Here is a 57671-nt window from a genome sequence, read left to right on the forward strand (position 1 = left end):
TGTTCACCGACGCCTTCGTTTCCCGCCAATCCCCCGGCAATTCCTGCCCTCCCTGCTTTCAGCCAGGTCTTCTAAACTATAAGAAGGCCTCACCACACCTTGGGAGCTGGGCGTGATCGAAATTCAGGATCTCCGTAAGGATTTTGCTCACGATGAAATCATCAAGGAACTGAATCTTGCCATTCAACCGGGCGAGACGCTGGGGCTTTGGGGTCGTCCGAAGACAGGCCTCACCACCTTGATGCACCTGATCGCCGGAATTTTGACGCCAACCACGGGTCGGGTTCTGATCGACGATCGGCATGCTGTGGTGGATCGCGCTTATGTCACCAAAGTTCTGGCCTATGTTCCCGAAAAACTGGCTTTGCCATCGGGCATGCGGGTTCGGGATATTCTGCATTTTGCGGCCAGTTTACGCGGCCTTTCGAATCCGCGTTACGTGGCGCAGAGCCTGAATGAGAAATTGCAGCTCGAAGACTGCTGGGACCTGCGTTTTGGTCATCTGCCGCCGAGTCTGCAAAAACTCGTCTGCGTGGCTCAGGCGCTTTTGCATGAACCCCGCATCCTTCTTCTGGATGAACCTTTGCAGCCCCGCGACAGCTGGCAAAAACAAAGGCTCATGTCCTGGCTGAAGGATCCGGCGCCGCATGCGATTCGCATCATCAGCAGTCACGTGCTCGATGATCTTACGCCTCTTTGCAGCCGTATCCTCGTTCTGCATGAAGGGCACATCACCCGCAGCTATGAGCCGGATCAATTGAAAACACCGAAGCAGCTACAGGCCGCACTGGAATGGAACGAGGAAAGCGGACGCCCATGAAGACTCTCTTCACACTCATCATGCGAGAATGCCAGGCGATCTTTCGCATTCGCTTCGTCCCGCTATGGGCCGCGCTCTGGCTTTTCTGCTTTGCCCTTTGGACCTTCTTCGGCGCGCGCTTCTTTGAAACGGGCGAAGCCAGTTTAAGAGGCCCGCTGCAGGTCATACCCTGGCTTCTGACCGCTCTGATGCCGCTGCTCGCGAGTCAGCTCTGGCATCCGGAAGCCCGTCCTGGCTATGAGCAATGGCTGCAGGCCTCGGGCCTTGGCGGCCTGAAACGCATTTCCGCGCAGTGCGTGGCGGGAAGCCTCGTGAGCCTTGTCCTGATCCTCGGCACCGTGCCGATGGCCTTGACCGTTCTTTTCATGGGTCCTTTGGATATTCGCATGTGGATATCCTCGCTTCTGGGGCTCTGGTGCTTCAGCGTCTGGCAGCTCGCTCTCAGCGGTCTTTTCATGCGCCTTTTCAAGCGCATCGGCACCGCGATCCTGGCCAGCGTGATTGTCCTTTCCCTTCTGCAGGCAATGGGCTCACCGGATCTTGTGGACCAGGTCACGCGCATGTTTTCCTTTATTCCCGGACATATCCTGAATGCCATCAGCCCGCTTTCCCATCTCGACACCATGAAGCGCGGCGTCGTCGATAATCGCAACCTCAGCTTTTTCATCGGCGGAACGCTCTGGCTCCTGGCCGCGCAGATCCTTCTGCAAAGAAAACAGCGGACTCTCTCGCTGCGTGGACAGTATGTTCCGCCCCGTGCCTTCTGGGTCCTGATGGACGCCTGGCTGATCGCCGGTTTGATCTTTGTCGCCTTGGCGCAAAAACAATTTCTGCGCTTTGACCTGAGCGATGAAAAACTCTATTCCCTCTCCGAGGGCAGCCGTTCTCTTTTGAATGCGGTTCATCAGCCCGTTTCGATCAAACTCTATTTTTCCCGCTCCCATCCTTTGATGGAGCCCCTGCAAAGGATCCACGGCCACCGCATTCAGGAGCTGCTCGAAGCCTACGTGGCCTATGCGCCGGATAAATTGAAGGTCGAGGTGATCGATCCACGCCCGGACACTTCGATGGAAGCGGAAGCCCGCTGGGAAGGCCTGAAAGGACTTCGGACCACCAAGGGCGACCTTTACCTTGGCGCCGTGTTCACCCAGGGTCAGAAAACCTTGCGTGTGCCCTATTTTGATCCACGCAAGGAAACGCAGATCGAATATGAACTCTCCGAAGTTTTCGTGAAGCTCAATCAAACAGTCAAACCCGTGCTCGGCGTCATCACATCCCTGCCTATGGTCAGTGAACGCGATGATGATGGGCCCCGTCTGCGGCCGGACTGGGCTGTGATTGAAGCGCTGCGTGGGTTCTATCAGATCACCCGCCTGCCGGTCGATGTCCAGGAAATACCAGAGAATATCAGTTCGCTGATGGTGATCCATCCGAAGTCCATCACGGAGCTGACCGAATACGCGATCGATCAGTTCATCCTGCGCGGCGGGCATCTTGTGATCGCTGTCGATCCCTTCTGCGAAACTGAACTTTCGTATAATAATCCCGGCGGCGCCAACCCCCTTAAGATGAGCAGCACCCTGCCCAAGCTCTTTCCAGCCTGGGGCGTGGAGTTTGATCCAACACGGATGGTCGGGGATGCGGCGCGTTCAGGGCGGCAGATGACCCTGCAGAAAGTGGCGAACAATCCCTTTCACGTGAATCTGATCGGCAAGGATCTGAATCGCCAGCATCAGATCACGCGAACCATTCAGCAGGTGCTTTTCCCGGAACCGGGCTGGCTCGCTATCAAAGAACAGCCGGAGCGCAAGTGGGAAGCCTTGGTGCAGAGTTCCGATAAAAGCGGTCTGCTTTCCACCGAAGCCGCGGCCTATATGTCCCCGCAGCAGTTGACCCAACAGCTCAAGCCCGACGGCACCATGCGAACGATCGCCGGCATTCTTTCCGGACAATGGACGACGGCCTTCCCCGAAAAACCCGCGGGTTCGCCCATCGCCCGGCATCGGGAAAAAACCGAGCAGCCGAGCAGCATCGTAATTTTCGCCGATACGGATTTCCTGGCCGATCCGCATGCCGTGGAAAAACTTCAGGTCATGAGCCAGATGCTGATCCGCCCGCGCAATGACAATCTCAGTCTTCTGACCCATGCCGTGGAATTCCTGGGTGGCAATCGTGATCTGATCAGCATCCGAAGCGGCGGCAGCGTGAATCGACCTCTGACGAGGCTCGAAAGCTTCGAGGAGCAGTCGCGCCAGCCCTGGCTTGACGCCGAAGACAAGCTTTCAGCCCGCATCGCCGATATCGAAAGACAGATCGGTGACCTGCAGGTGCAGGAGGAAAACACCGCGAGCATCCTGTCCAAGGAACAGGAACGGCAGCTCCGGCGTCTGCGCGAAACCGAAGCGGGGCTTTGGACCGAGCGCCGTTTGGTGCGGGAAAAAGCCCGTTTTCAGCCCGACAACATCCGCCGCCTGATCGTGGCGCTGCACCTCGGCCTTCTGCCCTTTTTGATTGTCGCACTGGGTTTTCAAAGGAAGCTGCGCGAGGTGCGTGAAGTCCGTCGCGCGCTGCATCGGCTGAAGGTGTAAGAACCCTTCAGTTCATATAGGACTGAATGTTCGGCGCAATATCCAGGGGGTGCACGCCCAGATCCATGATCGCGCGCGGCCAGATCTCCTGCCAGGGCGTGTTGAAAAGCAGATTGAAGTCCAAAGGCTTCTGATACCACTGCCCTGATTTCAATTCCATATCGAGCTGCTTCGGCCCCCATCCGCAGTATCCAATGACAAAGCGATAAGGCAAAAGCGTTGCGCCTTTCGTCAGGCCGTGCGCCTGCACATGCTCGATATGCTGCACGAGCCCCTCGACCGCCTCTTCGGATGAGGAAACCCGCAGATCGCCCGAGGATGTGGTCGCGGCGATATCCCCGCCTTGATTATGAATGACAAGGCCCTGATTGCTGCCAATCGGCCCGCCCATCCATACGGGAACATGATTCGGAATCTGATAGCGGCTTTGGAAGACGACATCGCGCAGGTTGTTCGGCATGGGCCGATTCACGATGAAACCCAGGGCGCCGTCGGGATTATGCTGAATCAGAAGCACCACGGATTTTACGAAATGCGGATCCATAAGTCCGGGCAACGCGATCAAGAGCGAAGGCAGGTTCAACTGCTCAGCCATCAGGGGCGCTCCTCAAAAAATAGAAGGAAAGAGCTTAAACCTCCAGGCTAAACGCTTTAAGGTTCAAGGTCAAAAGAAAACCCCAGGCCAAAAAATGCTTAAAAATAAAGGCGGAGGGTGAGCATGCGGCCCTGCTCGCGACTATCAAGGCGTACGCCCTCTTTTTCCTGACTCCAGTTGTGATCATAGAGGCTATAGATGAAGCGGACGTTATAGATTTCCAGAAAGGCGCCGTATTCGATATTGGAAGCTTTGGCTTTCTCCGCGTCGCTGAGCTGCGGCTTGAACGACAGATACTGACCCTCGGCGCCCAGGAACCTCAGGAAGTAAAGAGCCATCTCTCCACCGTAGTAGGTCCCGCTGGTGCTTGCGAAGGGCGAATCAGCAAAGCCCGAGCTGCGATTGAATTTGCCTATTTTGCCGACCAGAAACGAATCCTGTTCGTTGGCACCGAAGATCCTGAGGTTGACGCCGCTCAGTTGGGTTTTGTCCGTCCCGGTGGCGAGCGCAGGAAAGGCCGCAGGCGTGAGCGTCTGCTGCTCCACCATGAAGCGATTGATGAAACTCGCTTCGATGCCCAGGTCGATGTCGAGAGTGCGAAGGCCGGTCGTGGATGAAACGAGGTTGGTGAACCAGAACTGCAGGCGGCCGTGCTCTTTTTTGTGTTCCGTTTCACTCGTCGCCCAGGTGCTGTCCTGAAAATCGGCGGCATCGCCATACCTGAAGAGGCTTAATCCGCGGCTTTGACCATACTGAAGACTCAGCTCTGGAGCAAATTTGTCCTTCTTCGGGTCAGAGAACATCGCGAGCCAAACGTCCATCATTTTCATGCGCTCTTTGATGCGCAGCCATTCCGTCAAGGTCCAGCGCGTGGATTTCCGTTCCTCCTGCACGTCCTCGATGTACGTGACGACCCGCTTACCCTGCGCATGGAGCGAAACAGCCCAGGTCGACATCAGCAAAATGGACAAGAGGTAAGTTTTTCGAAAGCTCACTGTTCCACTCCTCCGGGACATACATATCTGCCCCAGACGCGTGATCGGCCGCGTTTGGAAAATCTTCAAAAAAAACTGCCTTTGCGCTGTTATTACAGGAAATTAAAAACGGCAAATCCTTGACAGGCGCGTGCCTCCTGGCCGACTTCGCCCAAGACCCACAGAAAGCGCGTAGTCATTGGCAATTTCAACTTGCCTCTTGCGTTCAGGCTGGGCATAAAAGTCTCTCCTTGTCCCTCATAATTGTAAGAGTCCGCGCTAAGCCTTTTCTTTGTTGCAGCACAGGAGGTCGGTTTTGGTAGTTACTTTGATTTACGGGTCAGCGGTCCTGGCTATGTTAACCGCCGCTTTTTACGCCCAGCGCGTACGTTCCGTTCCCATCGAAGGCGACAACGCGCAGCAGGTGGCCAAGTTCAATGAAATCTCGGGCGCCATCGCCGAAGGGGCCATGGCCTTTCTTTCGCGTGAGTACCGCTACGTTGCAGGGTTTGTCGTCCTCTTCGCCGTGCTGATGCTTCTTCTCCTCGACAATGCCAGCACGGATATCCACGAGGGTGTGTTCAGCGCGATCGCCTTTCTGCTCGGTGCCGTGACCTCCAGTCTGTCGGCGTTCCTGGGTATGAAGATCGCGACCCTGGGCAACGTGCGCACGACGATTCGCGCGCGCAAGGGTTTGTCCGAAGCGTTCAAGGTCGCGTTTGAATCCGGCTCGGTGATGGGCTTTGGCCTTGTGGGTCTGGCCCTTCTCGGTCTGATGAGCATCTGCCTCGTCTTCGGCCAGTTCATTCACGAACAGGAACTTTTGATGGAAATGGTCGCCGGTTTTGGTCTCGGTGGATCCTCCGTCGCTCTTTTCGGCCGCGTCGGCGGCGGGATTTATACAAAAGCTGCAGACGTGGGCGCTGACCTTGTGGGAAAAGTCGAGCAGGGCATTCCTGAAGATGACCCCCGTAACCCAGCCGTTATCGCTGACAACGTCGGTGACAACGTCGGTGACATCGCCGGCATGGGCGCTGACCTTTTCGGTTCCTGCGCGGAAGCCACCTGCGCGGCTCTTCTGATCGGCGCAACTTCGGCCGCCATCGTCGGAACGCAGAGTGCCCTCTACTATCCGATTATTATTTCCGCCGTGGGTATTCCCGTCTGTCTTCTGACGGCTCTCTTTGCTCGTTTGAAGTCCGATGCAACATCGGCGGAACCAGCCTTGAAGAAACAGCTCTGGGTCTCGACCATTCTGATGTCGATCGCCATGATCTTCGTCACCAAGGCAGCCATGGTGGAAACTTTTGAAATCCACGGCCAAACCATCACCAACACCGGCGTTCTCGTCTCGCTGCTGTCGGGACTTTGGGCCGGTCTTCTGATCGGTATCGTGACCGAATTCTACACCTCGCACGCGTACAAACCCGTGCGTGAAGTCGCCGACGCGTCGCAGTCCGGTCCCGCTACCAACATCATTTATGGTCTGGCACTCGGTTACAAATCCTCGGTCATCCCTGTGATCGCCATCGCCATCACCGTTTACGTGTCGTGGACCCTCGCGGGCATGTATGGTATCGCGATCGCCGCCCTCGGCATGATTTCCACCATCGCCACGGGTTTGACCATTGATGCCTATGGTCCTGTGTCGGATAACGCGGGTGGTATCGCGGAAATGGCGGAACTCGGTCCAGAAGTGCGTCGCCGCACCGACCTTCTCGATGCAGCCGGCAACACCACAGCAGCCATCGGTAAAGGCTTTGCGATCGGTTCAGCAGTTCTGACCGCACTGGCCCTCTTCTCGGCCTTCCTCGTGCGTTCCAACATGTACGCTTTGGATCTTCTGTCCCCACTCGTCTTCGCTGGTCTTTTGATCGGTGGTGTACTCCCCTTCCTTTTCACAGCTCAGACTATGAAAGGCGTGGGCATTGCCGCTTATGCGATGATCGACGAGGTGCGGCGTCAGTTCCGTGAGAAGCCAGGTATCCTGACCGGCAAGGATCGTCCTGATTATAAAACCTGCGTGGCGATTTCCACCGAAGCGGCCATCAAGCAGATGATTGCACCCGGTGTCCTCGTGCTCGCAACGCCTCTGGTCGTCGGTTACATCTTCGGCACCCAGGCTTTGGCAGGCGTGCTCGCCGGTTCTTTGGTCTCGGGCCTCGTGATGGCGCTGTCCGCATCGAACTCGGGCGGCGGCTGGGATAACGCGAAAAAATTCATCGAGACAGGCAAGCTCGGCGGCAAAGGTTCCGATGCGCACAAAGCCGCTGTCGTCGGTGATACCGTCGGCGATCCCTTCAAGGATACCTCGGGTCCTTCGATCAACATTCTGATGAAACTGATGGCCATTCTCAGCCTCGTGTTCGCACCCTTCTTCGTGCAGCACGGCGGCGTGATCCTCAAGTTCATCGGGAAATAAGTTTGGACTGAGACAAAATCAGAACACGAGCCTCCATTCCCTTCAGGATGGAGGCTTTCTCTTGCTAAGATAATGGCATGATGAACGATAGAGGCAGTCATGCACTGGCAAAACATCCCAGCCACAACTCTACTGCGGGACTATGGGGCCTGGATCATGCCACGCCTTGTCAGCAACAATCGCATCATCGGCCTGCTTGGACTCGCCGACTCGCCCTATCAACCGCTCCCGGACGCCCATGCCTGGATTCTGCGCCACACCGATGGCCGGATTCTTCAGATCATAGCCCAGGGTCCCAAGGAGATCGCCCTCGTCAATCATCCTGATTTTTGTCTCGATGACGCGCAGGTGGCTGCGATCTGCCGGCGTTTTCCAGGATCATGGGTCCTGATCTGCCACGAGGATCAATGCGAAAAATGGGAAACTGCAGCCCGGGTTCAGGGTTTCAAAGACGTGCCGCTGCTGGCCACGCGCCTTTATCAGGTCGTTCCAGACAAACTGCGGATCAAGCCCATGCCTTCCTCATTACGCCTGGAAGCCCTGCAGCGTTATGCCCCACAAATCGGTCGCTTTATTCAGGGCTTCATGCTCGATGTGCTGCAGCAAAAAATCGACGAGGATGAGGCGCGGCAAAGGTTTATCAAACGGGAATTCTTCGGCCTTTTCCAGGGTGATCAGCTGCTTTCAATCGCGGCCCTCACGCACCGCCTTATGAATGGCCGCTGCCTTTCCTATGTCTACACGCCACCCAAGCACCGTGGCCAGGACTATGCAGGGCTTACGGTTGAGCATCTCTGCCGCCGAATTTTTCAAAATCCTGAGATGAATCTGATTTTTTTGTATGCGGACGAATCCAATCCTTGCTCCAACCGGCTTTATCAAAAACTGGGTTTTGAAATGGTCTGCGTTTCCAGGACCTTTTAAAACCTATTCGTAGTTTCACCCAACATTTCTCGTACTTTTTCCTGCTTAAGGACAAAGCAGAACTCTTTAAATGCGCTTGAAATAAGGCATTCACGGAGTTATATCAGCCTCAAGTCTTGTAAATTTACTACAAGTTGAGGAGTCCAATATGCGCCATCTTCTCGTTCTACTCTGCGTCACGGGTTCATTGCAGGCGGCTCCTTTGTGGGTCTGTGACGGCGGGCAGTCGGAAATCAACTGGTCGCCCGAGACGGAATCGGTTCAGGTTCACCTGCGCACGCCGGAATCCTTGGCCACGGTCAGGGCTTCGATGGATCAGAAAGCCTGCGCCCGCGACTATTATTCACCGACCGGCGCGATGATCTGCTTGAAAAAAGATCTCTCGGATATGGTGCGCTGGCAGGATGATGGCCTTGTCATCGACAATCTGAAGCGTTGGAGTTTTGGCAATCAGCTGCAATTCCTTTCCGGCCAGTACCGGCCTTCTCTTGAACAAACCGAAGACGGCTGGGTTCTGCACCTGAACAATGCCGTCATGGTGAATAGCAAGACCCTGATTCAGTGGGATAACGGCCCCATTCCGCTGCAGGGCTGCGAAGAGGTCACTCCCTACCCAAAGTCCCAGGTTCGGATCCAGGTCCTGGGTGATCAGTATATGCGTGGGACACTCGTCAGCGCGCCCCTGCCCAAAGTGGCTGTCTATGCCGGCGACTGGCACGGCGGTCTGGTGCTCGGCGAGACGGATCAGGAAGGCAGCCTGACCCTGGACATGGAAGTCGGCGCGCATAATGTGAGCGTGATGAAACTCACATCAAGTCACTCCGCACTTTGGAATGACCCGCAGTCCTATACCGTAACCCAGCGGCGCGACAACGTCTTCCGTGTGCATGTGGCTCCAGTCACCGTTCGCCTTCTGAGTGCGACCTCCGTCCCTTACGGCAAGGCCGTTTACGTGACCGGCGAAGGTGAATATCTGGGCAACTGGCAGCGCGCCACCCGTCTCAATCTGCTTCCGGACGGTCGCTGGGAGCTTTTGAAAAATCTTCCGGTCGGCGCATCCTATAAACTTCTGGTCGCGGACTGGACCGACGCTTCCACCCTCTGGCTTGAAGGACAAAAAGTAAGCTGGCAGGCCGGTCCCAATCAGCAGATTCCGCCCCTCAAGGATTATTATGAGGTCGTGATCGAGGCGAGCCCGAGTTTTCTGTGAGAGCTGTGGGACGAAGATCCGCCTTCACTCTCTGTCCTCTATGACCCGCTCCAAAATTATGATACCATCCCGAAGCTGGTATGATTGATTAGGAGCGTGTATGTCCCGTCGCCTCATTTCACTATGTGCATGGCTCGCGTTGTTTTTTTCCCCAATCGCGGTCGCTCAGGACTCCAAAGACCTGAAAGCCAAAATCAAAACCACACAGGGTGATATCGAAATCAAACTCTTTGCCGACAAAGTGCCGCAAACAGTTTCGAACTTCTATAACCTCGCCAAAGAAGGTTTTTACAACGGCATCATCTTTCATCGCGTGATCCCGGGCTTTATGATCCAGACCGGCGACCCCAAGGGCGACGGCACGGGCGGCCCCGGTTATACGTTCCCTGATGAATTCCATAAGGACCTGAAACACGACAAGGCCGGCATCGTTTCGATGGCCAATGCCGGTCCCGACACCAACGGCAGTCAGTTTTTCATCACCGTGGCCCCGACGCCCCATCTCGATGGCAAGCACTCGGTCTTCGGCGAGGTCACAGCGGGCATGGACGTGGTCAATGCCATCGTGAACGCCAAGTCCAATGGTTCCAAGCCGGAAAAGGACATCAAGATCGTGAGCGTCGAGATCATCGGCGACTTCAAACCGGTCGAAGTGAAAAAGATCAAACAGATGACCGGCGAGGATCTGAAGAAGATGACCAGCGATTACGCCACCAAACTTCTGAAGAAGATTGCCGAGGTCCAGGACTACGGAAGCTTCCAGTCCATCAACCTGGTCGATTCCCGTTCCCGTGGCAGCCAGGCCCAGGTTTATTACAAGGCTGACTTCAGCAAGCGTAAAAACCTGCAGATCGTGATCATCGGCGATGTGAAGAACAATAAGTTCAGCATGCAGCAGTTTCAGTTTGCCGAAGTCGCGCCCCAGCTCTAACGCCCTGCAATCACTTCCTTCCCCTGTTTTTTTAAAGTGTTGACCCAAGGACTCCGATCGTGCTGAGCATTGAGAGGAGTCCTTCCATGAGAATCGGCACAGTCCTAAGTCTTCCCAATGATTACAGTCGCTTCGCCCGCATCAAGGATGCCGACGGCACCGGCTATACCGTCGATCCCAGTCTGCTGCCCAAAGGCGTGAAAGAAGGCAGTGATGTCGCCTACAAGGTCGAGATCTGGGGCAATGACAGCGGCCTCGTCTATGACGCCCAGGAAAAGTGATAGCAAACATGACGGATAAGTAGAAGGCCAGCATTTAACCTCCTGAGCATTTAGGTCGAAATACGCCTGGAGCGAAAGTTCTGGAAACTTGCAGAAAGGGATGGAGCTGTGCCTGCTAAGGATAAAACCACCAAGGTCGCGATTACAGCCCGAACCAAGGATGAAGGCGACATGCTGAGCCACGTGGCGCGGGCCTGTGGCTTTGAACAGCTTCAGGTTTTCAGCAGCCCTCGGGTGACGCTGGAAGTGGCCAAGCGCAACCAGTTCCAGCTCTTCATCACGCATCATGATTTCCCGGACATGAGCGGCCTGACCATGATCCAAACTCTGCGTTCCACCGGCAACTACGGTATCGAGCCGCACCTGTTCCTGGTCGATGCCCTGACTCCCGAGATCATGCTTGTCCTGGTGGAAAACAATATCCACCATATCCTGGCCAAGCCCTTTTCCGCCGATCGCACCCAACAAAAACTCGCCCACCTCTGGCAGGGCGAACTCAATATGACTCCTGCTGAGCAGGAATTCCGTGAAGCCCATGCCGCCATGAACTCGGGGCTCATGGAAATGGCCCAGGAACTGGCGATCAAAAATCTCAGGACCCACGGCCCCATGGAAAAACTTCTTCTGCTCCTGGGTGATGTCGAAACGAAGCTGAATCATCCCGTGGAAGCGCGGCGCTACTATGATGCCGCTCAGAAATTCAATCCCAAGTCCTCGTCCGCAGCCCAGAAGCTGGCCCAGACCTATATGCTGGAAAAGGATTTCGCGAAAGCTGCGGAGCTGATGAACGAATTGACCAAACTCAATCCTTTGAATATCGAGCTGCTCGCCAACGCCGGTCTTTCCAACTACGAAGTGGGGAACCTGGACGAGGCCAAGGACGCCATGTCCCGCCTGCAGGGACTCGACAAGGAACGCAAGGACGCCAGTGAAGTCCTGGCTCGGGTGGCGATCAAGGAAGGCGATTACGCGACGGCCATGAAGCAGCTGCAGGGCACCCATGATCAGAAGGAAGTGGTGCAGATGCTGAACAATGAAGGCGTGCGCCTTTCCCATGAAAATGAAATAGATGCCGCCATTGCCATGTACCTGAAGTGCATCGCGATTATCGGCGAAAACCCCTATATCTATGCGCTGCACTATAACCTGGGTCTGGCCTATAACAAACATCATGACAAGGCCAACGCGATCATCGCTTTCAAAAAATCTTTGGAACTCAAACCGGATTTTGAGAAAGCGGCCGGTGCCCTGAGCAAGCTGGAAGCAAAATCCGCCTGATCATTGAGCGCTGCATCAACAAAGAGATAAGGCGCGAGTGAGGCGAGCGGATTGGGCGTATGGGCCCATGAGCAGCGCAGCCGACTGAGTAACGCAGCCGACCGAGTAACGCAGCCGACCGAGTAACGCAGCATCTTTATTTATGCAGCCCTCAATGGGATCCGCTCAGCAGAAGACTGCGCGCGAGGCGCCAGAGATGGGTAAAGCCCACGAAGGCATGCAGCAGCCAAAAGAAAACCGCCAGCATCACAAAAGCCAGAAGCACGGCGACCTGCGGCCACCAGCGCTGACGGGGCCGCAGCTGATTCATGATGTGACTCAGGGCGGTGGTCTGCGGCTCGGGCGTATCCAAAAAACCGTAACGTGGCAGCTCGGCCAGGTCCTTCACATCCAGTCCGCCTTCCTTCTGAATCAGATCATCCAGAATTTCCAGCTCGTGGTGCACATCGACTTCCTCGCGATAGACGATGAAGGACGTGTCCGGCAGTGAAAAGCCATAGCGATGGCGCAGAAGAAGAAGCTGGGCCGCGTGGTGCCCAACCTCCAGAAGTTTGATTTCCCAGCGGTAGGCCTTGGCCACCGTCCGGGGATCCCTATGCTGAAAGCGGTACCAGGCCTCGAAAAAATCCTTGGGGATGGGACGCATGGCCTCTTCATTGAATTCATAGGCCAGCTGAAACATGCGGCGGCGAATGCCGAACTCATCCATCTGTGAGTGCAGCTCATCCTTCATCTGACGGCCGACTTCACGGGCCATCACCGCCGCCCGGCTGCGATCGCCGGTCAAACGGAAAATGAAGTCCACCAGATCCTCCTGCTGCTCATCGACGAAGCGGGCACTCGGATCTATGATGAGGGGCGAATCATTCATGCTTTGCGGCTCGGCTCCACTTTGACTTCAGTACCCACCCGCCACAGGAGGAAGAGGATCACCATATAAGGCGGCAGCACCCAGACGATTTCACGGTTGACGTCCTGCTCAATCATACCGAGGATTCTGAGAACCGGCATCAAAAGAGTTCCGATCATGTGGACCATCACATAACGCCTTAGAAAGAGCGTGCCCTTGACCGGCAGCTGCCAGCCGCGGCCTTGGATCAAAATTGCGAAAGCCCAGACCAGAAGAATGACATCAAAAGGCCAGAAAAGAAGCATATTCGCGTTATGGTGCAGGTCCTTGTGATCCGAAACGAACCAGGTGACCGGCATCAGAAAACCGATCAAGGCCCCGAAGCCCAAAAGGGGCAGACTCACGACGGCGAAGCTGCGATAGACGGTCGGGAGGAAATGGATCAGCTTGTTCCGCATGAAAAAGGCTATGCACAGCAGCGACAGCGGAAGACCGAAGACGACCAGGACCAGCATGAAGCTGAGGCCGGGATAGGATTCTGGCCTCGGGAATTCCACCAGCACCTTGGCTTCGCTCAGCATAGGCTGGCCTTCATTCTGCGTCTGCATGAAGACTTCGCGCATGTAAAGCGGATGGAACATACGCTCCCACAGCGTCATGAGCCGATCTATATTGCTGTTCATCGCGATATCAAGGAAGAGGTCCATGCCAGGCGTATAGCTATAACCTTCATAAACCATATCACGGAAAGTCTGGGGCGCATGATTCAGGTGCGTCTTCGCTTTCACGATGCCGCCCATCGCTTCATCCAGGTAATCGCGGATGCGCGTCGAGCAGTTATCAAAGAAATACTGATAGGCGTAGGTTCGATTTTCCGGTTTGGCGTTCCAGATCAGGCGTTCGAAGAGTTTAACCTTCTGCTCGCGGGTCAGGTAAATTTTATCTTCCCAAACCTTTCGGCCTTCAGCCTCATAGGAATCCATCACCGAGCGATAGGGATAGATGCCGAGCTGATAATTCAATATGCCTTTATAGAATTGCAGACCAAAGGTGATGGGATCTTTGAACGAAAAAATACCCCAGTTGAAAACGAGGTCGCGGCCCGAAACTTTGTCGTGCACACGCAGGGCCGTGTGCCCAAAGTTACTATAAATCAGGTTCCCGATATCCACCGTATGCAGATACACATCCACCTGATCCGGATCCGCCGGCATCTGGGTGAAGGAATACCCCGCCGCCTGACTCTGCACCGCGCTGAAAAGCCCAAACCAAAGAAGCAGTAGCCGCGCGAATCTCATCATTCCTGCTCTCCGGCCCGTTGCTTCCGGCGTTCTTCATTCTGCTTTTTCAGCTCCAGCCGCGAAATCCGCCGGGCCTTCGCCTCTTCATAGCGGCGTTTCTGATCATCGGTTTCCGGTTCAATAGGCGGCATCAGCGTGGGCCGCCCGTTGCTGTCCAGGGCCACCATGGTCACATATGCGGTCGCTGTTTGAAAGGATTCGCCGGTTCGCGGATTTTCCGCCATCACCTTCACCCCGACTTCGCAACTCGTCTTCCACACGTAATTGATCGAGGACTTCAGCGTCACGATCCATCCGAGTTTAATCGGGGCCAGGAAACTCAGGGCATCCACCGAAGCTGTGACGACCTGCCGATGACAATGCCTTTCCGCGCAGATGGCGGCGGCGATATCCACCCATGACATCACCACCCCACCAAAGACGGTGCCGATGGCATTGGTGTGCTGCGGCAGAACCATTTCCGTCATGATCGCTTCGCTTTCACAAGGCGAGCGACCGGACTCCAGCTTCAATTTGTTTCCCATGAACCTTTTTCCTTCGTTTCCCGCGGCGGATCGTTGGCCAGTCCTGCGTTGCCGGCCAGAATCGGTGATCCGACCAGAACCACCTGGTTCTTGCCGTGGCGCTTACTCTCGTACATACATTCATCAGCGAGGGCCAGCAATCGCTCTTTTTCCTGGGCGTGTTCCGGAAACGCCGCCACTCCAATGGATGCCGTCACATGCGCCGTGGCGCCGCCGCCTACGGAAAAGCCGGTATACTGTATCCGTTCCCGTATCCTTTGGGCGGTTTTGAGCCCGTTCCGCGCGTCCGACTCGATCAGAAGAATGACAAATTCGTCGCCTCCGTAGCGGAATACGAGGTCGACGTCCCGCAGGGTGCTTTTCAGAATCTGAGCCACTTCCCGCAGCACCTGGCTTCCGGCCAGATGTCCGTATTTATCATTGATGGGTTTGAAATCATCAAGGTCGATGAAGAGAAGACAGAACGCGGAATCATAACGCTGCGCGCGCTTGATTTCACGATCGATGGCCTGCTCCAGATAACGATGATTATAAAGGCCGGTGAGGTCGTCCATATTCAAAAGCGTCTGCGTTTCGGAAAACCGCGTGAGCCAGCGGCAGGTCGTCTGCAGCTGCTTGATCATGAAATCAAGGGCCAGTTCCGTGCTGTAATTCTGCGAATGATTGTCTTCGCCCTGGGCTTTGGGTTCCGTCCAGATCAGGGCATACCATTCACTGACGGGATCACCGAGCAAAGCAAAGCAAAGGCTCAGGCCGCCGGTATCCAGGTGATTGATGCCGGATCCGTAATCAGCCTCCTGCACGGGGATGCGCTTGAATTGAGCCACGACCTCATCCATCTGCGCCTTGGTCCACTCATGATGCATCTTGAGCCTGAGAGGGACCTTTTCTGCCCACAGTTCGTCGCCATTCCCATGCAGTTTCAGCAAGCTCAAATCCGAGATGCCGAAGTTATTCTGCAAAAGCTTCATGGTGCGCTTGACCATGCTCTCCAGATGCGTTTCGCGCCAGAGCGCTTCGCAACCCGCGACCATCTGGGTGAAAACCTCTTCCGAACTGCCGGGACTGACCGTAAAGCGTCGGATCGATTTGGGTTTGATCGCCACTCGTGATCTCCGTTTAGAAGGTAATCAAATACTCAGCTAAATAATGCCCGAATAGCAGGTAACCGACGGCTGCCAAAGAAAGAAAGGGGCCGAAGGGTAATTTCGTATCGAGATCCATCTTTCTTCTGACGATTATAACACCAAGACCGATGAAGGAGCCGAGTATGGATCCCCAAAAAATTGTGGTCAGGATGGATTGATAACCAAGCCAGCCACCGATCGCGGCCAGCAGTTTCATATCCCCCATGCCGAGCCCGTACTTTTTACGAACCACAAAATAGAGCCAGGCGACTGTATAAAGGCTGCCGCCGCCGACCAGAACGCCGATCAGCGCGCTCTTCCAATCCAGATCCGGATGCAGGTACACGACCAGGGGCGTGGCGAGTATCATGGGAAGACTCAGGACATCCGGAATAATCTGGTGTTCAAAGTCAATCACAGAACAGATGAGAAGAAGTGAAGTAAAGGTGAGCGCATGGAAGCAGCGGATCATCTCGGGCGAATCGATGACGAGGCCCGTGTCCCAGGAAATAACGAAGGGAAAGAGCCAGTAAATCGTGGGAAAAATCAGGGCTGTGAAGACTTCGACAAAAAGATACTGCGCGGAAATCCTGGCCCCGCAGCAACGGGCTTTGCCGCGAAGGAGCAGCCACGAAAGGATGGGAATATTATGCCAGAAAGGAATAGGCTGACCGCAGTTGGGACAGACGGATCGGGCTTCGGCAAAGAAAATCTTGCGGGGGATGCGGTAGATGCAGACGTTGTAAAAACTGCCCATCATGGCACCGAGTACAAAAAAGAGCCAGGTCAGTGGGCTTTGCAGGTGCGCGGACACTTCCAGGAAAAATCGGAGCATAGGCCTTCCTTGGGGAATGGAGAGAGAGCGGTGCCGGTCAACTTGCTGGCCGCGTCCATTATAGTCTCTCCACTTCGAATTATAAAATTATTAAAGAAGGGCCCCTAGGCCCCCAGGGACAATTGTTCGGGACTGTGACCCACCCACCAGAAGGCCTGGGGCAGGTAAAGGGTGAGAATGAAGGCCGCAAAAGGCCGCGTCTCAGGCCCTTTGCGCAAGGCTATCGTCACCCGCCCACCGATGCGTTCCATAAAACTCTGCACCGCATCCATACCCACGCCACGGCCGGAAATATCCGTCACCGCGGCCTTGGTGCTCAGGCCTGCTTTGAAAATGAGCGCGGCGATGGCTTCATCATCGCCCTTCCAGGTCGGTGCAATCAGGCCTTTTTCCAGGGCGCGCGCATGAATCTGACCCAGATCAAGGCCGCGCCCATCATCAAAGCAGTCGAGCCGGAGCCACGGTCCTTCGATCTGTGCTTCGACGTGAATAAGGCCCTGCCGTGGCTTGCCTTTCTTCTCCCGCTCCTCGGATTCTTCCAGCCCATGGTCCAAAGCATTACGCAGAATATGTGTGAAAATGGCCTGCATCAACTGCTGGCCGGCTTCTGTCAGCATGATCCCGGGCGCTTCGACTTCCAATCGCGGCGGTTCTTTGCCCAGATCACGCGCTATGGAATCGAGGCCACGGCCCGCCTCGACGATGGCATGCCCCACATCAGCCGCGCAGTGGATGTAAAGGCTGCTTTCCAGATCCAAAACATCCTGGGCGGCGTCCGGCGGCAAATGATTCAAAGGAAGATTCGCGAGGAGCTTCAGGTTCCTGAGGACGAGCGCGCGTGGCAGGCGCACCCGATCCTCGTCATAATCCCAGCCCAGTTTCTGCTGACTCATGTTCTGATACCGATCCATGATATCGGTCACACGCGCGAATTTATCCTTGAGCGGCCCGAAATTCATGTCCAAAGAATGCTGGCGCAAAGTCGCGATTTCCTGCTCCAGATCATGGCTGGCGGCGGCGATCGCTTTGAGCTGCAGGGTGCGCGCGGAACCTTTTACCGTATGAATATTCATGAAAATCTGCCGAATGGCTTCCTTTCGATCCACCGGCCTATTGCCTTCCAGGCTTTGAACGAGGGTCCGGCTTTCTCCCAGATGATCGTTCATGCGTTTCAGGAAAGCTTTGAAGCGATCTTCGGGAATATTGAGCAGCTCATGCATGATGCGCATGTCCTCTTCATTCTGCTGCGTCTGATCCCGCAAAAGCCTGACTTCCGTCATATCGCGAACGCACACGAGCATCTTTTCAATCCGTCCCTGCGCATCCAACACCGGGGACCAGTCGATTTCAAAGACGCGCTCCTGGTTGTTGATATGAAATGAAAGTTCATGAGGGAGCAAAGCCTGATTCAGATCGAAGGCTATGCTTTCTTCACCAAGGCAGGCCACCAGGGCTTGAATGATTTGATCTTTGGCATCGCTGCTTAAGCGCACAGCCTGGTCAAGGACCTCACGGAAATCATGGGACGCGATCGACTTTTCAAAATTGCGCTCCATATAACGCGAATGATCGTGGCCCAATTTCAAATCGGCATTGCGAATCGTCAGAATACCCTGCTGAATCGTATCCAGTATGGATTGAATATCGCGGGTCTGCCGTTTGACCTCCTGCTCAAGTTCCCGGCGCGAGCGCGAGGCCGCACGGTAGGCTTCCGCGAAGCGTTTGCCGAGCATGCCGCCCTGCATCATGATAAAGCCGACCTCCGCCCAGGCGATCACGCCCAGATCCATCCGATACTTGGAACCCGCAAAGGCATCATGAATGCCGGCGAGTCCGAGCATGACAATGCCGCCCAGGACCCAGCGAAATTTAGGATCCTGACGCGCGGTGACCGCACAACGCCAGAAGATATAGCTGACAAAAATCGTCAGGACCGGAAGAAAGATAAGGTTATAGAGTCGGGACACGAAAGACAGCGGCGTGAAGAGGAGCAGGGCAATCAGGACCGTGGGAATCCCAAGGACATAACGCGCGCTCGGATGCCGAACTGAAGGAAAATGCACCGAGATGAAACCATAGAATGCGAGCGGCCCGATCACATGCGGCAGATAAATCATCCAGGTTCGGACGAGTGTCAGAGCATACGAAGGCTCCGGCCAAAGAAGGGCCATGATACCCCGAAACGAAGCGGTATGAGCGGCGATGGCCAGACACTGAATCGCCAGCCAAAGCGCCGATGGATCGCTGCGGCGCTGCTGAAAAATAAGGAGATGATAGAAAGCGATAATGAGCATGGCCCCGATCAAAAGCGAGAGCTGCACGGTTTCGCCGGTCAGAGCGGATTGAAAATTCTGCGCGAGACCAAGCCGCGGCGTCACGCGCAGACCGGCCTTGGCCACAGCTTCATTCGCCACCTGAATCACGAGTATGTAATCCGTGCGCGTGACGTCAAGCGGCAGCGGGATCACATCATTCCGCAGCACAATATCGCTGTGAATGGGACTGGCTTCCTGCCAGCCGAGTTGAAAGATCAGGCGATCCGGTCCTGGATCGTTCAGAGGTTTCCAAAACACGCGATAAGCGCTGTGAACGGAATTCAAATTCAGCGAAAGGCCCGCAATCGGAGGCACGTTGCGCAAGACCAAGCCATAAGTACCTAGACTCCGAGCCTCCTGCCAGAGTGGACTCCAGGGGTTCAAAGGCGTGGGGTTCCATGAACCAGGAACTTTTATCACCCCGGCCTCGACCAGCTCCTGACTGGACAGCAGCTGTCCTTTCTGAAAGGCCCACTCGCCACTTAATTCCAAAGCCGGGCAGCCGGACGATGGATCCTGGCAGAATGTTTCAAGATTACGCTCAGGAATGGCCCCGAAAACCTGAGTCACAAGACCCGAGCAAATCACAAAAATCACCCACAAGCCCGATCTTAGGTACGGCATGTTTTTTCGCGCCTCATAGGAGTTTGCAGTTATTGTACGGCCCCTGTGGTTTCCCGTCAGCTCATCATTTCCTTTCCGGCTTTGTTAGGGTACATAACGTTCTTCAAACCCTTTTTTTTGGGAGTTTCGCTATGAAATGGCTCCTCGTTTTCGCCTCATTGTGGATGTTTTCCGGCGCCGCACAAAGCCAGGAATCCCGAGTCCCGCCTTACTTTGGCGCTATCAAATTACAAAGTTATGATCGCTCCGACCTTTTTTTGGTCCAGCAGAATTTCCGCGGAACCTTCCAGGCTCCTGGCTTTGGCACCATCAGCCCCGATGGTCAGTGGCTGATCGTCCCGGGCCTTGCGGACCTCAACCTTGTGTCCCTTGAGTCGGTGAACTTTCGCGGCTATTACCTGACTCAGGAAGGCGATCGCGTGATCTTGCGGCAGGATGATCGCTCACCTGATCTCCGCCGCCGGGCCACCTTCCGTCGTTCCACCGCCAATACCTTTGCCGGAACTGTCACCTTCGAAGCTCTGGCCACTCCCGGCTTTTTCCTGTCCCGCGTGAATGAGACGAGCGATGCTGTTCTGAAAAAACTCGTCACGATCGACGAACTGAAAGCCGCCAGCTTTGTCGAACTCCTGCCCCAGGGTGGTCGTCCGACAACCGGTGGATCCCGTCCCGCCACGCAAACCGTCTTCGAATCGCTCTGGTTCCCCGGCCATGTCCTGCGCGTCTTCGGTGAAGATGTCCGCGTTGTTCCCCGGCAGGACGTGAATCCCAAAATCGAGGCGGCCTTTATTCAACGCCCCGGCCTCGCCGGAACAGGCACGGTATCTTTGGAATCCGTGAGCAAACCTGGATATTACATGCGCGCCCTCCAGGGACGTATTCGCATCGAGGCGCTCAGTCCCGATGAGAACTGGCGCAAGGATGCATCATTTGTCAAAGTCACGGGTCTTGCTGCGTCCAACGGCGTTTCCTTTCAGTCCCTCGTCACACCTTCCTTCTACATAGGCGTCACAGGCTTTTATGAAGTGTATCTCACCTTCATTTCCAATGACGTCGACAAGAAACTGGTGACATTTTTTGAAACAGCCCCCTGAACCAGGTTAGACTTTTCTCATGGAAGCCGCGCTCATCCCTGGGAGATCGCAACGCCATGAGAAAATTTTTCCGGTGCTGCCTCATCGTTTTGTGTCTCCAATCCATGGTTCTGAACGAGGCCCAGGCCGCAAGGGATGCCGCCCCGGTTGAAGCGGGGCGTTTGCGTCCGGGCGCATGGGATCCATCCGCCGCCAAAGCCCTGCAGCTCCGGGGAAGCTGGAATTTTTATCCCGGGGTATTTCTGGGGACGGAAAGGACAGCGAAGGATCAGTGGCCGACGGCCATGCCTTTGAATTTGCCGGGTTCATGGGCGAACACCACTCTGGGCAAAACCGGCTTCGGTACCTACATCGTCGAACTTCCCTCACTGCCTGGCGAACCCGGTCTTTACCTTGGTGGTTTTCCCCAGAACTATAGGCTCCTGGCCGGCACTCTCGATTTGAATAGGATCACGCCTCTTTTCAGCGGCGGCCTGACGGGAAAGACGGCAGACTCCACCCGCAATCAACTGAAGCGTGGCCTCGCGCCCCTGCCGGATTTCTGCCGTGAAGGCTGCTATCTCTTTTTGGAAGTTTCGGACTTTGTTTTGGCCAATGGCGCGTCCATCGGCGAGGCTCCGCTGCTCGATCATTATCCGCGCCTTCTCATCCAGGTTCGCTCGGACGTCTATATCGAATACCTCACCCTCGGCATGCTGGGCTTCGCGCTCTTCTTTAACCTCGGTCTTTACCTCCGGCATCGCGAGGATACGGGCAGTCTGATCCTGGTGGGTTTTGTCCTTCTGAACATCATACGCTACATGTATACGTATGCAGTCCCTGGTCAGTTTACGCAGGAACCGCTGCAGACTCTTGATACCTTGATCCGCAAAGCAGGCTATGCGTCGGCGCCTTTGATCAACATCTGCTTCGTCGCGTTCTTCCAGGTCAACTTCCCGGATTTTTTTGGAAAGCGTTTTCTGCGCCTCCAGATGATCGTCAGCATTCCTTTGGCCCTGATCATTATCGCCGGCTCCAGTCGCGTCATGGAACAGGCGATCTACATCGCCGTCGCGGTGTCCCTCATCTCCTTTCTATACTGCATCGTGCGCATGATCCAGGCTATGCTGGCCCGCACGGAAATGGCCTTTGTCTCGTTCATCGGACTTTGCGCCTATGCGATCGCGCTCTTCAACAGTTTCTTCATAGCCATCAATCTTTATGATGGCCCCTCATTTGTGAACTATGGCCTTCTCATTTTCATCTTCGTTCAAAGCCAGATCGTCGGCATGCGTTTCGCTCGCACGTTCCGTCTGATCAAGGAACTCAACAACAAACTCGTCGATCAGGAAAAAACCCGCACCGCCTTCTTTCATAATACGTCGCACGAACTGCGGACGCCTCTGAACGGCATCATCGGACACATCGACCTTCTGCAGCGCCAGGAGGCCGAGCAGCTGAGTTCAAAAGCTCAGGAAACGCTCAGAAAGTGCCTGCGTCTTGCCGAGGCCTTGAAAAATCAGGTCAATACCATCCTGGACCTGGCGCGTTCCAAGCGCGGCGAGCTCGAACTTCAGGTCAGCCGTATCGATGTGAATGGTCTGAAGCAGGAGGCCGATAGCCTCGCTGAAGGTCTCAATTTCAAATCCCAGCGCAGCCACTATCAATCGCAAATCATCATGAACGATGATCAGACCCACGCGATCAACGATCAGGAAAAAATCCTGACCATCCTCCGCAATCTGATCGGCAACGCCTTCAAATTCGGCGCCATGCATCGGGACAACGATGTCGCCTTACGTTTGATCCTGAACCGGGAAACTCTCATCATCGAGGTGGCCGATACCGGCATCGGCATTCCCATCACGGAAAGGCAGCGCATCTTTGAAGCCTTTACCCAGGTCACAAGCGATGCCAGGCGCCGCTATGAGGGAACCGGCCTTGGCCTTGCGATGGTGCATGATCTCGTCCGCTTCCTCGGCGGAACGATTGAACTCGAATCCACCGTGGATCAGGGTTCTCTTTTCCGCGTGATCCTTCCGCATCAGGCCGCGGCACTGCTGGAAAATCGTGTGGCTCGCCATCCGGCCGTTTCCAAACCCGCGCCGATTGCGCTTCCCGATGGGACGGATCCTGGGCCCATGGAAACAGCATCCTGGGACCATCTCAAAGCGCGTCAAGCGGCTCGAATTTTGGTGGTGGATGATAACGCGACCAACCGCGAGGTGATGTTTGAAATCCTCAAAAGCGCCAACTATGAAGTGATCCTGGCTGAGGGCGGCCAGGAGGCTCTGGAAAAAATGCGGCAGGAGGAATTTCAGCTCGTCCTTCTCGATCTCATGATGCCCGAGGTGTCAGGCGAAGATGTGATGAACACCATGAAAAAAGAGGGCCTGCTCGTCACCGTTCCCGTGATCCTGATCACAGCGCGCGCCAGTGATGAAGACCGAATCCTCGGCCTGACTCTGGGCGCCGACGATTATCTCGCCAAACCCATTCTGTCCCAGGAGCTGCTTCTTCGCGTGCGAAACCTCCTGGAACGCAATCAGTATGTCAGAACTCAAAAAGAGCATGACGTCGTTGAAAAAATGCTCTTCGCGGCGCAGAACACCGAACGCGACGCCAGCCATCACGCTTTGCCACCGCACCTGAAGCTCGCGGATCTCTATACGCCAGCGGAAAACACCGGCGGCGACTGGTTCGGCTATGATTACCATGAAGCTTCAAAACGCCTTTACATCGGCCTCGGTGATGTCACAGGTCACGGCGTTCATTCCGCACTGGTCACGCTCGCCGTGGCCGGGGCCATTCGCGGCACCTGGCGTCTTTTGGAAGGTCGCGGCTCACTCTTCTCGATTGACGAGGCCCTTTACCTGATGCATCAAAGCGCCCAGGAAGCGGTGCGTTTTTCAGGCAAGCATGCCGAGAAAATGATGACCATGGTCTTTCTCGTTATTGACCTCGAACGTCGCGAACTGCATTACCTTAACGCCGGTCATCTGCCCATCTATATCCGGCAGGGCACGCAGCTAACCACCATGCTGCAGGCCTCAAGCCCCCTGGGCATCCACGATAGCGACGATTTCCAGCGCCGCACGCTCTCCCTCGAAGCGGATGCCATGGTCTTTGTCTTCTCGGATGGCCTTACAGAAAATCACGGGCCCGCCGGCGAACATCTCAAAAGCCGCGAACTGCAAAAAATCCTCGTCAACGCCAAGGACCCGAATCAACTCAAAGCCGCTCTCGTGGAAAAGACTCAAGCGCTCTGGGGCCAGACCCCTCTGGAGGATGATGTCAGCTTTGTCTGCCTTCAGGTCAGCTGATGGGTGGGGTTCTTTTTGGCCCCAAGATTTACTGTAGATCCCGATCTGCACCCGAATTTTCATACCTACGTCCGCAGCAAGGCGCCGTGGGTGCAGCTGCAGGCCGATCATCCCAAGTTCCAAGAGCTGCCTTTGCTTGACTGACCCCACCCTCGCAACACTACAAATCGACTTGCCATCAGGAGCGGACTCGTCCACATTGCGTGGGTGAGGACGGGAAAATCCGCCAGAAAAACTTTCGGCCCTTCTGTAAGAATAGTCAGGAACAACCCATGCATAGAGGGTATGTTCCCGCTGAGGGGCCAATATGATGGACTGCATCCCGCATATTCGCTCTCAAAAACCCCGGAAAATTATTATAAGGGAAGGGACCGGCCGCGAGTGCCGTCTCGTATCCCTCTGAGGAGTTTACTGTCGATGATCCAAGAGTTGACCCTTGAAAAACTGCAATGGCCCCAGCTTCTTGAGTATTTGGCTCAGGAAGCCCAGACGCTCGAAGGGCGCGATGCCTGCGCGCGACTGAAGCCGGAATTTGCAGCTGACGATATTGAAAAACGCTGGCAGGACGTTGTGCCCCTGCGTGACCTTCTCCGTTCCGGCTATCGGCCGCCGATTGGCGAGCTGCCCGAGATGCGTCCTATCTTCCGCGGGGCTCTGCTTGGTCAGATTCTGGACGGCGAGATGCTCTGGAACGTCTACGTGCTCCTGCAAACCGTGCGCAATGTGCATCAGTTCGCGGCCGACCGCATGGATCGCTGCCGCACTCTGACCCGCTTTCACCGCACGATTCATCCCCTGCCCAAACTGGCGCGAACCATCGAAAAAACCATATCCCCCGATGGGGAACTTCTCGATGATGCCTCGCCAGAACTCCAAAGGATTCGCGCGCAAAAACTTTCGATGCGTAAAAAAATCGAGCAGATGATCCGTCAGCTCCTGACCGATCAGCAGCTCGAACCTTATGTTCAGGATAAATTCTTCACCGTGCGTTCCGAACGCTACGTGGTGCCGATCCGCCTTGATGGGCGCGGCCGCGTGAAGGGCTATATTCATGATAGTTCGGATAGTGGCCAGACTCTGTATATCGAGCTGTCCGAAATCCGTCCGCTCAACGATGCTCTTCTGGAGCTGGAATCTGCGGAAAAAATCGAAATCCTGCGTATCTTCAAAGAACTGAGCATGCAGGTGGCCGCAGAGCTTGAAATACTGACGACCAATTATGAAGGCCTGATTGAACTCGATGTCCTCTGCGCCGAAGCCGGTCTTGCCGTGCGTTTGGATGCCGGCCAGGCTGTCCTTCGCAAAGATCCCGGCCTCCGACTTTCGTATGCCCGGCATCCGCTCCTCGCCCTTCAGGATGGTCCCAAGGCTGTGGCCAACTCCGTCTCGCTGGAGGACGGACAGATTTCCTTGATCGTTTCAGGTCCCAACGCCGGTGGTAAAACAGTGGTGCTGAAGACTGTGGGTCTGCTCCATCTGATGGCCAAATCCCGCCTGCTCGTTCCCTGCGATGAACATTCCGAACTTTATCTCTTCCGTAATATCTTCGTGGAAATCGGTGACGCTCAGAATCTGAGTGCGAACCTCTCCACCTTCTCGGGTCATCTGATGGGCCTCAAACCCATTCTGCAGAACTCGCGTCCTGACGACCTCGTGCTGCTTGATGAACTGGCTGTCGGCACCGAGCCTCAAACCGGCTGCGCGATCGGCCAGGCGGTTCTGGAAGAACTCGTCAACCGCCGCACGATCAACATTGTCACGACGCACTTTGATAACCTGAAGAGCCTCGCTGTCAATGATCAGCGTTTCCGCAACGGTTCGATGGAATTCTCCACCAAGAATCTGCAGCCGACCTATAAGCTGATCCTCGATCTTCCCGGTCAATCCTATGGTATCGAAGTCGCCGAGCATATCGGTCTGCCGAAGCATGTCATCGAACGGGCCAAGGATCTGCGCGGCCGTTCCAGCAGTCAGATGGATCAGATCCTGGAATCATGGCAGCTCCTGCGTGAAGAAGCCGAGCGTGAAAAGAAAAAATACGAGCAACTCAAACTCGAAATGGAAAGTCAGAAATTCCGTTGGGAGCAGGAGCGTGCGGCCCTCGCCAATGCCAAGGCGGATATCTCGGCCAAGATCAAAGCCCGCTATGAAGATCAGATCGACGATCTGAAACGCAGCTATAATGAAATCCTGGACGACATCAAACAGACCGTTCAGGAACAGAAAAAACTCAGTTCGGGACCGGAGGCGATCCGCGACGCACTGAAGGACAAACAGAAAAGGGCCGAGGGTATCGGTCGCGATCTGAGTGTGGGTCTCGACCGGCTGGCCAGTGAATTCCGCTCCTCCGTTGAGTTACCGGGTATACCGGCCGACATCACTCAGCTGAGCACTGGCAGTCGTGTTTACATTGTCTCGATGGGCAAGGAGGCCGTGGTCAGCAAAGTTCAGCCAACGCTCGAAGTGACCGCCGGTCTGCTCAAACTTCGTCCATCCCTTCAGGATCTGCGTATGCTGGTGGAAACGGCCGAAGCCAAAAAAACAAGCAAAGTCCGCGGCCCGGCGGCCACACCGGATAAGTCCCAGATTGGACTGGTGATTCCGACGCCGACCAACAGCCTTGATCTGCGCGGCATGGATACCGATACGGCTTTGGACCGCACATGGAGCTTCATCGACAAGGCCGTTCTGCGTGGCGAAAACTGGGTGATCCTGATTCACGGCCACGGCACCGATACGCTCAAGCGTGGGCTTAGAAAAGCACTGACCAAGGATGCTCCATACGCCCTGGACTTCAGACCCGGTGAGCCCGAAGAGGGCGGAGACGGCGTCACTGTCGTTCAATTGCGCCACTAAGATCAGCAAAGTCGCAGTGGTGAAATTTGCGGAAATTATGGTACGAATTGGTCGGGGACCTCGCAAGAACTCGCAATTCGGAGCATATCAGCTATGGCGAAGAGTAGTAGCAACAAGAAGACTTTGCAGTGGGAATTCGATCTGAGCCCTGCGGAAATCCTGGCCGATTACCGCGTGGCTCTGATGAGTCGCGAAGCCAGCCTGCTCGGCAGGAAGGAAGTTCTCTCGGGCAAAGCGAAGTTTGGCATCTTTGGTGATGGCAAGGAACTCGCACAGATCGCCATGGCTCGTGTTTTCGAGAAGGGCGACTGGCGTTCCGGCTACTACCGCGACCAGACCTTCATGTTTGCGCTCGGCGCCTTGACCATCAAGGAATTCTTCGCCCAGCTTTACGCCGATACCGATCTGGAACACGAACCACACTCCGGCGGCCGGCAGATGAATAGTCACTTTGCCAGCCGCTTTGTGAATCCAGACGGCAGCTGGAAAAGCCAGATGGCCCAGTACAACACCAGCGCCGATGCCTCGCCCACCGCGGCGCAGATGTCGCGCCTTCTCGGTCTGGGTTACGCCTCCAAACTTTACCGGCAATTTCCTGAGCTGGATAAGGACCAGAATTTTACCCGCAACGGAAACGAGATCGCCTTCGGTACGATCGGCAATGCCAGCACCTCCGAGGGTATATTCTGGGAAACCTTGAATGCCGCCGGTGTTCTTGAAGTCCCGCTGGTCATATCGGTTTGGGATGATGGTTACGGTATCTCCGTTCCGGGTCGTCTTCAGACCACGAAGGATTCCATTTCCAAAGTCTGCGCGGGCTTCGCCAAGGAAGACGGCACCAACGGTTACAATATAGCGGTGGTGAAAGGCTGGGATTATCCTGAGCTTTTGAAAGCCTATCGCGAAATTACCAAAACAGCTCGGGAGCAGCATATTCCGGGTCTCGTTCACGTCATCGAGATGTCGCAGCCTCAGGGCCACTCCACGAGCGGCAGTCATGAGCGTTATAAATCCAAGGATCGCCTGGCTTATGAGCAGTCGATCGACTGTCTCACGCGGATGCGCGATTGGATGATCCAGCATGGAATCAGCAACGCGAAAGATCTTGAGCATATGGAAGAAGAGATCCGTCGCGAGGTTCTCGCCCTCCGCAATGAAGCCTGGGAAGAGTACCAGGCGCCGATGCGCGTGGAGCGTGAGCAGCTCATCAAGCTCTTCGAAGATATCGAGAATGAAGGCGCGTCTCCTGGTTTTACCAAGATCAAGGAAGCCTTCCAGCGTTACCCTGCGATCACCCGCAAGTCCATACTCTCAAGCGCGCGTCGCGCAGCTTACATTCTGCGGGAGCGTGATACGGAAGCGGCGCTGGCTCTGCGTTCCTTCATCGCGCAATTCACCCAGGAAAACCGCCAGCGCTATAACAGCAAATCTTCTGTGGAAGGTTCGCGCTCGGCTTTGAATATCCCTGGCATCAACGCCAGCTATGAAGGATCGGTGGAAAAAGTTGATGGTCGTCTGATCATTCAGCGCTGCTTCGATCATCATCTGTCGCGTGATCCGCGCGTCTTCATCGTCGGCGAGGACGTGGGCAAGCTGGGTGGCGTGAACCTTGAATTCGAAGGCCTGAGCGATAAGCACGGCGATTTCCGGGTGACCGATACCGGGATTCGGGAAGCCACGATCTTTGGTCAAGGCATGGGCGCGGCTCTTCGTGGTTTGCGTCCTATCGTCGACATCCAGTACCTGGATTATCTTCTTTACTGCTTTCAGCTGATGTCCGATGACCTTGCCTCCCTTCACTACCGGACAGCCGGTGGTCAGGTCGCGCCGGTGATCATCCGCACCAAGGGTCATCGCCTGGAAGGGATCTGGCACACAGGTTCACCCATGGGCATGATCATTCACGGTATCCGCGGGATTCATGTCTGCGTGCCGCGGAACATGGTGCAGGCGGCGGGTATGTACAATACCCTACTGCAGACAGACGATGCAGCCCTGGTGGTCGAAGTTTTGAACGGCTATCGCGTGAAAGAGGATGTCCCCACCAATCTTGAAGACTTCCAGGTTCCGCTGGGTGTGCCGGAAATCCTGAAAAAAGGCCGGGATGTGACCGTCGTCAGCTACGGCGCGTGTATCAGCATTATCCGCGAAGCACTTCCCTTGCTCGATCAGATGGGCATCGATATCGAACTCATCGACGTCCAGACCCTTCTGCCCTTCGATCGCTTCGGCATGATCAAAGAATCCTTGGAAAACACCAACGCCCTTCTCGTCATCGACGAGGACGTCCCAGGCGGCGCCAGTGCCTTCATGCTGCAGCAGATCCTCGAAGTCCAGAAGGGATACGAATACCTCGACGCTCAACCGCGCACGCTGACCGCGCGTGAACATCGCAGTCCCTATGGATCAGACGGCGATTACTTCACCAAGCCCAGCGTCGAGGACGTGGTCGAGACTCTTTATGAAATGATGCGCGAGCGTGACCCGTCCCGCTTCCCGGACCTTGGTCTGCCGCTGCGCGGCTAAGCCCCAAAGTACAGTAACCCCGCCATGCCCATGGCGGGGCTTGCGAGCCTCAATGCCGACGACTCACAGAGCGGGCTCCTCCCCAAAGCCGACGACTCACAGAGCGGGCTCCCCAAAGCCGACGACTCATGCAAGTGGCTGCCCGCACTATTTGCTGGCCTTGGTAGTTTTCTTTTTCGTGGATTTTTTCTTCGCGGCTTTTTTCTTGGTACTCTTGGCTTTTGCGGACTTCGTGGTCTTCTTCTTCTTCGTGGATTTTTTTGCAGCCTTCTTCGTGGTCTTCTTCTTGGGCACCTTGCCGCCTTCTTTCCGAGCTTCTGACAGCCCGATGGCTATGGCCTGCTTGCGGCTCGTCACCTTTTTCCCCGAGCGTCCGCTTTTCAGCTGCCCCTTCTTTTTCTTCTTCATAGCCTTCTTCACAGAATCCTGGGCCTTCTTTCCGTAACGTGCCATCGCTAGTCTCCTTGAAGCATTATTTAATCATCTGCTCCAAGCAAAAATCATACCCAATCTCTGCCTAGCCACTCGCGCGTAAGGAATTATCATGAGGCGCTTCCAGCGTAAAAACCTGAGTCGTCCGACTCTTCCCACGCAGCGTGAACTCACCAAAAGGCCTAAGCCCCTTACTCTGTTCTCCTGCAGCCCGCTGAATATCAGCGCTGCAGAGCAGAAGCTGATCATGCTTGCTCGTCAAACCCTTAATACGCGCGGCTGTATTCACTGTATCACCCAGGACTGTACCAGACGCCCGCAGCGAAGGCCAATCCCTATGCGAAAAGCGGTCCCACCTTTTGCGACATTGACCTTATTGAATTGCTCCAAAGCCTTCAGCATGTGCTGCGCACAGACCAGCGTTTTCCCCGCCCCTTCCGATTCATGAGCCCCGAGCTCAAAAATCACCATGATCTCGTCGTTCAAATTCTCATACACATGCTTTTTCGTCAGCATCGTTCGATACAGCCCATAGGAATAAGGAAGCGTGGTCAAAGGCCCCAAACTGCGCCGTCTGCATCCCTTCGAAGAGGATGGGGAAGAGCGCACTGATTGAAATCGCCGCCAGCATCCCGGCTATCATCAAAAGGGTTCCCCGCAGCGCCTGAAAGTTCCGGGCCCGGAACGATGCCACGCCCAGCTCCTGGGCCAAGGCTGGATCCAGATGAAAGCTGCAGAGGGTGAAGATCGTACCCGGCACACCTAATAGAAAGAGCAGGGCGTGGGTGGGTTTCAGAGTGAACGAGGGATTGAACCATATCTTAACGAGCGACTTCACTGCTGGAATGAAAGTCCGTGGGCATAGACTCCTTCATGCATCGCGCGGGCATTCTTTCCCGTCCTTTAATATTTCGAAATACGGAGGGAAATGCTTTCCCAGGAAGCGTTCAGCCCTTTGCCGGCTGCCGATTTGAAAGCCTTTTATCATTTCCCCAAACCCAAAAATCCCGGCCGGGGAGGATTTCATTAAGACTTCGGCCCCGAAATGCCGAAATCATACCTGTCCGTCCCATTTCATTCAGGACCCGCATTATGATGACGTTCGCCTTTCCAAAACAGGACGAGGTTCAGGCCGAGCAGGGTTTTTCCCTGATTTCCGTTCTGATCATCATGGGGATCGTGCTGCTTGCCGTTCTCATGATCACGCAGTCGCGCGTCAATCAGCAAAGTGCCCAAAAAGCGATTAAATTGAAACAATCCTATACGGATGTGAACCAGGCTTTGATCAGCGACCTTGTCAGCCATGTTCACAGCACGATCAGCAGTGCCGCCCCTTGCATCAATCTCAGCGGCATCAACATCAATATGAATGGTCTGAACGTCAAGGAAAGCTCGGCTCCGGCCTATGTCTACACCACGAACATTCCGATGGCGGCCGGTTCCCCCGCGCTCCACACCGATGCCCGTGCGCGCTGCAGCAAACCGCGCCTGCCCGCCAATGCCACCAATGACGCGGATAATAGAGCCTACTTCTGCGTCCGACTGGGGAAAGACAGCAGCGCCCCCAAGGATTCCATCATGAACGCGGATATCGCCTTCGCCGAAGTGGCGATTGAACTCATAGATCTTCAAACGCAGAAGCCTATTTCCTGCGCCTCGTATGTCAGCAAGAAAACCGATCCCAAGGACGGTTCCGCGGGCATGGCTGTGACCATGGGCCTTTACTGGCAGGCAAAAGTGGGAACCCGCACGTCCTATTCCCAGAAAGCACTGAGCTACATCGCCAACCAGAACTGAAGCGTCGAGGAGAGTGGATCATGGCTGGAAAACGCAGGACAGTATCCAAGAGGAAGAATCAGAAGATTCCGAACGAATATATTCTGGTCGGCGTGGTAGGTGTGGTCGCTGCGTTTTTTGTTTACAGAAGCCACGGCACGGAGCCCACGCACATGGCGGCTGAAGCGCCCGTGCATTCATCCGAAAAAGGCACTCAGGTTCAGGTCCTGGCGAGCAACCAGCCGACTGTAGATGTGAAGAAATATCAGGAGGATCTGAATCGCGAGCGTGCGCAGTTCGCCCGGGCGCGCGAGCTGGGTTTGAAATCGCTCCCGCTCAAGAATCAGGGCGATACCATCACGATTCCCTTGTCCTTTGTGCCGGAAAAAGTCTGGTGCCAGGGTGGGGACCTCGATACGATGAAATACGCTTCCCGGAATGAACAGGCCAAGGATTTCATCATCACGCTCGAAGGCATCGACCGCGGCGGGAAAAATCCCTTCATGCGCACGAGCCTCGACGAACTGCAAAAAGGCCTCAACGCCAGCTTCACGATTCCCAGGCCCAAGGAAGCCACCTCCTATGGCGTTTATATCTGCTCTGACAGTCGGAAGGATAACAGCTGCCAGCGCAAGGGCATGCTGAGTCATGCGAAGTTAAGCGAGCAGCTTGCGGAGAATCCCGAGAGAGCCAGAGGAGAGGATCGCGTTTTCTTTTTCCAGAATCTCGTGATAGATGGCAAGACCGTGGAAGCCTATCGCACCGATGATCTGAGCAATGAATTTCAAAGGACCATCACGGGGCATCTGACCAAAAAAGGCCTCAGTGCCTCGGACGTGCAAAAGGCCATCAAAACGAATCTGACGCTCAAATCAGCGCCTGCGGATATTCGGAAGGACAGGATCGTTTTCAGTCTTCCCTATAACGATCCGCGCTGCATCCAGCCCAAGGGACGCTGATCATCGCCGGATCGCGAAGTGCTTGCGATCCTTGCTCACTTCCAGTTTGTCGGCCGTTTCCTGAATCGAAAACAGCTGGTATTCCACCGTCGCCCCAGCACTGCGCCGCGTGGGCTCCAAATACTGCTTGCAGCTCAAAGGTGCTCCGCTTTTCAAATCCTGCAGCTGGATCGAGACTTCAGCAAAGATCAACGGTGTCCGTAAAAAGCTGCCCTGCGGCGCTGTCACATCACGCTCCACATTCAAACAGAAATGAAAGCGCCCGCCCGTCCCCAGCACGGCCAGCGAGCAGCGGCTCAGAGCCGCCCCGGCAAAACCATGCGACGCCATAGTCCCTTGAAAAAGCTCATCCCACCGGCTAGCCGCTACGCCCGCCGGGGGCGCGGCCCGCACCTGACCTATACTTCCGGTATAAGTCCGAAGATAAAGATGCGACTGAAAATATTCCACCGGATCCGCGCAGGGCACAGCCCCATTGACGAGCTTACTGCGAATGAAACTGCTCAAAGCATCCTGCATGGCTTCCTGCAGCGGCAGATCCAGCTGCACGTCGGCCGCCGCCGGCCTTGTCGTTTTCGAAGGGGAACCCAGGATCAGAACGACGACAAGGGCCAGCACAGCTCCTAAAAGGACGCTGACCCGGGTGAAACCTTTGTCGCGTTGATCAAAATAGTGTCCCATAAAAACAAATATCGGCAGGTCCGACAGGGCGGCGCCGACTCTTTGTTTTAGGCTTTAATTCGGGGATTGTGCAGACTCTTTTACCAGGAAGCAGAATCAGGCTACATTATCACCACGACGGACGACCTTGGCGTCTTCCGCCTTCTCTGTCTCCTTGATGCCGAGCTGGTCCTTGATAATCTTCGCCGCCATGGGCCGGTGGAGGAGGAAGCCCTGGATCAGCTCGATGCCCATTTCTTTCAGGACAGCCGCTTCTTCCCAGGTTTCCACGCCTTCAGCCAGGATCGTGGTATTCAGAATCTTCGCCGCCGTCACGAGTCCGCGAACATAGGCCTGCTTCACGGGATCCTTATCGATCTCCTGAATCATGCCGCGATCGAACTTGATCACGTCGGGGCGAATCTTGATGATGCGTTCCAGGGACGAATAACCTTTCCCGAAGTCATCCGCAGCGATACCCATGTTGTGGCGTTCCAGGTGATCGCGGGATTTCAGCATCAGGTCCAGGTTATTGATGGCTTCCGATTCGGAAACCTCGAACATGCAGTGCGGAACTCCATCGAAGTGGAGTTTCAGTCGATCAATGTAATAAAGGTTCCGCGGCAGGATATTGACCATGAGCGTCCCCGGCAGAAGAGTCGCCTGTTTCGCCGCCTGCTTCATGCAGGCCTGGTCCAATTCCAAAGCCACATTCGTATACTTGGCCAGAGAGAAGAGCACATCCGGCCGCAGATACTTCGAATCAATACCGCTATCAAAACTGTTATGGCTCGCCACCGCATCCTGATTCACGCGGATCAGGGATTCAAAGCCAAAGATATGCTGCTTCAAAGGCGCGATGCTTTTCTGCTCCGCAGCTTTTTTCACAGTCTCCTGATCAATATTCTGCAGGTAGAAGACCGCCTGGTAATGCGCGGTGAGAAGATCATCCGACTGAATCAGCGTCTGCATCAGTTCACGTTGACGTTCACGGCCACGTTTCAGCTGCGCCTGCGCCATCTGCTTGCTGGCTTCCAGGCCATTATCCAAAATCTCATGCACGTCGATGCAGGGGTTGTTCAGCACACCGAAGAAACCGACGCCGAGGAGCGGAATGGACTGCACGCAGTCCGGGATGCGACGCTGACTGCGCGGCGCAAAGAGTTCCTGCCACATGGCGTTATTGATGGCATTGGTCAGGCGATCGGCGACTTTTTCCAAAGCGCCGGGATAAGGCAGACCACCCGTTTCACGCGAACGATTCATGAAAATAAGGTACGAATTGCTGGTGGCCGAGCGGCGGCACAGCACATCGCTTTCCCGGATGCAGCCCTGCACGCCCCATAGGTTGAAGAGCACATCATGCAGGACGCGCTTCATCTTATTATAGACGTCGATGCCATAGTCGACCGAGATCTTGTTGAAACCAGAGGCATCCAAGGTCAGGATCCCGAGCCCGCCGAAATTCTTCAGCATAGTGATGGGAATCTGCGGATTATAAAAAGGGATCACTGGGCTCCGCGCCTTCAGGCCCTCGGTGGGACTGCCTGAGAAGAAACTGGCGGTGGAGAGGATTTCATCATACTGATCTTTGGTAAGAATCGTCACGTGATCGGTGAAATTATCCGTCTCGCGAACCTGGCTCTCTTCTTCAAAACGCTTGTCACGGATCACCAGTACGGAAACCCGACGACCCAGAGCATTGAAAATATCAAGATTGGCTTCCCGGGGTATCCCTGGAGCCTCATCATCGGCGATCACAGCGGTGACTTCGGGGTGGTAACATTCGCGCAGGAAATTCGGGTCGCTCAGCTGAATAGACTTTGCTTTAACTCCGCGCTGGGCAAGATCTGCGTTGAGCTTCTTTGCGAGGTCAGTATGTTTAGTCGCAATCAGGATCATCTAACGACTTCCATGGCAATTCATAAGGGACGCTGAGCTAAGCCAATCAAATTCCCTATCGGCCCTGAATTTTAAAAGTTGAGACATAAAGCAGCTTTCGGGAGCCTGATAAAAAGGACAGTCATTTTCACTAGAAAAACCGGGAGGAAAGCTGGACATCATTTTTGAGGGATTGCATATTAGCCGCTGGGTAAGAATTGAGCCGGCTTTTTTGGGAGTTGATATGAAGGCTGAAGCATCGACGTTCGTTAGAAAACTGCGGCATGACGCCAGAAACCTGGGCAGGATCCTGGCCTTGCCCGAAAGCACGGACCCTCGGGTGCTGGACGCCGCCTTCGAGCTTTTGAGTGTGGGTGCCACCCGCGGGATTCAACTTTTTGGTGAACCGGATCATATCCTCGAAATCGCCAAACAGAATGGCATAGCGCTCCATAGTTATCGTCAGGGTCTGCGCTGGGCTCAGCCCTCGGATGCCGGACTGGTTCAGAACACGCGGGCTCATTTCGAAGCGCGCGCCGCGTCGCGTGGGAAACCTTTGCCGCCCGCTGAACTGGACGCTCTCAGTCATTCACCTCTGGAACAGGCCGCCTATCTCCTGGCAGAAGGCCAGGTCGATGCTGTGGTCGCCGGCTGTGTGGCCACCACGGCCGATGTGATACGCGCGGCTTTGCGAGGCGTGGGCTTATCCGAAGGCAATAGAACGGTGAGCGGATCCTTCGCCATGGTGCGCGAAAAATCTGACGAAGCGAAGCAGCACTTCATGTTTGCGGATTGCGGCGTGGTGATCGATCCAACCGCCGAGCAGCTGGTTGATATCGCGGCGGCCACGGTTTCCACATTTCAAGCCCTATTTCCCGGTGAAGAACCCGTGGTCGCGTTCCTCTCCTTTTCGACGAAGGGTTCGGCGCAGCATCCCGATGCCGAGAAAATGGCCACAGCCGCCGCTGCATTCCAGACTCGTTTTCCGCATATTGCCAGTGACGGCGAACTGCAATTCGACGCGGCTTTCGTGCCTGCCGTCGGACAGCGCAAGGCTCCAGGAAGCCGAGCCGCTGGTCGCGCCAACTGCTTTATTTTCCCCGATCTGAACGCCGGAAATATCGCCTACAAAATCACGCAAAGACTGGCCGGATTCGATGCCTATGGCCCCATTCTGCAGGGAACCGCGAAACCGTTCAGCGACCTGTCCCGAGGTGCCAGCTCCCATGACATTGCCGTCTCGGGCTTGATTGCAATGCTCAGGGCCAAGAGCTGAATTTTTCAAAGCATTCCCCGCGGGCTTGAGTCCGGGCTTCGGTCTTCCGATAAAGGATCCTGGTTAAGATGTCACCAGAAGGAAGAACCGGCCATGCTGTTTCCGCGACTTGCCATCTTTATGGGCTGCCTAAGCCTCGCGTCCTGCGAGCAGACGGCGCTGCGCGGGCAGGCTGAAAAGGCCAGCACAGTGGCCAGTGAAACCAAGGACAGCGGCGAGCCGGATGACGAGAAGGTCGATCCGCCCAACAATATCAGCGGCGCCTATCTGCATTGCGTGACCGAAAAAGAACCAACCGACAGCACGCCCGAGGCCCTGATCGGCTGTCGCTTCGACGACGCCGCGGGGAACCGGGTGTCCAGCACGGCAGTCGCTTCGGCTGTCACCTTTACCTACAAAGCTTTGAATAACCCTGATATTCAGGTCTATGCGAAGGCTCTGGTGAATGATGCGCGCTACGACGCGGCTTACCTTTTCTTCGGCCCCACCCGCGCGGCGCTGACGACAGCGATTCAAAACACGCAGGTGATGGTGCAGCTGAAGGGTGAAAGAACCACTGGCGGGGACCTTTTGCTCGGTGATCAGATTCGCGACATCGCCCGCGATAAAAATACCATTCCGGAAGCACCCAATAACGACTACAATCAAGTGCGTGACGACATCTTGATCGAGGCACAGCAGGGTCAGGTGACCCCGCCGCTGCCGTGAGGTCATGGACCTTAAGGGCCTCGTTCCTTCATGCTGACCATTGAACAGTTTCTTCTTCTCGTCTTTACGACGATCCTCATCCTTGGTCTTGGCCTTTACCTCTGGCTTCGGCGTCCGCCGCCGCCCGAGCGCTTGCCGCCAAGGCCGACGGTTCCGCCGGTTAAATATCCTGTCGTCACTCTGAAATGGATGGATGATATTCCGTTTCATGAGAGCGCCGTCCTGGGTCAACAAACACCGCAGTGGCGGGAACGCATGACGCAGGTTGGCAACACTTTGAAAAAATCGTCGGTGTCGCAGATTTATTTCCTGCACGGCACCTTCGTCGGCTCCGATCCGTTCAACGTGCTGCCGCCTTTCAAAAACCTGATGCCGTCCCTGGCCGAGCAATGGGAGCAGATCATCGAAGGCAAGATGAAACGCGCCGTCGATCGCCTGGCCCGCGACCTCGGCAATTTTCTGCCGGATTATGTCAGGCTCTTTCATGAGGCCACAGGCGGCGATATTCCCTGCCAGACCCTTCACTGGTCATCCGCCAATCATCACTGGGGCCGCCTTCAGGGGGCCCTGCGCCTGATCGAGGATCTGCATCAGCGTTTTCCCGAAGGTCCCGAGGGCCGCATACTTTTGATCGGTCATAGCCATGCGCGGCAGGTTTTTGCTCTTTTCACCCAGCTGCTCACCGATGGGCCCCTGGGCCAGGAGCTCTGGAAAGCGATCGACGAGGAGCAGCTCGGGACGACCGATCTTCCGCTCATCGCCCGCAGGCTCTCGCATGGGTATTATGATTTCGTGACCCTGGGCGGCCCTTTACGCTATCCCTTCGCGGGCACCGATCGCATGCGCTTTCTCCATCTCGTCAATCATCGCGGCAAAGGTGAACTTGCTGAAAATATGCTCAACCTGTGGACAACCGCAGGCGGTGATTACGTTCAGCAATGGGGCTGCCCGGGTTCGGACACCCTCGCGACGACGCATAAGGAGCGCGTGGTCAATCGTAAACTCGACGCGCTGCTCGGCAAGGGCATCGACACCCGTGTTTGGGTTCATACGGTCGCTAATAAATTACGAGTGGGTGATGTTGGACAGACGATCCTTGTGGATTACGGTGATCAGGGTGGCTTCAAAATTAACTGTATACCCACCGTTTTTGGTCATGGCATCTATACACGTTACCGCGTCATGCTTTTTAATATGGAATTAATCTGTCGTTATTTTTACGAGTGATATTCGGCAGTATACTGTGAGAGGGAGAAGGTCGGAGGGCAGCGTGAGGTTCTGCCCTTCAGAAGATTTAGGGGGACCTTATACAGGCCTTTAAGGATGGCTGCCGTTGACAGAGACTTTCGCCTCAAGACGCCCAGCCGTTTATAGCAGCTGAACAAATCAACGGGGGGAGAACGATAGTCCCATAATGCGAGTTTCGCGGCTGACATCATGGCGTCGGTCCAGGTGGCTTAAGAGTCACCACTTGACCGCTTTGGTTCGGCCCGTTATAAGGAGTACGAAATGCTACTACCTTACAGTTACCCCAGTTTTCGCTGTTCTTTTGGGGTAACTTCTTCCTCACCACCTACAAAAATCCAAACTCAACCCCATCCCCACATTTTCAGTTAGGGCTGTTTATTTGGAGGTCTTTCGTAGCGTTGACTACCTGTTAGCGTTCTCCCAAACCAGCTCATTTTCGTCAACGAGTGATAAATTCCAGGCGAACATTTTCGAGCGGGGTGAGCACATTGTTGGAAATCAATCGCTCAGCTTAAGCACATTTCATTTGCAATGGTTCAGGTAATATGATGTTCTTCATGAAACATGATCGACAGTTTTCGCCTCTTTCGCACGTTCTCACGGCAGAGGATCCTGTCTTTTTTCGCTAGGAAGCGGTAGGGCATGGTAAACGAGCAAGCACTGCTGGCAGATCTGGTGGATGCAATCAACGCATGGCTTTCGGGCAATAAGAGCCGAAGCCTTTCAAGCCTGTCGCGTCGCACAAACGTTGCTTATTCAACGATTCGGCGGATTGCGCAGAATGAAAGCGTTCCGCATCCCTATACGGCGCTTGCTATTGCGGAAGTGATCATGACCGTGCCCCAGCGCGTGGAGTTTCTGAAAAAGCATTTCCCGACCATCGGCAACCTGATGGATGAGTGCTATAGCGGAGCGATCCGTCGCGAGCCGAATGAGGAGTCCCTCCGCCGTTTCCTGCGCATGGAACCTCACAACCGCATCTTCAATATCGCGGCAACCCGTGCCGGCACGAATCGCAAAGCCGTCCTTCAGCTCGCCGGGCAGATGGGTCTGGATGCTGTGGACGAGATGCTGGACGCCGGTCTCCTGATTGAGACAGTGGACGGTCGACTCAAATACACCCACGACAGCTGGGCGCTCGGCAATGTCGATGATGCGCTCGATCAGATCCGTCATTCCATCGAGCATTTTCAGAAAAGTCTTGTTGGCTCCGAAGGTGCCAGTCTCATGCATGCGACTGGTGCGATCTCAAAAGAAATGGTCCCGCGCTTGAAAGAACTCGTTTTAAAGTTTATTAAAGACGTAAACGCCCTCAAAGACCTGCCCGATGCGGAAGGGGGCATCCATTTCTTTTGTGATATGATGTACTCACTTTATGATAGACAAGAGTGGGATACAAAACAGGAGCTTCTTGAATGAATAGGCTTATACTCGCGATTTTGTTGCTGTTTTCGTCTCTCAGCGCCACGCAAAGCTGGGCCTCTGGATCGAACACAGTGTTCCTGCCTGTTAAATCGCGTCAGTATTATGTGTCTCTCGCATCCGGTGAAAACCTTGGCAACTCTCAGCTTCAATCCTATATCGAGCGGGTTCAGACACGCGTTTATGTCGCTCGTGTCAGCGAGAGCGTTTGGGCGAAGGCTGCCTATTACGGCGTGAACGGCTATGATGTAACCCTTGATTTCGAAGGGCTGGAGTCGATCACCTTCCGTTATTATCCGAGCGTCGATGCCCTGATCGGTTTCACGTCGAGTGACAATCCCGTTATACTCAACTGCTCATACTAAGGACGCCATGCGCCTCCTCTTTGTTTGTCTCGGCAACATATGTCGCTCCCCTGCCGCGGAAACCGTGCTGCGGGAGTGGATCGAACGCGAGGGCCTGACCCACGCGCTCACCGTGGACTCGGCCGGGACCATTGATTACCACCTGGGTTCAGAACCTGATCCCAGGATGCGTAAGGCCCTGCGTGCGCGCGGATATTCCCAGTGGAGCCGCTGCCGCCAGGTCCAGTCTCAGGATTTTTTCGATTATGATGTGATTTTGGCGATGGATCAGCAGAATCTGCGTGATCTGCGGCGGATCTGTCCGAAGCCGGAGCTGATGAACAGGATCAAGCTCGCCGCGAGCTACTGCACCCGCCATGAGGTGACGGAAGTGCCCGACCCGTACTACGGCCAGGCTGCGGATTTTGAGCATGTCATAGATCTGGCTGAAGACTTCAGCGCGAACATCGTCGCGATGATCAAGCGGAAGGCTCCGCTTATTTGAAGGTTCCGAGCTGTGCATCACACATACCGGATGCTGTGCCGGCCGAAGCAAAGCCTGATCCATAATAGAACTGTGTGCCCACCGCCGGTCTTTGCGCGGAAGCAGGAAGGCTGCAGGTTCCATTCCCAACAGAATTGCCCGGACACGCGGCCACAGCCCAGCTGTATCCTTCCGTGCTTTTCAATTCGCATTCACTTTGGATCGTGGCCAGGGTCTGACCACTCAGGTCCTGGTACTGCGTGCAGTGCGAAAGCGCCCCACTGCGTGTGACACTGCAGGAGAAGGCCGAAGCCGACTTGCTGTTCGTGGAAGAGTCGCTATTGTTACAGCCCCAAAGCGGCAGCAGCATGGAAAAAGCCAAAGAACATTGAAGCAAGCGATTCATGGTTCACCCTCGGTGTGGAATGAATGTCTGTCCATGCGTTTATTTTATCATGCCGCGAATCGGCCTGAACGAGGCAGATACTGCCTTGCGACGGAAAATGGCAGCGAGTACAATCATCCCACTCGCCCAACAACCGGAGAATATGGCCATGCACGGAATAATTCTTATCATATTCGCGCTGCTGTCCTGGCCCTTCGTTCTGTCCGCAGCGACGCCAGACTCCAAAACCATGGTTTTCGAGATCGCCCTCAAACCGGAATCGGAGCTGCATAAAATCCTGACGACAGCGTTCCGGGATATTCTTCAGAAGCAGGGCTATGAGTTGCGAACCACCAGCCTGCCTCCGAAGCGCGGCCTGCGGGAACTCAAGTCGGGACGGGTGGATGGCAGCATCGGCCGCATTGGAAATCTCGCCAAACTCCTGGGATCTGACCAGCTCATCCGCCTGGATACACCCGTGGCCGTCTTTCCTATCTCACGCTGGTGCCGGAAGGATCTTGATAAGGCCGAACCCTCCATCACGCTGGCCACGCGACTCGGAACTCTGGTGCTTATGATGCTGAAGGATCACATGGATCTCCAGCGTGTGCGGCTTCAGGAGATCGGTCAGCAAAAGGGTATCGTTCAAATGATAAAATCAGCCCGACTCGACTGTATTCTCTCGAGCGAGCTGCTTTTGGAAGCGGATGGTATCACGTTGGCTGACTTAAAAGATTTTGAGCGCTTTGATCTGGTCACCTTCGAAGTCTATCCATGGATTCAAAAGCGCCATAAACAACTGAAGCCCATAATGGACTCCGAACTGAAGTCCTATCCATTCCCTGAAGACTTTCGAAAGAAGTATCTGGAGCAAAAGCCTGCCTGTGATGGAAAACTCAGTATTCTCTGCCCCGATGGGCTGATTTTCAAATCCAAAGTGGATTTAAGCTGACCCACCATTCAGCGGCGGCGACCCACCGAAAACGTGAAGCTCGCCTGCTGCCCCTCATCGTCCATGACCGTCAAGGTCAGAACATGATCGTCCTTATCCTGAAAGGTCATCAGAACCGACGTGCCTTCCGTCTGCTTGCCTTCAAAGGTCCAGAAATAACGAAACCCGTTCAAATTGATCCCGGGATTCGCGACAAAGTTATTCCGCGTGATCACAGTATACTGAATCACCCCGCCCTGGCTCACGGCGCCCAGGTCCACAATGGTTGGCAGGGCCTTCTCTGCAAACTGAGCGCTGCGTGAGCCGGCGCTGTTCAAAAGAACCTGCAGGGAATTTTCCGTTTCCTTCTCCTCGCCGACCACAGGTCCGCTTTGATTAAAGGAGTCAGCATCAAGAGCGACCGTGGTTTTCATCAGCGCCCGGCTGTTGTCGATATGCCGCGCGCCCAGGGAATGCGCCATCTCATGAGCGATCACATGCACAAGCTTGGTTTTGATATCCTGCACGCTGCCCTGATCCTTCAGATCGCGGGAATAGATGAAAAGGGTATCGTTCCCCACGCGATTGCCGATATCCAGGGGCGCGATCCCGACCACGCGGGCCCGTCCTGTGAAATTACTGCCGCCGATATGAACGCGATTGAAAACATCCGCGATGGGTCTTGTGGTGGTGAGTTTGATATCCACATCAGGAAAGAGCGGGATAAGGTTCTGAACCAGAAAGAGCTTCAGACTCTCTCTATCCTCTTTCGATCCAATATCCGAAGCCGCGAATGGTGGAATCACGACCTGATTCACACCCGCATTGCGGACGATAAAGGATTCATTCGCCGTCACGGTCGCCCCTTCGAAGTCGAGCCAGAAGATACTATTGAAGCGACCCGAACCGATGAAACTTTTCTCGTTCATCTCAAAGGGTCGAAGCGCAGCATCCGCGAGTCCAACCTGATCCTCGGAAGGCCAGGCGATCCGCTTGGGACCTTCATCGACGGACGATTCCTCTTTGGGTGTCCCGCAGGCATTCAGAAAAAAACCCAAGGAAAAAAGGACGGAAAAATGAATTGATATTGCGCGCAGCATGGGGAAGTTCCTTCGCTGAAAATACTTTCCGCTCTTATAGCGCAATGCGCTGGTAAGTCAATAGTGCCATGACTTACAGCGTAAGCCGCGCAAGCTCGAACAAGATCACTTGCCAAACAAGGAGGCACGCGCTAAGACCACCGCAGGTTTTCCAAAAATTCATCCAAGAGGACGTCACATGATACGACTTCATGCCTGCTGTGCGTATTTTTTATGGGCCCTGAGCCTTCTGTCGTTCACGGCAGAATACTCCGCGGCTCATGCCAAGGTTTGGAATGTTCCCGCCTCATCCCGCCTGGAATTCGATGCCCAGGAGGCTCTTCTGCGCGCGCAGCCGGGTGATACCGTCCTGCTCCCTGCCGGGCGCTTTGCCATGAATCAGGAGCTGAGCATCACGACGCCTTTCGTCACGTTGAAAGGCGCGGGCATGAATGCCACGACACTCATTTATGGGGAAAATGCCGGTGGTCCACAGGCCATCATTTCCTATGCTGATCACACTGTCGTCGAGGACCTGGGTATTCTGGATCATCCGGGCGATGGCGTGAAAATTATTGGGGCCGACGGGGCCACCATTCGTCGCGTCCGGGTGGAATGGACCAAACGCGGCACCGTGGAAAACGGCGCCTATGGCCTTTATCCGGTCGAATCGCACAATGTTCTGGTGGAAGACAATGTCGTGATCGGAGCATCAGATGCCGGTGTTTATGTCGGTCAGTCCGATAACATAGTCGTAAGGCGCAACCGCGTGGAATACAACGTCGCCGGGATTGAGATTGAAAATTCCCAGCGTGCCGATGTTTATGACAACGTGGCGACCAACAACACCGGCGGCGTCCTCGTCTTCAACCTGCCGAACCTGATGGTGCAGGGCGGTCGGGGTACACGCGTCTATCAAAACTTTATCTATGAAAACAACTACAAGAATTTCGCGCCCCAAGGCAACAGCGTGTCCACCGTTCCCCAAGGCACCGGGATTCTGGTCATGGGCAACGATGATGTCGAGATCTTTCGCAACACTATCGAACGGCACAACACCACCAGCATAGCCGTGGTGAGTTTTCACATCACCCAACGCGCGGTCGAAGACCCTCGCTACGATGCTCTTCCTGAACATATCTGGATTCATGACAACGTCCTGCGCAAGGCCGGAGGTCTGGCTCTGATCGGCGGCAATCAGCTCGGATTGGTCGCGGCCGCTCTCAGCTTTCCGCACCGCGTTCCGCATATCACCTATGATGGCATCGGCCAGCCCGATGGCCAGGGCGGATTTTTACCAGCCGCTCTTGAGGGCGATCAGCGCATCTGTCTCGGCGAGAATGATCACGATGGAGGCGATAAAGCCTATTTCGGGAATATGCAGCTCTGGAAGCAGCGCTGGTGGTCCCCTGTTCCGGGTGAAATGGATCGCAGCCTCGCTCCGCATAACTGCAATTTTACCGCCTTCGCAGGCGTGCAGCTGGCCCCTCTTCCGCCGCTCCCTCTGCCGGATCCCAAGGAACCCACGGACGACGATATTCAAAGACTCTGCGATAGCAATAAGGATGGCATCAATTGGGATGCGGCCCTGACTGTGAATTGTCCGAGTTTAAACAGCTATCATCTTTTCACCGATCCGCGCGATCCTCTTTCCAAACCACAGGACGGCGGTTTTCCTTATGATCTGACCACCCCGCTTTTCTCGGATTACGCCAGCAAAGATCGCGTTCTCTTCCTGCCGCCTGGCACCAGTGCCGACTATCATCCAACCCAGGCTTTCGCTCTGCCTGTGGGCGCTGTGATCGCAAAAACCTTTTATTTCCCTGCTGACCTCAGAAATCCGAGCGGCCCGAAAAAAATCGTGGAAACCCGCCTGCTGATTCATCGCGAAAAAGGCTGGATCGGGCTCGCGTATCAATGGAATGAAGATCAGTCCGAAGCGAAGCTGATTCGCGGTGGTGCCGCTGTCAATGTTCAATGGCTGGATACCCAGGGTCAGGCACGCGCCAATGCTTATCGCATTCCGAACATGGCCCAATGCGTCGGCTGTCATCTGAATGGAGCACCTATTGGAGTCAAGGCTGGCTATCTGAATAAAGGAGATCAGCTGCAGGATCTCATCAAAAAAGGGCGACTGACAGGAGCCCCCGAGGACTTTACCAGCATCCCCCGTTATGCAATCTGGAACGATGCCAGCAGCGGCACACTCGCTGACCGAGCCCTCACGTATCTTGATATCAACTGCGCCCACTGTCACAACCCGTCGGGAAAAGCCAACACGTCCGCGCTCTTTTTGCAGCTCGGGCAGGAGGCCGGCATCAACTCCGGGCTATGCAAGCCGCCGATTGCGGCTGGCCGTGGAACCGGGGGTACTCTCTTCGATATCGTGCCCGGTCAACCGGAGAAATCCCTGCTGGTCGATCGCCTGAATTCGACCAAAGCGGCGGTAAAAATGCCGGAAGTCGCCAAAACCATGATCCATGCCGAAGGTGTGGAGCTCATCTCGCAGTGGATTCGAAGTCTCCCCGGGACTTGTCAAGAATAAGGGTCTGGCATCCCGTTTGCATTATCCAAGGGCCTTTTCGCATAAGGGGAATGCCAATGGATGCCAACAATTCTTTTCTTGCACGTCTCAATGACTTTGCTTATCTCGACCTCACTCTGACCCAATGGTTGGGACTCGCCGTCCTTTCCATTATCCTTTGGACCGTCCTGCGCTTTGTCCTGCGGCAGGCGATCAAACACTTTCAGAATGTGGCCCGGCATACCGCCTCCCACTGGGATGATCTTTTCGTATCCTTGCTGCGGCGCACCAGTGGGATTCTCATCTTCGTGATCGCCTTTTATGCTTCGGCTTTTTTAGTCGGGGCCTCGCCGGAAACCCGAATGATTTTTTATAAGGGCGTGGTCATCAGTCTGTTCTTTCAGGCGGCCATCTGGGGAAACCAGGTCGTCGAGTATCTGCTCCGCCGTTATCTGATGAAGCGCAATCATGTGGACACTCCCGAAAATTTTGATATCTCCGCCTACAGCGCCATCAATATCACCGGCAAGTTCCTTCTGTGGACACTGCTCTTCCTCCTTCTGCTTGATAACCTGGGCATCAATATCACGGCGCTGGTCACAGGGCTCGGCATCGGTGGTATCGCCATCGCGCTCGCCGTGCAGAATATCCTCGGTGATATTTTCGCCTCGCTTTCGATCGTCCTGGATCGTCCCTTCGAAGTGGGCGATTTCATCGTCGTCGGTGACAAGTCGGGAACGGTCGAAAACATCGGTCTGAAGACGAGCCGCATCAAAAGTCTCTCCGGTGAACAGCTGGTGTTTCCGAACAAGACCCTGATCGAAACCGAAATCAGCAACTTCAAACGCATGCAGACCCGCCGTATCGTCTTCGGCTTTGGTGTCGTCTACAATACGCCGCGGGAAAAACTTCAGCGGATTCCGGACCTGGTGAAAGAGATTATCCAGAACACCCGAGATACCGCCTTCGATCGCGCGCACTTCGTCAAGTTCGCCGAATCCTCACTCGATTTCGAGGTCGTCTATATTATGCAAACACCCGAATACAACACCTATATGGACACCCAACAGCACATCAACTTCGCTCTCTTTGAACGCTTTGCCAACGAAGGCATCGAGTTCGCGTTTCCCAGCCGCACGATTATTATCCAGTCTGCAAGTCAGGAACAGGCTGGCAGCGCAATCCGAATTCCCGCGGCGCCGCAGCTGCAGCCGAATTAAGCCAAATTTCCCAATCCTTCGGGGTCAGACGGGTTTCACTTACATTGTAAGTTAAAAAAGATCAGATTTATCGAGGCTACTTACAATGTAAGTAATCCCTGCTTGAGCTGTCCGCGCGCTTCCCCTATTCAAGCTCGCATCGACCCGCTCCGTGATACGCACGCGCGAGCAGGTGGTTTCAGAAATGGACAGGTAAGCCTCCGCGGTTCGGTCACCATCCGGGCTGCGAGCGGAAGACCTCTGTATTGAAGATTGGGGTTCTTACGTATAAGTAAGAACCCTTTTTCTTTGCGCACGAAATCCTCTGAAAAAGTTTTGCTTCAGCCCTCATCCCGTATGCAATGCCCCCGGCAAGATCCTGAAACAACATACGCTTCAAGGTTTCCCTTAATATTTCTTAAACCCGGACCGATAGCAGGCCGCTTCCAGAGTTGCCTTTGAGAGGGGGGACCAATCGTGAGAGACTCAACAAAAGGGCTGGTGTTCATCCTGTCCGCTTTGATTTTGGCCACGGCCTGTCAGAAAAAATCCAAACACTCAGGTGGGGTCAATCTCGCTGATGCACCAGCAGATGCTCCCATCGCGTCCGGGGATGCGAAACCCCTTTTGAGCATCAAGCTCCCGGATCTTGTCCGCAGCAACAAGGAAACCCTGGTCAAGGCCCAGACCACCGCAGCGACCGGGTGGGAATGGAGCCAGCTTTCCGGCCCCGGAACCGTGATCTTTCAATCGCCGCAGGCGGCGGAAACTTTGATGCGGGCGGATAAGGATGGGGTCTATACCATTCGTCTGACCATTCGCAACGAAGAAGGTCAAAGCGTCAGCAATGACATGACGCTTCAGTGGGATACCCGCGCACCATCGGTCTTTGTCAGCGAGGAAATCCGCACCTTCCAACCCATCCTGGTCGATGGCAAGGCCGGCTCGGATGCTGCGCGCGTGGAATGGCTCCAGGTGAATGGTCCCGGCACCCTCGTCTTCAGCGAGAAGGACAGCAAGACCACCAAAATCACCGCGAGTCAGGACGGAACTTATACCGTTCGTTTCAGAGCCTGGGATGACCTTGGCAACGAAGCGGCCGCGGATATGAAATTCATCTGGGATACAGTGGCTCCCGCTGTATCCGTGGGCCAGGATCGCATCACCAATCAGGAAATCATCCTTGATGCTGTGACCGTGGATGCCGCCAGCTATAGTTGGACCAAGGTCTCCGGTCCAGGCATCATCACCTTCAGTGCGGCCACTTCGGAAGATACGACCGTCAAAGCCACGATGGATGGAACCTATGTGCTGCGGCTGACGACGACCAAAGCCACCGGCGCGATCGCAATGGATGAACTGACCCTCATCTGGGATACCACGGCTCCCACGATTTCACTCGGCGAGGATCGCAGCAGCCGTTATCGCGCGACCATTGATGCCACAACCGATGGTGCTGCCATCTTCCGCTGGTCGAAAAAATCCGGCCCGGGAACGGCGAGCTTTTCCCTGATCAACGCCGAAGATACGTCCATCACGACGAACCTGGCTGGTGACTATGAATTTGAACTGATGGTGACCGACCTCGCTGGCAACAGCGCCTCTGACCTTGTGCGGATCACCTTTGAAAACGATCTGCGCGTCTTCGCCAAACAGCTCAGCAGTGGCGGCTCCAGCACCTGCGCTGTCCTCGATGATGATGCCCTCAGCTGCTGGGGCTATAACTTCGAAGGCGAGCTCGGCTATGGAGATAACAAGGATCGCTACACACCACCTTCGTTCGGCCTGAACCTGGGTTATGGAAAAGCCGCTGTGGCCGTATCCGCGGGCTTTTCTCACACCTGCGCCATCCTTCAGGACCGCAGCGTCAAATGCTGGGGACAGAATGGTTCGGGACAGCTCGGCTATGGTGATCAGCAGTTCCGTGGCCTGGCTCCTCAGACGGTTTTGAGTTTTGGTCTGGGACGCAGCGCCAAAGCCATCGCAACCGGCTTCGCGCATTCGTGCGCGATTCTTGATGATGGCTCCGTGAAATGCTGGGGCGCGAATGCATCGGGTCAGCTTGGTTACGGAGATCGGACCATGCGACTGACACCACCCCTGACAGCTGTGGATCTGGGACTCGGCCGCACGGCACGGGCTCTTTCCCTCGGTGCTTATCACAGCTGCGCTCTGCTCGATAACTTCACGATGAAGTGCTGGGGCAGCAATTCCGATGGTCAGCTCGGTTACAACGATAAAACACAAAGACCAGCGCCTGATGCCAACGCATTGAATTTCGGTCCCAACGTCACCGTTCGCTCCATGGCCGTGGGAACCTATCATAGCTGCGCAATCCTGAGTGATAACAGCCTCCGCTGCTGGGGCCGCAACACCGATGGCCAGCTTGGTTTGGGTGATACCACAGGACGCCTTGCTCCAGCCACCACCGTGGATGTCGGCACGGGCTTGACTCCGCGCCAGGTCACAGCGGGTCTTTCCCATACCTGCGCGCTCTTTGATGAAGGCGTCTTCCAATGCTGGGGCGGAAATGAGGAAGGACAGCTGGCGTCAGGGGATACGATCGGCCGCACAGCTCCCAATCAAACGCCGGTCAGCATCGCTCCCGGTCGCGCTGTGGTGGAATTGTCCGCAGGCCGGCAGCATACCTGCGCGCTCCTGGATGATCGCACTCTGAAGTGCTGGGGCAGCAACACCTATGGCCAGCTCGGAAACGGCACGACCAACAATCAGCCGACCATCCCCGAAAAGGTCATCGAATACGGCAGCAAAACAAGCACGCTTGTCACCCGCCGTTAAGCACGGGTCAGTGGCACATTGATTCCGATCAGCCGGGACAATGTGCCCTCGTCTTCGGGCATGATATGCATCTTCGCATCCAGATCATGCAGAAAATCCTGCGCCAGGGACAGGCGCAGATCCTTCTCTTCACCCTGCACCTCCATAATGATCTGAATGCCGTTCACCTGATGACTCAGCGTCACATGCTGGAGCGTCACGCGGGGATTGTCCATGAGCTCACGGAGCGAGAGGCAGAGGACGATCAGCAAAAAAAACGACTGGCCACCCTGAAAACGAAAACCTTCGTAGGTGGGACCTTCCAACGTAATCCGGGAAAAATCGGTAAAGCGTCTCATGATATCCGGCAAGTCCTGAAGATCGAGCCCTCTATCAATCGCCGTCAGAGCTCCGATTGAGAGCGGCTCATAGCGCCTTGTCAGCTGCACCAGCTCCTGCAAAGGCTTCAGAATCTCCTGCGTCCCCCGTTCCACATCCGCCACCAGCCGCAGGTCCTGAAAGGCCGTTTCCATACGCCGCAGCTCGGGTTCCATCTCGCCCACGAGGACCTGCGCAAGGCGGCCGAGAAAGGTCCTATCCTTCCTGCCTTCCATCTTATCGAAGAGGGCGCGCGCCTCGGCATGACACAGGACAAAAAATTTCTCATAGATGCTGAGGATCGCCAGCGGTATGAAATGGCAAAGGAGGACGGTCACAAAAATTCTTTTTTGAAAGGCCTCGGCCGAACCTGCAGGAAGTATACGGGCATCATTCATCACGAACGGCATGATGATAATAAAAAGACTCGACAGCATCACAAAACCGGCGACCAGGCTTCCGCGTTGAAGGCCGCAGAACACATAGCCTCCAAAGAGCATCACAGGACTCCAGTACACCAGCGGCGTGTTGGGACTGTGTCCCCCGAGAACCTCCAGCAGGGCGCCCATGACGACCAGGAAACTCAGCACCAGCGAAGCCACCGGCTCCACCAGCGGTGATCGTCGTGTCATGATTATACTCGCGATCACAAGGCCGAAGAGTACGGACATGATGATGACGATAAAGAGCGCATGACTCATAAGAAAAGCGATCAGCGCCTGCATCAGGCACACCGAGGCCAGGATCATGAGCGTGACGATGAACGCGCGACGCCTGAATCTCTGGAAAGGATCGCTTGGTTCAAAACGTCCACCGATCCGATCAATCAGGAGGACGAGACGTTCAAGATAGCCGCGATGAATAGGCAATTTTCAAAACCTTTCAAGCCCCGGTCAACCCCAGAGGCAAACCAATTTGGAACGAGCAGCCGTGGGCCACGTCCTCACAGGAGATGGTACCGCCCCGATCTTCCAGCACAGCCTTCGCGGTCAGAAGGCTCAGTCCCAGATGCCGCGAGCCCTGCTTGGTGGAATGAAAGGGTTTGAAAAGCCGGGCCCGCTGCTCGTCGGGGATGCCAGGGCCAGTATCGGTAACGGTCAGCATCAGCCACGCCGGGTGACGTTCGATGCGCACCGTCACCTGCTTCTCGACACTGCGTTCGACCGCTTCGCCCGCATTCTGAATGACCGCCACCAGGATCGTGAAGAGTTCATGCCGCCGCCAGGCGAAGCTCATGTTCATGGTCTGATCCACGAATTGGAGCGTGATGCCCTTCAGGCGGAAATTTTCCTGGAAATGAGTCAGGATATAAAGGCAGAGGTTGCGCACGGAGATGGTGCTGATCGTTTCCTGCGAATCAGGCGAGGCCAAAAGCCTCAGATGCTCGACGATGAAACGGATCTTCTGCATGGCCTCTGCGGACGCCCCGGACAGCTGCCTTTCCTCGGGGGGAACGGCGCGTTTTCTGGCCTGCAGAGTCAGGCGATAAAGCTGCGCGTGGATAACGGAGAGCGGATTGTTCACATGATGATTCATTTCCCCCAGCATGCGGCTCAGATCAAAGGTACGGGCGGAACGAAAAAGGCGCGACCGTTCATGCTGGAGCTTCGTATAATCATGCTGCAGGCTCCTGTGATACAGCCAGGAGAAGAGAACCATCGAGAACTGGGCCAGCAGAATGCTGAAAGCCAAAAGCCCGGCGTAGGTGGCGAGATCCATTCCAAAGGGCAGTGTCGCGGCCAAGGCCCGGTTCCGCTGCACCATCACCAGCGTGGCCAGGGCTTGAAACACAGTCAGGGGAATGGCGAGCCGCAATCCCAGGATAAAGCTGGCCATGACCACGTCGGTGCTCATGGACGCGAAATAAATGCTGTGAAGCGATTCGCTGCTGGCGAAGACAAGGCCCATGAAGACCTTCTGCAAAACAAAATGAATCACAGCGGCCGTGCGATAGCGTCCGGTGATTTTGGTCAAAGCGAGCAGGACCAAAACCGTGCTCAGCTGAATCAAAATCTGAACCGCAAAGGGAAAGAGCCGGTGTTCGTCAGGCAGAAGAAAGCTCAGGGCGGTTTGAAATAAAAGATTCAGCCCAAGAACCAGGATGAAGGTTCGGCCTCGGATTTGATCCCTTGAATGGGGGAACTGCGCACGATTGAGGAACCAATCGGCTGCCGTCGTCAAATGCAGCATGCAAGAGTCGCCTCTTTCAGGAACAAGACTCAACAGATACTGTGCCCTAGTTTAAGGCGACCAGGCAAGCAAACAGGTGGAAATACGAACAAGCCAAATCAGCGTGTGCTCAGAGGATTCAGATGAGCCTGCCCCGCTTCCTGTCCGGCCGCGGTTTCGAGGGTTTCATAAGCCGCGCGATCGAAAAAGAGTGTACGCAGGCGGAAGGTAAAACTGAAGCCAGGCCAGATCGTGGTGTTCTTCCCGCTGGGGGTTTGATACCAGCTCACGCAGTGCTCGCGGCTCCAGACTGTATTCTGAAAACGTTTTTGTATCCTTTCATTGAAGGCTTTTTGAATGCCGGCCTTGACCTCCAAGGATTTCCAGCCTTTCTTGCGCGCCGTGCGCAGAGCCCCCAGGATATACTGCACCTGCGATTCGATGATGAACACGATGGAATTATGTCCCAGCCCTGAATTCGGCCCCACGATGATGAACATATTGGGAAAGCCGCTCACCGTCGTGCCCAAATACGCCTGAGCACCATCCTTCCAGACTTCGCTCAGAACAAGCCCTCGACGGCCTTGGATGGGGAATGGCGCCGAGGCCTCGGCCACCTGGAATCCTGTGGCACAGATCACAGCATCCAGTTCGTGTTCCGCGCCATCACGGGTTCTAATACCGCGGGCTGTGACTTCCTCGATGCCGCTGGTGATCAGTTGGGTCTGCGGCTGACTCATGGCCTTGTAAAAATCGTTCGAGAGAAGAATGCGTTTACAGCCCATGATGTAATCGGGAGTCAGTTTCTCACGAAGCTTCGGATCGGGCACTTCGTCTTTCAGAAAGGCCAGGGCCATTTTCTGCCCATAGCGCATGAGCTTCGGCCGCAGGAGCGCGAGAGCCTTCATTTCAAATTGCCAGTAAAGGAGTTTTCGCAGAAGCCAATTGCCCGGACGCGAACGCTGCGGCATCAGCCCATCGGGCTTGGGCAGGATCCACGCCGGCGTTCTTTGAAAGACTTTGACTTCACCGGCCACGCGCACCATTTCCGGCACCACCTGGATGGCACTGGCTCCGGTGCCGATGACCGCCACCCGTTGACCGTGCAAAGGCACATCATGACGCCAGGCCGCGGTATGGAAAAGTGCGCCCTGGAAATTTTTAAGACCGGGAATATTTGGATAGGACGGGCGACTCAAGCCTCCCGAGGCCAGGATCAGAAAGCGGCAGACCAAAGGGCTTTGCCCTTGGATTTGGACCGTCCATAATCCACTTTTTACCTCGTAGCTCGCCGCGCTGACTTCACTATGAAAGCGAATATGCGGGCGGATCTGGTATTTATCCGCGCAGTGTTTCAGATAGGCGAGAATTTCAGCCTGCGGTGAAAACACCCGGCTCCATTTCGGATTGGGTTCGAAAGAAAATGAATACACAGGGGATGGGACATCGCAGGCGGCGCCGGGATAATGATTCTCGCGCCATGTTCCTCCGACTTCGCCGGCTTTCTCCAGCAGCACGAAATCATCGATGCCGGCCTTTTTCAGGCGGATCGCCATGCCAAGTCCGGAAAATCCGGTACCCACGATGACGATCGTCTCCCGGCCAGGATTCATGGAACCTCCACGCGACCGATGACCTTGACGGCCGTCAGCTGCGAGAGCTTCCATTGCCATGTGTCCACCAGTTCCTGATCATTGTGCTGCGAGGGATGAAAATCCCGTCGGAAGTAATCGAGATAGCGGCTGCGCAGGACGGTGAAGAAGCCGTCCTGGCCGAAGCACTCGCGCAGGGCGGAAAGTCCCGCGCGCCAGTTGCTGAGCTGCCCATCATTCTGTAGGAGTTTGCCCTGATAATAAAGGGTCTTGCCTGTCAGCATCATGGTGCACATGATCATCGCCCACACCCGGGTCAGATAGCTGCCGCCGACAGTTCGATAGACATCGAAGGCGACGCTCTTATGCTCGACTTCCTCGATCGCGTGCCAGATGAAAAGGGCCCGCACCTCGGGATGAAGTTTTTCCAGCATATCGGGCCGGCTTAAGAAGGTAGCCGCCATCACCGCCGTAATGTGTTCAAGCGCCACCGTCACAGCAAGGTTGACGATGGGTTTGCGCTTCTCCATGCGCGTATAGTTGCGATTGATGCCATCGGCGATTCTTTGGCAGTAGGATTCCGCCTCCGGAATGCGCGATTGAATCCAAACATTGAAATCATGGTGGCTTTTACTGTGCAGATGCTCCTGACCGGCGAAGGCTTTGATGGCCCGGCGCAGATCGGGATCGGTGACCTGATCCTTGAAGTGGTTCACCGACTTGACGAACATTTCCTCGCCAGGTGGGAAGAGAAAGGACAGGGCATGGACGAGATGCGATGTAAAAGGATTCCCACCGAACCAATGCAGATCCGGCGTCGCCTCATACTGAGGCTGGATCGAACGGATCGTGATAGCAGAACGATAGGCTTTCATGGAGTTCTCGCGTTTAAGACTTCCCATACTATTCTATGCCTCATCCAAACTGTCAACTCGCGTCTTGATTCCTTGCGCCTCTTGCTCTTGCTGATGCTGGCGCGGCTCATTACTCCGTTTTATTGCATGAGCTTGGTGTAAGTATCGGTCATGGTCGCGCGACCTATGCCGGTTACAGTCTGCTCGGCCGTGGCCGCCTGGCCGCGGTTATTCACCATCTGGTGATTGACGGAAATGATCTTGGTGGCGTTGCCGTCCTGCATCATGAAGGACAGGGATGTCGAGAGTATATCATCCGCGTTGTCAGCCGCGCCGGGTTTCAGCATGCTGATCGTGGATATGATCGATTTTTCCGCATTCAAGGCGTTGGAATCCGCCTGCAGTATGCTGGTGTTGGCCACTCGAATAATACCGACGGAGACGTTCAGATCAAACTTGATCTCTGCCCCGCCCATGTTATCACCACCCGCGGCCGGGACCTGAGTCACGACGCTTTGTGTGACGGTGGCGTTACCCGCGGTCAAGGTTCCGGTGGAAAGCTGGGCTCTTTTGCCGAAGACTTCGGCGACAGGTTTGGGAACCTCGATGACGGCGAGCACGATGAATTCACTCGTGCCGTTGTTATCAACGGACTTGATCAAAACCAAGGGAGGATTGGCTCCCCCTTTATAGGGCGCCGCCAGCGCATTGGCAAAAGCCTGCGTCGGCTGACCATTCAAACATAGTACGCCTAATTCCGCCTGAGCTTTCGCCAGAGCAGGAGGATTGGAACAGATGAGCTGCACGCCGGCGAGGCTCGCTTTCGCAATGGCATCAGGCTTCGCTACGGTCCCTGCGTCCTTGGCCGCTTCCTGGGTATCCATCACAGTGGGCGACCCTGCGGCCGCCGTGCCTGGATTGGCAGCACCGGCATTGGCCGTTCCCGTCGCGGGCGCTGTTCCCCCAGCCACATAGCGGCTGGCGTAAGGATTTTTTTCCTCGGCACAGGAAACTCCGAGAAGGCACAGAATGGACGGAAAAAGTTTTCGAGCGATGCGCATAGCTTGCACCTCATAATGTTCGAACTCGTGGACTGCCTGGAAGAAAATGCAAGATCTGAACCCGAAGGCAAGTCATGGGAACATTTTAAGTTTTCGAAATAAAATCCGTGTCAGACCACGGCAGTCCAAACGCGATTTCCCCCGAACGATCTCGCAACCAACCGTAATTACATAGTATTTTGGATTCGTTCAGGCCCTGGGATGTCGCGTTGCGAAGAAAATCCGGGGAATTAGGCTCAAGGCAAGGGAATAACAATGAAAATGTGGGCTTTTCTCTTTAGGCTTGCGCAGAAAAACGGGAGCCTCGGCTCTCACTCTTTGCTTACACCCACTGTCCTGCCCCATCCTCAGGCCCGAAGAAACCTTTGCGGCGCAAAATATCTTCAATCCGCGCACGATGGTTCTTTTCCCAATCGTCCAAAGACTCAGCCGCATCTTTCGCAGCTTTCGCCACAGCTTTCTGCAGGATTTCATCGCAGCGGTCCGCCGGAATCACGACCACGCCCTCTTCATCGGCGACCACCATATCACCGGGAGCCACCTCCACACCCCCGCAGCGCACCCGCACATTCAAACCTTCGATGGAATTCTTCCCGCCCGGAATGGGCCGGATGCCGCGACCAAACACCGGAAATTCCTGGGCCCGCGTTTCGGCGATATCACGCAGGACACCATCGACCACGAAGCCGGTGATGCCATGCTTCTTCGCAACCGCACAGACATTGCCGCCCGCGACCGCGTAATCAAGGTCACCCGCTTCCACGACAATCACCGATCCCGGAGGTGCACGGTAAATGGCAGCATGCAGCATCAGATGATCCCCAGCCATGCAGCGGACAGGATAGGCCGGACCTGCGATCCGCGGCATGTGATGCCAGAGCGGTCGAATGCCGATATCCATCACGTGATCGGTGTCGAGAAATTCCGCCAGAGTCGTGGGCGAGAGCTGAACAAACGAAGACGCATCAGCCATGGGGAGTTCTCCTGATCATGGGTTTCGCAAACTGCGAACACCCTAGCAAAGATCACTCCAACATGCCCTGATAAAATTCGCGCTGGGCCTGCAAAAAACTCAAATAGGGTTGATAGAAGCGCCGATGCCGGTGGGCGAAGCCTTCACGGATTTCAAATTCGCTCAAGGCGCTGGGAATTTCCTGAAGCAGTTCACGGAAGGATTTCTGATGGGACAGAGGATAACTGTAATCCGAGGGCATTGTGCGTACGATATCTTCAGGGCTTTCTCCGCCCGTGAGGGCACTCTGGCAATAGGCCTGAAGCCTGAGGGATTCCTGGATGCGATGCTCCTGATTGCTGATGAGGCTATTCAAAAGGCGAATCTGATTCTCAAAAACGACGCCCGGTTTCAGATACTGGCGAATGGCTGTGTCCTGAGCGTTGCCGCTCGACTTTTCTTTGATCAGGCGTTCCCGAAGATAGGGACCATAGGCGTCGAGAATATGCTGAATAAGAAGGGCCTCGGGCACATCCAACAGCTCCTCTTCAGCCGACAGGGCGCGCAGGAGCCCTTTAAATCCAGCGACCTTCATCCGGAAATACGTCACGCGCCCCTCCCGGCGTGAGCTGAGCCAGCCGAGGTCTTCATAGCGTTTGAGCCAGCGCTGGATCTGGACGAATTGAATGTCGATCGGACGTCCGAGCATGCCCTTATGGATCACGTCCTTGATGAGATCCAGATAGAACATCACATCCTTTTGCCGAAAATCCTGGCGCAAAAGTCCAACCGTTAGAATCGCACACTGAATGATCACCGAAAGAAAAGTTTCCACACTGACTTTGGTGGTTGTTTGGATCATGGTGCAAAGGCCCCTTCCGCGCGTTTATTCGACTCTCTTATGATTCACGAAAATGATGAACTTGGCGAGGTTCATTCCCGCTGGCAGGCTCCAACTGCCACCCGCAGGCTTCGCCTGATCTAAACGGATGCTTTTTCACTTTCTTTTTGCCATAATGGGTGGCCACGCCTCATTCACAGGGGTACCCGGTTCTCAGGTTCAGGAGGATGCCTTTTTTTTATGGAACATTTAGTTTGGGATTTTTCCCCCGAGATCTTCAGCCTCGGCAGTTTCGCGCCTCGTTGGTATGGACTGATGTTCGCCATCGGTTTCATGGTCGGCTACTCGTTCATGCAGAAGA

The 57671-nt window shown here is 55.2% G+C and carries 47 protein-coding genes and 1 pseudogene (1 of these 48 running past the window's edge); 26 read left to right on the forward strand and 22 right to left on the reverse strand.

What is annotated here, in order from left to right; genetic code table 11:
* Nucleotides 1-112: 112 nt before the first annotated feature.
* Both VFO10_RS14505 and VFO10_RS14510 read left to right on the forward strand, forming a co-directional pair.
* A complete protein-coding gene (locus tag VFO10_RS14505; RefSeq protein ID WP_325141342.1) occupies nt 113-820 on the forward strand; it encodes an ABC transporter ATP-binding protein in 708 nt (235 codons plus the stop codon).
* The gene (locus VFO10_RS14510; protein ID WP_325141343.1) at nt 817-3408 is read left to right on the forward strand and encodes a Gldg family protein; all 2592 of its coding nucleotides are present in this window, start codon (nt 817-819) and stop codon (nt 3406-3408) included. Before VFO10_RS14505 ends, VFO10_RS14510 begins: the two co-directional genes overlap by 4 nt.
* Before the next feature lie 7 nt (nt 3409-3415).
* Here the strand turns inward: VFO10_RS14510 and VFO10_RS14515 are convergent, their stop codons facing one another.
* Nucleotides 3416-4003, reverse strand: a complete 588-nt coding sequence (locus tag VFO10_RS14515; RefSeq protein ID WP_325141345.1) for a YqgE/AlgH family protein — start codon at nt 4001-4003, stop codon at nt 3416-3418.
* Nucleotides 4004-4101: 98 nt separating this feature from the next.
* Nucleotides 4102-4998, reverse strand: a complete 897-nt coding sequence (locus VFO10_RS14520) for a hypothetical protein (RefSeq protein WP_325141347.1) — start codon at nt 4996-4998, stop codon at nt 4102-4104.
* Between the two features lie 295 nt (nt 4999-5293).
* On the opposite strand from VFO10_RS14520, the gene VFO10_RS14525 reads away from it, so the two are divergent.
* The 6 genes and pseudogenes from VFO10_RS14525 to VFO10_RS14550 all read left to right on the forward strand — a co-directional run bounded on the left by VFO10_RS14525 (nt 5294) and on the right by VFO10_RS14550 (nt 12023).
* Nucleotides 5294-7399, forward strand: coding sequence for a V-type H(+)-translocating pyrophosphatase (locus VFO10_RS14525; protein ID WP_325141349.1), 2106 nt, complete (start codon nt 5294-5296; stop codon nt 7397-7399).
* 99 nt (nt 7400-7498) lie between these two features.
* The gene (locus VFO10_RS14530; protein WP_325141351.1) at nt 7499-8323 is read left to right on the forward strand and encodes a GNAT family N-acetyltransferase; all 825 of its coding nucleotides are present in this window, start codon (nt 7499-7501) and stop codon (nt 8321-8323) included.
* Nucleotides 8324-8471: 148 nt separating this feature from the next.
* Complete coding sequence (locus VFO10_RS14535) at nt 8472-9533, forward strand: carbohydrate-binding module family 20 domain-containing protein (protein ID WP_325141353.1); 1062 nt, start codon at nt 8472-8474, stop codon at nt 9531-9533.
* Nucleotides 9534-9633: 100 nt separating this feature from the next.
* A pseudogene (locus VFO10_RS31320) lies at nt 9634-10161 on the forward strand (peptidylprolyl isomerase); the annotation flags it as partial.
* 389 nt (nt 10162-10550) lie between these two features.
* Complete coding sequence (locus VFO10_RS14545; RefSeq protein WP_325141356.1) at nt 10551-10745, forward strand: hypothetical protein; 195 nt, start codon at nt 10551-10553, stop codon at nt 10743-10745.
* A gap of 108 nt (nt 10746-10853) precedes the next feature.
* Complete coding sequence (locus tag VFO10_RS14550) at nt 10854-12023, forward strand: tetratricopeptide repeat protein (RefSeq protein WP_325141358.1); 1170 nt, start codon at nt 10854-10856, stop codon at nt 12021-12023.
* Between the two features lie 151 nt (nt 12024-12174).
* Here VFO10_RS14550 and VFO10_RS14555 read toward each other — a convergent pair whose 3' ends face one another.
* The 6 genes from VFO10_RS14555 to VFO10_RS14580 all read right to left on the reverse strand — a co-directional run bounded on the left by VFO10_RS14555 (nt 12175) and on the right by VFO10_RS14580 (nt 19599).
* The gene (locus VFO10_RS14555; RefSeq protein WP_325141360.1) at nt 12175-12894 is read right to left on the reverse strand and encodes a hypothetical protein; all 720 of its coding nucleotides are present in this window, start codon (nt 12892-12894) and stop codon (nt 12175-12177) included.
* Nucleotides 12891-14174: a DUF4105 domain-containing protein gene (locus tag VFO10_RS14560; RefSeq protein WP_325141362.1), complete on the reverse strand. Its 1284-nt coding sequence runs from the start codon at nt 14172-14174 to the stop codon at nt 12891-12893. Before VFO10_RS14560 ends, VFO10_RS14555 begins: the two co-directional genes overlap by 4 nt.
* Nucleotides 14171-14698 (reverse strand): acyl-CoA thioesterase, encoded by a 528-nt coding sequence (locus VFO10_RS14565; protein ID WP_325141365.1) that lies wholly within the window; start codon nt 14696-14698, stop codon nt 14171-14173. Before VFO10_RS14565 ends, VFO10_RS14560 begins: the two co-directional genes overlap by 4 nt.
* Complete coding sequence (locus VFO10_RS14570; RefSeq protein WP_325141367.1) at nt 14683-15804, reverse strand: GGDEF domain-containing protein; 1122 nt, start codon at nt 15802-15804, stop codon at nt 14683-14685. The genes VFO10_RS14565 and VFO10_RS14570 overlap by 16 nt, the downstream gene beginning before the upstream one ends.
* A gap of 13 nt (nt 15805-15817) precedes the next feature.
* Nucleotides 15818-16660 carry a prepilin peptidase gene (locus VFO10_RS14575; RefSeq protein WP_325141369.1) on the reverse strand — a complete coding sequence of 281 codons (843 nt, stop codon included), beginning with the start codon at nt 16658-16660 and terminating at the stop codon, nt 15818-15820.
* Nucleotides 16661-16764: 104 nt separating this feature from the next.
* Complete coding sequence (locus VFO10_RS14580) at nt 16765-19599, reverse strand: 7TM diverse intracellular signaling domain-containing protein (protein WP_325141371.1); 2835 nt, start codon at nt 19597-19599, stop codon at nt 16765-16767.
* A 131-nt stretch (nt 19600-19730) separates the two neighbouring features.
* Here VFO10_RS14580 and VFO10_RS14585 point away from each other — a divergent pair, with 131 nt between their 5' ends.
* The 5 genes from VFO10_RS14585 to VFO10_RS14605 all read left to right on the forward strand — a co-directional run bounded on the left by VFO10_RS14585 (nt 19731) and on the right by VFO10_RS14605 (nt 29377).
* Nucleotides 19731-20693, forward strand: coding sequence for an AbfB domain-containing protein (locus VFO10_RS14585; protein ID WP_325141373.1), 963 nt, complete (start codon nt 19731-19733; stop codon nt 20691-20693).
* A gap of 56 nt (nt 20694-20749) precedes the next feature.
* Nucleotides 20750-23995: a SpoIIE family protein phosphatase gene (locus tag VFO10_RS14590; protein ID WP_325141375.1), complete on the forward strand. Its 3246-nt coding sequence runs from the start codon at nt 20750-20752 to the stop codon at nt 23993-23995.
* 15 nt (nt 23996-24010) lie between these two features.
* The gene (locus VFO10_RS14595; RefSeq protein WP_325141377.1) at nt 24011-24139 is read left to right on the forward strand and encodes a hypothetical protein; all 129 of its coding nucleotides are present in this window, start codon (nt 24011-24013) and stop codon (nt 24137-24139) included.
* A gap of 273 nt (nt 24140-24412) precedes the next feature.
* Entirely contained in the window at nt 24413-26851 is a 2439-nt protein-coding gene (locus tag VFO10_RS14600) for an endonuclease MutS2 (protein WP_325141379.1), read from the forward strand.
* Between the two features lie 93 nt (nt 26852-26944).
* Nucleotides 26945-29377: an alpha-ketoacid dehydrogenase subunit alpha/beta gene (locus VFO10_RS14605; RefSeq protein ID WP_325141381.1), complete on the forward strand. Its 2433-nt coding sequence runs from the start codon at nt 26945-26947 to the stop codon at nt 29375-29377.
* Between the two features lie 147 nt (nt 29378-29524).
* Here the strand turns inward: VFO10_RS14605 and VFO10_RS14610 are convergent, their stop codons facing one another.
* The 3 genes from VFO10_RS14610 to VFO10_RS14620 all read right to left on the reverse strand — a co-directional run bounded on the left by VFO10_RS14610 (nt 29525) and on the right by VFO10_RS14620 (nt 30647).
* A complete protein-coding gene (locus VFO10_RS14610) occupies nt 29525-29830 on the reverse strand; it encodes a DUF6496 domain-containing protein (RefSeq protein WP_325141383.1) in 306 nt (101 codons plus the stop codon).
* A 264-nt stretch (nt 29831-30094) separates the two neighbouring features.
* Nucleotides 30095-30325 (reverse strand): hypothetical protein, encoded by a 231-nt coding sequence (locus VFO10_RS14615; protein WP_325141385.1) that lies wholly within the window; start codon nt 30323-30325, stop codon nt 30095-30097.
* Nucleotides 30300-30647 (reverse strand): hypothetical protein, encoded by a 348-nt coding sequence (locus tag VFO10_RS14620; protein WP_325141386.1) that lies wholly within the window; start codon nt 30645-30647, stop codon nt 30300-30302. The genes VFO10_RS14615 and VFO10_RS14620 overlap by 26 nt, the downstream gene beginning before the upstream one ends.
* A 254-nt stretch (nt 30648-30901) precedes the next feature.
* On the opposite strand from VFO10_RS14620, the gene VFO10_RS14625 reads away from it, so the two are divergent.
* A complete protein-coding gene (locus VFO10_RS14625; protein ID WP_325141388.1) occupies nt 30902-31606 on the forward strand; it encodes a hypothetical protein in 705 nt (234 codons plus the stop codon).
* Nucleotides 31607-31626: 20 nt separating this feature from the next.
* Nucleotides 31627-32544, forward strand: coding sequence for a hypothetical protein (locus VFO10_RS14630; RefSeq protein ID WP_325141390.1), 918 nt, complete (start codon nt 31627-31629; stop codon nt 32542-32544).
* On the opposite strand, the gene VFO10_RS14635 is transcribed toward VFO10_RS14630, so the two are convergent.
* Both VFO10_RS14635 and VFO10_RS14640 read right to left on the reverse strand, forming a co-directional pair.
* Entirely contained in the window at nt 32545-33225 is a 681-nt protein-coding gene (locus VFO10_RS14635; protein ID WP_325141392.1) for a hypothetical protein, read from the reverse strand. It lies immediately after the preceding gene.
* Between the two features lie 96 nt (nt 33226-33321).
* Nucleotides 33322-35106, reverse strand: coding sequence for an EAL domain-containing protein (locus tag VFO10_RS14640; RefSeq protein ID WP_325141396.1), 1785 nt, complete (start codon nt 35104-35106; stop codon nt 33322-33324).
* 223 nt (nt 35107-35329) lie between these two features.
* Between VFO10_RS14640 and VFO10_RS14645 the strand changes: the two genes are divergently transcribed.
* The 6 genes from VFO10_RS14645 (at nt 35330) to VFO10_RS14670 (ending at nt 40588) form a co-directional block, all read left to right on the forward strand.
* Entirely contained in the window at nt 35330-36361 is a 1032-nt protein-coding gene (locus VFO10_RS14645) for a phosphate acyltransferase (RefSeq protein WP_325141398.1), read from the forward strand.
* A 93-nt stretch (nt 36362-36454) separates the two neighbouring features.
* A complete protein-coding gene (locus VFO10_RS14650) occupies nt 36455-37069 on the forward strand; it encodes a hypothetical protein (protein WP_325141400.1) in 615 nt (204 codons plus the stop codon).
* A 30-nt stretch (nt 37070-37099) separates the two neighbouring features.
* The gene (locus VFO10_RS14655) at nt 37100-38296 is read left to right on the forward strand and encodes a hypothetical protein (protein ID WP_325141402.1); all 1197 of its coding nucleotides are present in this window, start codon (nt 37100-37102) and stop codon (nt 38294-38296) included.
* Nucleotides 38297-38959: 663 nt separating this feature from the next.
* Complete coding sequence (locus tag VFO10_RS14660; RefSeq protein WP_325141404.1) at nt 38960-39736, forward strand: hypothetical protein; 777 nt, start codon at nt 38960-38962, stop codon at nt 39734-39736.
* Nucleotides 39733-40104: a hypothetical protein gene (locus VFO10_RS14665; protein ID WP_325141406.1), complete on the forward strand. Its 372-nt coding sequence runs from the start codon at nt 39733-39735 to the stop codon at nt 40102-40104. The genes VFO10_RS14660 and VFO10_RS14665 overlap by 4 nt, the downstream gene beginning before the upstream one ends.
* A 7-nt stretch (nt 40105-40111) precedes the next feature.
* Complete coding sequence (locus VFO10_RS14670) at nt 40112-40588, forward strand: low molecular weight protein-tyrosine-phosphatase (RefSeq protein WP_325141408.1); 477 nt, start codon at nt 40112-40114, stop codon at nt 40586-40588.
* On the opposite strand, the gene VFO10_RS14675 is transcribed toward VFO10_RS14670, so the two are convergent.
* Nucleotides 40581-40973: a hypothetical protein gene (locus VFO10_RS14675; protein WP_325141410.1), complete on the reverse strand. Its 393-nt coding sequence runs from the start codon at nt 40971-40973 to the stop codon at nt 40581-40583. The genes VFO10_RS14670 and VFO10_RS14675 overlap by 8 nt on opposite strands.
* A 148-nt stretch (nt 40974-41121) precedes the next feature.
* On the opposite strand from VFO10_RS14675, the gene VFO10_RS14680 reads away from it, so the two are divergent.
* A complete protein-coding gene (locus VFO10_RS14680) occupies nt 41122-41904 on the forward strand; it encodes a hypothetical protein (RefSeq protein ID WP_325141414.1) in 783 nt (260 codons plus the stop codon).
* A gap of 8 nt (nt 41905-41912) precedes the next feature.
* On the opposite strand, the gene VFO10_RS14685 is transcribed toward VFO10_RS14680, so the two are convergent.
* Nucleotides 41913-42983: a matrixin family metalloprotease gene (locus tag VFO10_RS14685; protein ID WP_325141416.1), complete on the reverse strand. Its 1071-nt coding sequence runs from the start codon at nt 42981-42983 to the stop codon at nt 41913-41915.
* A 178-nt stretch (nt 42984-43161) separates the two neighbouring features.
* On the opposite strand from VFO10_RS14685, the gene VFO10_RS14690 reads away from it, so the two are divergent.
* The 3 genes from VFO10_RS14690 to VFO10_RS14700 all read left to right on the forward strand — a co-directional run bounded on the left by VFO10_RS14690 (nt 43162) and on the right by VFO10_RS14700 (nt 49484).
* A complete protein-coding gene (locus VFO10_RS14690; RefSeq protein WP_325141418.1) occupies nt 43162-45507 on the forward strand; it encodes a parallel beta-helix domain-containing protein in 2346 nt (781 codons plus the stop codon).
* Nucleotides 45508-45563: 56 nt separating this feature from the next.
* Nucleotides 45564-46706, forward strand: coding sequence for a mechanosensitive ion channel family protein (locus VFO10_RS14695; protein ID WP_325141419.1), 1143 nt, complete (start codon nt 45564-45566; stop codon nt 46704-46706).
* Nucleotides 46707-47162: 456 nt separating this feature from the next.
* A complete protein-coding gene (locus tag VFO10_RS14700; RefSeq protein ID WP_325141420.1) occupies nt 47163-49484 on the forward strand; it encodes an RCC1 domain-containing protein in 2322 nt (773 codons plus the stop codon).
* On the opposite strand, the gene VFO10_RS14705 is transcribed toward VFO10_RS14700, so the two are convergent.
* The 7 genes from VFO10_RS14705 to VFO10_RS14735 all read right to left on the reverse strand — a co-directional run bounded on the left by VFO10_RS14705 (nt 49481) and on the right by VFO10_RS14735 (nt 57331).
* Complete coding sequence (locus tag VFO10_RS14705) at nt 49481-50710, reverse strand: hypothetical protein (RefSeq protein WP_325141422.1); 1230 nt, start codon at nt 50708-50710, stop codon at nt 49481-49483. The two genes, VFO10_RS14700 and VFO10_RS14705, sit on opposite strands and share 4 nt — an antisense overlap.
* 13 nt (nt 50711-50723) lie before the next feature.
* Complete coding sequence (locus VFO10_RS14710) at nt 50724-52031, reverse strand: HAMP domain-containing sensor histidine kinase (protein WP_325141424.1); 1308 nt, start codon at nt 52029-52031, stop codon at nt 50724-50726.
* Nucleotides 52032-52129: 98 nt separating this feature from the next.
* Nucleotides 52130-53623, reverse strand: a complete 1494-nt coding sequence (locus VFO10_RS14715) for an NAD(P)/FAD-dependent oxidoreductase (RefSeq protein WP_325141426.1) — start codon at nt 53621-53623, stop codon at nt 52130-52132.
* The gene (locus tag VFO10_RS14720; RefSeq protein WP_325141428.1) at nt 53620-54504 is read right to left on the reverse strand and encodes a metal-dependent hydrolase; all 885 of its coding nucleotides are present in this window, start codon (nt 54502-54504) and stop codon (nt 53620-53622) included. Before VFO10_RS14720 ends, VFO10_RS14715 begins: the two co-directional genes overlap by 4 nt.
* A gap of 92 nt (nt 54505-54596) precedes the next feature.
* Nucleotides 54597-55517: a hypothetical protein gene (locus VFO10_RS14725; RefSeq protein WP_325141430.1), complete on the reverse strand. Its 921-nt coding sequence runs from the start codon at nt 55515-55517 to the stop codon at nt 54597-54599.
* Nucleotides 55518-55839: 322 nt separating this feature from the next.
* The gene (locus VFO10_RS14730; protein ID WP_325141432.1) at nt 55840-56490 is read right to left on the reverse strand and encodes an RraA family protein; all 651 of its coding nucleotides are present in this window, start codon (nt 56488-56490) and stop codon (nt 55840-55842) included.
* A 52-nt stretch (nt 56491-56542) separates the two neighbouring features.
* A complete protein-coding gene (locus VFO10_RS14735) occupies nt 56543-57331 on the reverse strand; it encodes a hypothetical protein (protein ID WP_325141434.1) in 789 nt (262 codons plus the stop codon).
* Between the two features lie 219 nt (nt 57332-57550).
* On the opposite strand from VFO10_RS14735, the gene lgt reads away from it, so the two are divergent.
* Nucleotides 57551-57671, forward strand: the start of a protein-coding gene (lgt, locus tag VFO10_RS14740; RefSeq protein ID WP_325141437.1) for a prolipoprotein diacylglyceryl transferase. 707 nt of this gene lie beyond the right edge of the window; the window shows 121 of its 828 coding nt (coding positions 1-121); it begins with the start codon at nt 57551-57553; its stop codon lies beyond the right edge, outside the window.

This window comes from Oligoflexus sp. (genome assembly GCF_035712445.1).
Classification (GTDB): domain Bacteria; phylum Bdellovibrionota_B; class Oligoflexia; order Oligoflexales; family Oligoflexaceae; genus Oligoflexus.

Excerpts from the sequence above, each read along its gene's own strand:
- VFO10_RS14510 (WP_325141343.1), top strand. The coding sequence starts at position 817 with ATGAAGACTCTCTTCACACTCATCATGCGAGAATGCCAGGCGATCTTT.
- VFO10_RS14515 (WP_325141345.1), bottom strand. The coding sequence starts at position 4,003 with ATGGCTGAGCAGTTGAACCTGCCTTCGCTCTTGATCGCGTTGCCCGGA.
- VFO10_RS14530 (WP_325141351.1), top strand. The coding sequence starts at position 7,499 with ATGCACTGGCAAAACATCCCAGCCACAACTCTACTGCGGGACTATGGG.
- VFO10_RS14535 (WP_325141353.1), top strand. The coding sequence starts at position 8,472 with ATGCGCCATCTTCTCGTTCTACTCTGCGTCACGGGTTCATTGCAGGCG.
- VFO10_RS14545 (WP_325141356.1), top strand. The coding sequence starts at position 10,551 with ATGAGAATCGGCACAGTCCTAAGTCTTCCCAATGATTACAGTCGCTTC.
- VFO10_RS14555 (WP_325141360.1), bottom strand. The coding sequence starts at position 12,894 with ATGAATGATTCGCCCCTCATCATAGATCCGAGTGCCCGCTTCGTCGAT.
- VFO10_RS14560 (WP_325141362.1), bottom strand. The coding sequence starts at position 14,174 with ATGATGAGATTCGCGCGGCTACTGCTTCTTTGGTTTGGGCTTTTCAGC.
- VFO10_RS14565 (WP_325141365.1), bottom strand. The coding sequence starts at position 14,698 with ATGGGAAACAAATTGAAGCTGGAGTCCGGTCGCTCGCCTTGTGAAAGC.
- VFO10_RS14575 (WP_325141369.1), bottom strand. The coding sequence starts at position 16,660 with ATGCTCCGATTTTTCCTGGAAGTGTCCGCGCACCTGCAAAGCCCACTG.
- VFO10_RS14580 (WP_325141371.1), bottom strand. The coding sequence starts at position 19,599 with ATGCCGTACCTAAGATCGGGCTTGTGGGTGATTTTTGTGATTTGCTCG.
- VFO10_RS14585 (WP_325141373.1), top strand. The coding sequence starts at position 19,731 with ATGAAATGGCTCCTCGTTTTCGCCTCATTGTGGATGTTTTCCGGCGCC.
- VFO10_RS14590 (WP_325141375.1), top strand. The coding sequence starts at position 20,750 with ATGAGAAAATTTTTCCGGTGCTGCCTCATCGTTTTGTGTCTCCAATCC.
- VFO10_RS14600 (WP_325141379.1), top strand. The coding sequence starts at position 24,413 with ATGATCCAAGAGTTGACCCTTGAAAAACTGCAATGGCCCCAGCTTCTT.
- VFO10_RS14605 (WP_325141381.1), top strand. The coding sequence starts at position 26,945 with ATGGCGAAGAGTAGTAGCAACAAGAAGACTTTGCAGTGGGAATTCGAT.
- VFO10_RS14610 (WP_325141383.1), bottom strand. The coding sequence starts at position 29,830 with ATGGCACGTTACGGAAAGAAGGCCCAGGATTCTGTGAAGAAGGCTATG.
- VFO10_RS14615 (WP_325141385.1), bottom strand. The coding sequence starts at position 30,325 with ATGCTGACGAAAAAGCATGTGTATGAGAATTTGAACGACGAGATCATG.
- VFO10_RS14625 (WP_325141388.1), top strand. The coding sequence starts at position 30,902 with ATGATGACGTTCGCCTTTCCAAAACAGGACGAGGTTCAGGCCGAGCAG.
- VFO10_RS14630 (WP_325141390.1), top strand. The coding sequence starts at position 31,627 with ATGGCTGGAAAACGCAGGACAGTATCCAAGAGGAAGAATCAGAAGATT.
- VFO10_RS14635 (WP_325141392.1), bottom strand. The coding sequence starts at position 33,225 with ATGGGACACTATTTTGATCAACGCGACAAAGGTTTCACCCGGGTCAGC.
- VFO10_RS14640 (WP_325141396.1), bottom strand. The coding sequence starts at position 35,106 with ATGATCCTGATTGCGACTAAACATACTGACCTCGCAAAGAAGCTCAAC.
- VFO10_RS14645 (WP_325141398.1), top strand. The coding sequence starts at position 35,330 with ATGAAGGCTGAAGCATCGACGTTCGTTAGAAAACTGCGGCATGACGCC.
- VFO10_RS14650 (WP_325141400.1), top strand. The coding sequence starts at position 36,455 with ATGCTGTTTCCGCGACTTGCCATCTTTATGGGCTGCCTAAGCCTCGCG.
- VFO10_RS14655 (WP_325141402.1), top strand. The coding sequence starts at position 37,100 with ATGCTGACCATTGAACAGTTTCTTCTTCTCGTCTTTACGACGATCCTC.
- VFO10_RS14660 (WP_325141404.1), top strand. The coding sequence starts at position 38,960 with ATGGTAAACGAGCAAGCACTGCTGGCAGATCTGGTGGATGCAATCAAC.
- VFO10_RS14665 (WP_325141406.1), top strand. The coding sequence starts at position 39,733 with ATGAATAGGCTTATACTCGCGATTTTGTTGCTGTTTTCGTCTCTCAGC.
- VFO10_RS14670 (WP_325141408.1), top strand. The coding sequence starts at position 40,112 with ATGCGCCTCCTCTTTGTTTGTCTCGGCAACATATGTCGCTCCCCTGCC.
- VFO10_RS14675 (WP_325141410.1), bottom strand. The coding sequence starts at position 40,973 with ATGAATCGCTTGCTTCAATGTTCTTTGGCTTTTTCCATGCTGCTGCCG.
- VFO10_RS14680 (WP_325141414.1), top strand. The coding sequence starts at position 41,122 with ATGCACGGAATAATTCTTATCATATTCGCGCTGCTGTCCTGGCCCTTC.
- VFO10_RS14685 (WP_325141416.1), bottom strand. The coding sequence starts at position 42,983 with ATGCTGCGCGCAATATCAATTCATTTTTCCGTCCTTTTTTCCTTGGGT.
- VFO10_RS14690 (WP_325141418.1), top strand. The coding sequence starts at position 43,162 with ATGATACGACTTCATGCCTGCTGTGCGTATTTTTTATGGGCCCTGAGC.
- VFO10_RS14695 (WP_325141419.1), top strand. The coding sequence starts at position 45,564 with ATGGATGCCAACAATTCTTTTCTTGCACGTCTCAATGACTTTGCTTAT.
- VFO10_RS14710 (WP_325141424.1), bottom strand. The coding sequence starts at position 52,031 with ATGCTGCATTTGACGACGGCAGCCGATTGGTTCCTCAATCGTGCGCAG.
- VFO10_RS14715 (WP_325141426.1), bottom strand. The coding sequence starts at position 53,623 with ATGAATCCTGGCCGGGAGACGATCGTCATCGTGGGTACCGGATTTTCC.
- VFO10_RS14720 (WP_325141428.1), bottom strand. The coding sequence starts at position 54,504 with ATGGGAAGTCTTAAACGCGAGAACTCCATGAAAGCCTATCGTTCTGCT.
- VFO10_RS14725 (WP_325141430.1), bottom strand. The coding sequence starts at position 55,517 with ATGCGCATCGCTCGAAAACTTTTTCCGTCCATTCTGTGCCTTCTCGGA.
- VFO10_RS14730 (WP_325141432.1), bottom strand. The coding sequence starts at position 56,490 with ATGGCTGATGCGTCTTCGTTTGTTCAGCTCTCGCCCACGACTCTGGCG.
- VFO10_RS14735 (WP_325141434.1), bottom strand. The coding sequence starts at position 57,331 with ATGATCCAAACAACCACCAAAGTCAGTGTGGAAACTTTTCTTTCGGTG.